The following is a 57671-nucleotide window of genomic DNA, read 5'->3' as shown; positions in this document are numbered from 1 at the left end:
ATCTTGCCCTAGTATATGTTAGGGCAAGATTTCTTTTTTTGTTATTCAAAATTTGTATGATAATTCTATAACAAAAATATTGATTTAATATTTCTTTTGATTTCATTACCCCTTATGATAGAATTATAGAGATTAAAGAAGAGAGGAAGTTAGTTTATGACTAAACCTATAGTAGCAATTGTAGGGAGGCCAAATGTAGGCAAATCTACAATTTTTAACAGAGTCGTAGGTGAACGCGTTTCAATCGTAGAAGATACACCTGGCGTGACTCGCGATAGAATTTATTCATCAGGTGAATGGTTGACTCACGATTTTAACATTATTGATACTGGTGGTATCGAGATTGGAGATGCCCCATTCCAAACACAAATAAGAGCACAAGCTGAAGTTGCAATCGATGAAGCCGATGTAATTATCTTTATGGTAAACGTAAGAGAAGGCCTAACTCAAAGTGATGAAATGGTTGCTCAAATGTTATATAAATCAAAAAAACCGGTAGTACTAGCCGTAAATAAAGTTGATAATCCAGAAATGAGAAATGAAATTTACGATTTCTACTCACTTGGTTTCGGGGATCCGTATCCAATTTCTGGTTCTCACGGACTAGGTTTGGGAGATTTATTAGACGAAGTTGTTAAACATTTTAAAGAAGAAGAACCAGACCCATATGATGATGATACAATACGTTTATCAATCATTGGACGACCAAACGTTGGTAAATCAAGTTTAGTAAATGCAATCCTAGGTGAAGATCGTGTAATCGTATCAAACGTAGCTGGTACTACTAGAGACGCTGTTGATACCGAATATAGTTACGATGATCAAGATTATGTATTGATAGACACTGCAGGAATGCGTAAAAAAGGTAAAGTCTATGAAAATACAGAAAAATATTCAGTGCTACGTGCTTTAAAAGCCATTGAACGCTCAAATGTGATTTTAATCGTCATTGATGCAGATCAAGGTATCATCGAGCAAGATAAGCGTGTTGCTGGCTATGCACATGAAGAAGGTAAAGCAATTGTAATTGTAGTGAATAAATGGGATACAGTAGATAAAGAAACGAATACTATGAAAAAATTTAAAGATGAAGTTCGTAAAGAATTCCAATTTTTAGATTATGCAGAGGTTGCATTTGTTTCCGCAAAAGAGAAGCAACGTCTCAGAACATTATTCCCATATATTAAAGAAGCTAGTGAGAATCATAAAAAACGTGTTCAAAGTTCCACGCTAAATGAAGTGATTACGGATGCAATTTCCATGAATCCTACACCTACAGATAAAGGTCGACGTTTAAATGTATTCTATGCTACGCAAGTTGCAATTGAACCGCCGACATTTATCGTGTTTGTAAATGATGTCGAGCTATTGCATTTTTCATACAAACGTTATTTAGAAAATCAAATTAGAGCTGCATTCGGCTTTGAAGGTACACCAGTACACATTATAGCAAGGAAAAGAAATTAATACCGGGGGGATTCCATGACTAAAGTAACAGTCTTTGGTACAGGAAGTTTTGGTACGGCATTAGCAAATGTCTTAGCAGAAAACGGACACCAAGTTTTAATGTGGGGGAAAAATGAACAAACAATCGATGAGATTAATTCACAACACATTAATAGCAAATACTTAAAAAACGCACAGCTTAATGACACAATAGAAGCAACATTAGATATTAACAGCGCCGTATCATTCTCAGAAGTCTATTTAATGGCGTTACCGACAAAAGCAATGAGAGAAGTAGCGAAATCAATCGATTCACTCTTAAGCTCTAAAAAGACCTTTATTCACGTTGCAAAAGGCATTGAAAACGAAACATATAAACGTGTTTCTGAAATGTTGGAAGATTCAATTTCACCAGAGCATAATGCAGGTATAGGTGTACTTTCAGGACCAAGTCATGCTGAAGAAGTTGTAATTAAACAACCAACTACTGTAGCAGCTTCATCTAAAACACCAGAAGTCAGTCAACTAACTCAAGACCTTTTCATGAATGATTATTTACGTGTATATACAAATGATGACTTAGTAGGCGTTGAACTAGGTGGCGCATTAAAAAATATCATTGCAGTAGCTAGTGGCGTTATATCAGGGATGGGATTCGGTGATAATGCTAAAGCAGCGCTTATGACTAGAGGTTTAGCTGAAATTAGCCGCTTAGGTGAAAAACTAGGCGCAGACCCAATTACGTTCCTAGGCTTAGGAGGCATAGGAGACTTAATTGTAACTTGTACCTCAACCCATTCTAGAAATTATACACTTGGTTATAAATTAGGTGAAGGTAAATCATTAGACACAGCTTTAAACGAAATGAACATGGTCGTTGAAGGTGTATATACAACAAAATCTGTTTATCACCTAGCTAAAGAGGTCGATGTAGATATGCCAATCACTGCCGCACTTTATAGTGTATTGTTTGAAAATAGACCAGTTGATGAAAGCGTTAAAGACTTGATGGGACGTGGAAAGAAAGCAGAATAGTGAGGTATTATTACACTTTTTAGTTAATTTATATCAATTAACTGTCAAAATCCTATTATTTCAACGTTTTTTGCGCATAAATCATTGCAGTAGCAGTAATCGTTGTGTTAAAGTCATAGCATAATGATATTAAGTTATCATTATTAACCCTAGGGGAGGTGAATTCATAATGAACAAGACAGATTTAATCAATGCTGTTGCAGAACAAGCTGACTTAACTAAAAAAGAAGCTGGCTTAGCTGTAGATGCAGTATTCGAATCAATTCAATCATCACTTTCTAAAGGTGAAAAAGTACAATTAATTGGATTCGGTAACTTCGAAGTACGCGAACGCGCTGCTCGTAAAGGCCGTAACCCTCAAACTGGTAAAGAAATTGATATCCCTGCAAGCAAAGTTCCAGCATTTAAAGCTGGTAAAGCTTTAAAAGACGCAGTAAAATAATTCTTTACTCAAAGTAAAGCCCTTTTCAAGGGGCTTTTTCTTTTTTATAGAGAATTTTTTATAAAGCTTTAAATCATATATCTTTTAACTTTATAATTGTGATATCATTCGAAGTAGCGATTTTTAATAAATGCAGTAATGCAACTACTGAAAATTAGTGAGTTTGTTAAACAAATTTACATATAACAATTACTCTATTACACAAATACATGAGTATTTTTAATATATATTACATAAATATCCTTTACTTTGATTTACGTTGATTTTATTTTTCTCTATATAATGTTAATATGTATATGGATAATAACGTGAGGTGTGAACATGGAAACGACATTCAGCATATTAGAAACTCAAATTGCACAGCGACTCAGCAGTGTAAATCATTATGAACCAATCTATATCAATCAAGCATTAGCAGAAATACTTGATTCTTATGATATACCTCAAGAAGCTAAATTAGCTTGCCTCACAATAGATACTGCGATGCGTCATCTAGACGAAGTTTCAACTACGTTATCGTCTAAGAAATCTATTTTAATTGGCGACTTATTAAGCGCTCATTTTTATACATTATTAGCAAAACTCAATGATCCAATTTATCAAAAAGAAATTAGTACAGCAATTGTTGAAGTGAATGAAATGAAATCTTCAATTCATCATGACGCAATTGATAATAATGACATTAGTGACTATATTTTAAAAGTTGAAAATACTTTTCCGTTCATTACAATTAAAAGATATGTCCCTGAAGTTAATATTAATTTTATCAATGACAAAATGATAGCGAGTTTAGCTGAACATCATCCTTCTTACTTAGGCGAATTTTCTAAAGAAAAACTAGATGGTTTTATAGATAAATTAAAAGCTGAAATACATTCAAAAAGAGGTAATTAACATGGCAGATAATAAAGCAAAAAAAGAACAAGTACACAACGTTTTTCAAAATATTTCTGGTAAATATGATCGACTCAACAATATCATTAGCTTTGAACAGCACAAGACATGGAGAAAACGTGTTATGAAAGAAATGAACGTTAAATCTGGAAGCAAAGCACTAGATGTATGTTGTGGTACTGCTGATTGGACTATCTCATTAAGCAAAGCAGTGGGGCCAACTGGCGAAGTAATTGGTGTTGATTTCAGCGAAAACATGCTTGAAGTCGGTAAAAGCAAGACATCAGACATGCATAATTTAAAGCTTGTACATGGCGATGCAATGAATTTACCATTTGAAGACAACGAATTTGATTACGTAACTATTGGATTTGGTTTAAGAAATGTGCCTGATTATTTAGCAACTTTAAAAGAACTGAACCGCGTTTTAAAACCTGGTGGAATGGTTGTTTGTTTAGAAACTAGCCAACCAACAACACCTGTTTTCAAACAATGCTATAAACTTTATTTTAAATTTGTAATGCCAATCTTTGGTAAAATATTTGCGAAATCCAAAGACGAATACGAATGGTTACAACAATCTACATTCGATTTTCCAGATAAAGAAAAATTGAAACGTTTGTTTACACAAGCTGGTTTCAGCAACATAAAAGTCCGTAGCTTTACAGGTGGCGTTGCAGCAATGCACCTTGGCTATAAATAAAATGAATCAACCAAAGGTGATTAGCGTGGCAAAGTTAAACATGAACAGTGAAATAAAAAAAATTGAAAAACAATTAGAGCAGTCTATAAAAAGTAATGACAAGATTCTCGAATCAGCGTCATATCATTTATTTTCATCGGGTGGTAAACGCGTTAGACCCGCCTTTGTAATCTTAAGCAGCCAATTTGGTAAAGAAAGAAATGACGAAGTCTATCGTGTTGCCGTAGCACTTGAACTTATACATATGGCAACGTTGGTACACGATGATGTGATAGATAAAAGTGATAAACGAAGAGGTAGCTTAACTATAGCTAAAAAATGGGATCAGAATACAGCTATACTCACAGGAAACTTCTTATTAGCTCGCGGACTTGAGCACATATCTAACATCGAAGATAATCGTGTACATAACGTCATATCTAGTGCAATTGTAGAAGTTTGTATGGGCGAACTATATCAATTCCAAGACCAATTCAATGGTAATCAAACAATCACCAACTATTTACGGAGAATTAATCGTAAAACAGCATTGCTTATTCAATTATCTACTGAAGTGGGTGCAATTGCTTCGGGAGCAGACGCTAAAACAATTCGCAATTTAAAAATGATAGGCCACTATATTGGTATGAGTTTTCAAATTGTCGACGATATCTTAGACTTCACGAGCACTGAAAAAAAATTGGGTAAACCAGTTGGTAGTGATTTAATGAACGGCCATCTTACACTTCCAGTGCTGTTAGAGATGAGAAAAAACGAAGAATTCAAAGCGATTATACAACAATTAAATGCAAATAGTAGTCAAGCAACGTTCGACTATTGTATTAATCACGTGAAGAATTCTGATGTCATACAGCAGTCTCAGGCAATCAGCGACAAGTATTTGGATAAGGCACTTTACTTAATTGATCAATTAGAAAATGAAGATTCAAAACCATTATTTAAGAAACTAATTAAAAAAGTTGGAAAAAGAAATGTGTAACTTGTGTGAAAACCATTGAAAGCGCTTTAATTACCTGTTAATATATTAATGTGCTTCAAAACATACTTTTATTTTGATACATATATAATTTTATATATTGTTGAAAAATAGAAGGACATTGATACATAACAAACAGGGGGATAAACACACAATGGAAAGAACATTTTTAATGATTAAACCAGATGCAGTGCAAAGAAATCTAGTAGGAGAAATTATTTCTCGTATTGAAAGAAAAGGACTAAAACTTGTAGGTGGTAAGTTTATGACTGTGCCACAAGCACTTGCTGAGGAACATTATGCCGAACATACAGATAAACCTTTCTATAAACATTTAATTAGTTTTATTACATCAGCACCAGTATTTGCAATGGTTGTTGAAGGGGAAGATGCTGTAAACGTTGCTCGTCACATCATCGGCAAAACAAACCCGTCTGAAGCAACTCCAGGTACAATTCGTGGAGACTTAGGTTTAACAGTAGGTAGAAATATCATTCATGGTTCAGATTCAGTAGAATCAGCTAATAAAGAAATTAACCTTTGGTTTAAAGCAGAAGAATTAAGTGATTATACAGAAGCACGTGAAGCATGGTTATATGAATAATTTAAATACTTATAGAACAAAATTCTAGACTACGTTGTCTTAAACAATAAATAAACGATGATTTTTACTTTATATCTGTAAAAATCATCGTTTTTTATATTTATAATGTTGTATTACAATGTTCTGTTAAATACATACAATAGACAACAAAACTATTTCAAATTTTTAATTAAAACCTCCGAAGTATTTGAGCGCAAAAAGTATAATGAAGTTTTTCTATTATTTTATAGCTTTATGTAGCACGAATCAATTAAAATTATGGTATTACAACCATAAAAAAACAAAATTCAATATTAATAAAAATGTTTAAATGTTACACTGAAAAATAACATTCTAACCGTGAAAATTTAAGAAGATTTATCATTTGTAAATTTTTCTGTTAATTTGAACAATTGAATATGATAAGATATAGAACATATATCAATTTAAAGTACTAAAGAACGGAGTGGGTAAAGTATGAGATATTTAACTTCTGGTGAGTCACACGGACCACAGTTAACTGTAATTATTGAAGGTGTTCCAGCAAATTTAGAAATCAATGTTGCTGATATTAACGAAGAAATGTTTAAAAGACAAGGCGGTTACGGCCGTGGAAGACGCATGCAAATTGAAAAAGATGCGGTTGAAATCGTATCTGGCGTGAGAAATGGTTATACTTTAGGAAGTCCTATTACGCTTATAGTTACTAATGATGACTTTACTCATTGGAAAAAAATTATGGGTGCAGATCCAATTAGCGAAGAAGACCAGGACAATATGAAGCGTGTAATTACTAAACCTCGTCCAGGACACGCAGATTTAATCGGTGGCATGAAATATAACCACAGAGATTTAAGAAATGTTTTAGAACGTTCTTCAGCAAGAGAAACAGCTGCACGAGTTGCTGTTGGTGCAGTTTCTAAAATATTACTCAAACAATTAGATATTAATTTTTATAGTAGAGTAGTAGAAATTGGTGGCATTAAAGATGATATTGAATATGATATCGATACAATTAAATCTAATATTGATAAAAATGATGTACGCGTCATTAATGATGAAATTGCACAAGCTATGCGCGATAAAATTGACGCAGCTAAAAAAGCTGGCGATACAATTGGTGGTGTAGTTCAAACTATTATTGAAGGTGTGCCTGTTGGCATTGGTAGTTATGTACATTATGATCGCAAACTTGATGGCAGAATTGCACAAGGTGTAGTAAGTATCAACGCTTTTAAAGGTGTAAGTTTTGGTGAAGGTTTTAAAGCTGCAGAGAAGCCAGGTAGCGAAATACAAGACGAAATATTATATGATACGACAAACGGTTATTATAGAGGTTCCAATCACTTAGGTGGTTTTGAAGGTGGTATGTCTAATGGTATGCCTATCGTAGTTAACGGTGTAATGAAACCAATCCCTACACTTTATAAACCTTTAAACTCAGTAGATATTAATACAAAAGAATCATTCAAAGCGTCGATTGAGCGTTCTGATAGCTGTGCTGTACCTGCTGCAAGTGTCGTTGTTGAAAACGTAGTGGCTTTTGAATTAGCAAAAGCATTACTTGAAGAGTTCCAATGCAATCATATTGAGCAATTACAATCGCAAATCAAAGAACGCCGCTTATTAAATATTGAATACTAATCAATCAATTAAAATTTATAAAATAATTAGGTGATTACATGAAATTAGAAACCACTTATAAATCAAATAACTATCCAATTATCATTGAACATCATGCCCTCGATCAATTACATGATTATATTAAAGATTATCAAGATATTGTCCTTGTCATTGATCAAAAAGTTGAAAACGAATGGAGTCAGATCACTGACTTCATCGCTAGTGAATATGAAGCGCATAAACTTATCATACCTTCTGGTGAAACAACGAAGACACTATCTTTTTACGAAGAAACAATTGAATCGTTGTTGAATAAACAACTAACAAGAAATACTTGTTTAATTGCAATCGGAGGAGGGGCCACTGGCGACTTCGCTGGGTTCCTTGCCGCGACTTTATTAAGAGGCGTCGATTTCATTCAAATACCAACGACCATCTTAGCTCATGATTCGAGTGTAGGTGGTAAGGTTGGAATCAATTCCAAACACGGTAAAAACCTAATTGGTGCTTTTTATAGACCTAAAGCAGTCATTTATGATTTGAACTTTTTAAGTACATTACCATATTCAGAAATTTTAAGTGGATACGCAGAAGTTTATAAACACGCTTTATTAAATGATATTGAATCGGTAAATCATATCGAGGTACAGTACTCAGATGAACAAGCGCTTAAATCACTTGATGAAATCGAATATTATTTATACAAAGGTGTTCAGACAAAATTGAATATTATTGTAGCAGATGAGAAGGAATCAAACGTCCGTAAATTTCTTAACTTAGGCCATACATTTGGCCATGCCGTTGAATATAAATTTAAAATTCCACACGGACATGCTGTTATGATAGGTATCGTTTTTCAATTTATAGTTGCGAATATAACGCTAAACAAATCATTTAATATTGCACATTATGTAAATTATCTAAGGGATTTAAACTATCCGTTAGATGTAGTTAATGATTTAGAATTTGAATCTTTATATCAATTAATGCTAAACGACAAGAAAAATGATGAACAAGGTGTGCAAATGGTACTACTCAATGATATTGGAGACCCAATTGTGAGACACATTGATTACAAAACGCTTTCTAAAGCTTTCGGAGAATTTAAATCATATTTTAATAAGTAGGTGACTGATTTGGCAAACAGTAAGACAATAGACATTAACGGACCGTTAGTCGGTGAAATCGAAGTACCTGGAGATAAATCTATGACACATAGAGCTATTATGCTCGGTTCTCTAGCTTCAGGAAAATCAACAATATACAAACCATTACTTGGTGAAGATTGTTTACGTACTGTTGAAATATTTAAGTTATTAGGTGCTGACATTAAAGTATCTGAAGATAAAATAGAGATTGATTCACCAGGATTTAAGCATTTTAAAACACCACATCAAGTTTTATATACAGGTAATTCAGGTACGACCACACGTTTAGTGGCTGGTTTATTAAGCGGTCTTGGCATAGAAACTGTTCTTTCTGGTGATGAATCAATAGGCAAACGACCAATGGACAGAATTATGAAACCTTTAAAATTAATGCAAGCCAATATTACAGGAATCGATAATAACTATACACCTTTAATCATCAAACCTGCTAAAATCAAAGGTATTGCATATGAAATGGAAGTTGCCAGTGCACAAGTTAAAAGCGCTATACTATTCGCAAGTTTATTCGCTGAAGAACCAACGACAATTAAAGAATTTGATACTTCTAGAAACCATACCGAAACGATGTTCCAACAATATCACATCCCTGTTTCTACAAAAGACAAATTGATAGATATGCCTGCTCGAGGCATTGACCATATCAAACCTGCAGATTTTCACGTTCCAGGCGACATATCTTCAGCAGCGTATTTTATTGTAGCTGGCTTGATAACACCTGGAAGTGATATTACAATACACAATGTTGGCATTAACCCAACTCGTTCAGGTATTATTGATATCGTGACACAAATGGAAGGGAATATTACTTTATTTAATCAAACTGATGGACCAGAACCAACTGCATCCATACGAGTACAATACTCTCCAGACATGAAACCCGTTCATATTGATGGTGACTTAGTGCCTAGAGCAATCGATGAAATTCCTATCATTGCTTTGCTTTGCACACAAACTAATGGTACAAGTGTGGTTAAAGAAGCTGAAGAATTAAAAGTAAAAGAAACCAATAGAATTGATACAACCGCTAATATGTTAAATTTACTTGGTTTTATGTTACAACCTACTAATGATGGTATGGTTATTCATCCATCAGCTTTAGAACAAACTGCAACTGTAGATAGCTTTACAGACCATCGTATAGGTATGATGTTAGCAGTTGCCTCACTTTTAACTGATGAAGCCATTACCATTAATCAATTTGATGCAGTCAATGTTTCTTTCCCAGGATTCTTACCAAAGTTAAAACAATTAGAAAAAGAGGGATAAAAGTATGGAAGATATCTATAAATTAATAGATGATATCAACTTACAAAAATTAGAGAACCTAGACACACGTGTTAATGATGCATTAAGTTCTCCTAAGGACGATGCTTTATTTATTCTAGGTGAAACATTATATAATTATGGATTGATGCCACAAGGTTTAGAAGTATTCCGTACGCTTTACCATAAATATCCTGATGAAAGTGAATTATTAATATACTTTATCGAAGGATTAATGGCTGAAAATCACACAGATGAAGCTTTAGAATATTTAAGTGAAGTAGAAATATCAACAGAACGCTTAATGTTAGAAGCAGATTTATATCAACAATTAAATATGCTTGAAGTTGCAATTAGTAAACTTGATGAAGCGATTGATATTGAGCCAAATGACCCAATAATACATTACGCACTTGCTGAGATATTATACTTTGATGGCCAATATTTACGAGCAACTTCAGAATACGAAACCGTACTTGAAACGGGAGAATATGAAGTGAACGGTGTAAATCTATTTTCTCGTTTAGCCGATTGTAGCTTGCAAAGCGGTAACTACAGTGATGCAATTAAAATGTTTGATGAAATTAATGAAGATGAAATGGATTCAGAAGATTATTTCAGAAAAGCCATCGCTTATGAAAAAAATGATCTCTCACAAGAAGCTATTAAATTAGTTCAAACACTATTATCTAAAGACCCTGATTTTCTACAAGCTTATTACTATTTACAACAGTTATATGAAAACGAACATAATCACGCGGACGCAATCGAAATCGGTAAAGAAGGGTTAAGATTAACGCAATTCTATAAAGAATTGATGGTATCCACTGGTAGCATCCAAATAGAACACGGAGACGCTAATGAAGGCGTCCAATTATTAATTCAAGCACTTGAAGTTGATAACGCGTACCAAGAACCATTATTGATATTAAGTGATTTATATAGACAAGAAGAAGATTATGAATCACTTATTGGGTTATTGAAATATGTAGATGAAGAAGACTTAGACCCAGTATTTATGTGGCACCTCGCTTATGCATTGGGGCAAGAAGAACGAGATAAAGAAGCACAACATTTCTTTGAATTAGCATATGACACGTTACAAACACAATCTGCATTTTTAAGTGACTATTATTTTTATGTAATAGAAATTGGTCAAATTGAGTTAGCTAAAAAGCTATTAGACCAATTAGTTGAATTAGAACCATCTAATGAGACATGGCATGATGAAGCGGAAAGACTGACGTCTTTCTAGTTTAGGAAGGTGAGTTAAATGTTTGATACCCTACAACAATCAAAAGCAACTTTCATAGAGTATCTACTCTTCCAATATGAATTCAAGTCTAGGATTAGTGTATGGGTATTGAACTTACTCAAATCTTCGCCAGAATTACTACAAAATGTACATTTCGTAGATGAACGTATCGATACACATAATACGCTTGAAATTTCTATGTTACACACTGAGCAATATGGTATTAAATTTAATTATAAAGACCAACAAATGATTAATAGTAATGAGATTTTCGAGCACATCGCTCTCAATCAATTATCTTTTGATATTAAATTGAATTTTAATGTTGAACAAGATAGGGAAGTGAGATTAGATGACTTACTCATTAAACAATTATTACATTCACCATATTATGCGTTATATATTCAAGACATCTATCAAATTCCGCTTTCAAAACAAAGTGAATCTTCTATTATCACACATTTGCAAGATAATATTGATTTAAGCTTACAATTACATGATAGCGATTTGTTTTATCAATTATCACAAATCCTTAATACTTTTAAATTAAGAAATGTAAATATATCGACGAAGGATTGACAGTATGAATATAAAATCACTTTGGGAATTAATGTTGTATCACAAAGGCATACTTTACTTTTTACTTTTGTGTAATTTGTTAGGTACAATCTATGGTTATATTTGGTACGGTGAGCAATTAAGTATGACTGAAACTCAATTTAAAATATTTGTACCAGATAGCCCGACCGCTTCACTATTTTTATGTTTCGTACTTATTACATTCATATTAGGTAAGAACATCCCAGTATTTGAAGCCCTTGCTTTCGTCTCACTTATTAAATACGGAGTTTGGGCAGTTATAATGAATATAATCATGTTTATTCAATATGACATGGTTACAATCACAGGCTGTATGCTCATACTCTCACATGGCATTATGGCAATCGAAGCGTTGATATTTTATCCAAGATTCAAAATTTCAATTATTGGCTTCGTTATTGCTATGATATGGGTGTTCCATAATGACATTATAGATTATGTATTTATGCAATATCCTTATTATGATTTTATTGCAAGTCATTTAGAAGGTGTTGCCTACCTCGCGTTTTGGTTAAGCGTAATTCCATTAATACTTTATTTATATTTAACTCGATTTAAAAAAGATAAAATATTTGACCACCATTGATGTTCACAGTAAAATGTTTATAAAGGAGTGAGGTTTTTGTCTTTTATCTATATGATTATATACTTTGTTATTTTAATGGTGTTGCCTCTATGGGCACAGCATAAAGTTAAATCTAATTACGAAAAATATTCACAAGTTAGATCAACAAGTGGAAAGACCGGTCAAGAAGTTGCTTTAGAAATTTTACATGCGAATGGTATCTATGATGTTGACGTGGTTGAAGGAAAAGGTTTCTTAACTGACCACTACGACCCAAGAAAAAAGGTGCTTGTACTATCACCAGCCAACTTTAGTAGACCTTCTGTTGCTGGTACGGCTATTGCTGCTCACGAAGTTGGCCATGCAATTCAACATGCGCAAGGTTATTTCTTCCTAAGATTCAGAACATCGTTAGTACCACTGGCTAACCTTGGTAGCTCGATTGGTTATTTAGCCGTTTTTGCAGGTATTATTTTAACGAGTTTACAAAGTACTTTAGGTTCAACTGCACTATGGATTGGAATTGCATTTATGTCATTTGCTGTTCTTTTCTCTATTGTTACACTGCCAGTTGAATTCAATGCAAGTAGTAGAGCTATGAAGCAAATTCAAAGCTTAAACATTGTTAACGAAAAGGAATATCGTCATGCTAAAAAAGTATTGACAGCTGCAGCAATGACTTATGTTGCATCAACTGCAGTAGCATTAGCGGAACTTGCAAGATTTATCCTTATCGCTAGATCTAGTGAATAATAATATAAATTGAAGTGATGCAGAAGCCTTATTTTGAAATAAGTTTTCGTTACTTCAACTTAGATGACTAACATTTAAACAGCTTATTATAAAGCTCAATTTTCACGTTATATTATAATGATTAATATAATATTTTGAGGCTGGGACATTCGAAACATGTCTTAGCCTCCTTTTTTATGCTTAATTTAATAGGTTGTTTGGTTTAATTCAGTTCCAGTATGTTATGTCATTTTTGGCATCGCATAACATATCACAAAATGCTTATGAAATTACAAAAATCACACTAGACAATCGATGAGTTTAAATATGTACAGCATAAGCCTTAACTGTTGCAGGAATAATGCATGAAACATAAAATTAGTCTATACTATATAAGAAACCTAAAGGAATGAGAGGCGTTTAAAATGAAATCTATGAAAGATATGCAAACAGAAGTTGATGACTATATTGGTCAATTCAAAACTGGATACTTTTCTCCTTTGGCAAACCTTGCACGTCTAACTGAAGAAGTAGGTGAATTGTCGAGAGAAATTAACCATTATTATGGTGAGAAAAAGAAAAAATCGTCAGAAGCCGAAAATACAATTAAAGCAGAACTCGGTGACAATTTATTCGTATTAATGTGTATTGCGAATTCTTTAGATATAGATTTAACTGAAAGTTTTGATGAAACAATGCAAAAATTTAATACTCGAGATAAAAATAGATTTGAACGTAAATAATATAAACAAATAAGAAAGGATGTCCCGCCTTATGAAAATAGGCATCACTTGTTATCCATCTATGGGTGGTTCAGGCATTATAGCTACAGAGTTAGGCATTAAACTTGCTGAACGTGGACATGATATCCATTTCATCACTTCCAATATTCCTTTTAGAATACGTAAACCATTACCAAATATTACATTTCACCAAGTAGAAGTGAATCAATATGCAGTTTTTCAATACCCACCCTATGATATTACATTAAGTACAAAAATAGCAGAGGTTATTAATGAATATGATTTAGATTTATTACATATGCATTATGCCGTTCCACACGCAGTATGTGGCATTTTAGCAAAACATATGTCTAATAAAGATATAAAAATTATGACTACACTTCATGGTACAGATATCACCGTTTTAGGTTATGATCATTCATTAAAAAATGCTATTAAATTTGGTATTGAAGGTAGTGATATCGTTACAAGCGTGAGTCAATCACTTGCAGAGCAAACATACGATATCATTGAAACAGATAAACGTATTGTACCTATATATAATTTTGTTAGAGAGAAAGAATTTCCTGTTAAACCAGATCAAGCCACTCAGGACGATGAACGTTTGAAAGCTTGTTATGGTATAAAACCAGGTGAAAAGGTCTTAATACATGTATCTAACTTTAGAGCAGTTAAACGAATTGATACAATAATAGATACCTTTGCAAAAGTTCATCAAGCGATACCTTCAAAGTTAATCTTATTAGGTGATGGCCCGGAATTGATGGATATGAAGCGGAAAGCACGTGATTTAGGCATTGAAGAGGCAGTTTTATTTTTAGGTAAACAAAATTGGGTGAGTGAGTTTTATCAAATATCAGACTTGGTATTACTTTTAAGTGAAAAGGAAAGTTTCGGGCTGACTTTATTAGAAGCGATGAAATCAGGCGTCGTACCTATTGGCTCTACAGCAGGAGGTATAAAGGAAGTTATTAAAAATGATGAAACTGGCTTCATAGTAGATGTAGGAGATAGTAAACTAGCGAGTGAATATGCAATTAAATTATTAACAGATACAAAACTTTATAAAAACATCCAAGAAAATATGTTACAAGATGTATCAGCTCGTTTCTCTTCTGATTTAATTGCTGATCAATATGAATATTACTACAAAAAAATGTTAGAGGGTAACAATGACTAATAATTTATTCGAAAAAGCTAAACCTATTTTAGAAAGTCTACAAGCACATGATTTCCAAGCTTACTTTGTAGGTGGTTCTGTTAGAGACTATATCATGAATAAGTCAATTCACGACATTGATATCACAACGAGTGCCACTCCAGACGAAATCGAGTCGGTATTTGAAAAAACCATCCCTATAGGTAGGGAACATGGCACTATTAATGTTGTTTATCAAGGCGAACAATATGAGGTGACAACTTTTCGTGCTGAAGGTGAATACATCGATCATCGCCGACCTAATGAGGTCTATTTTGTAAGAAATCTATTTGAAGATGTGAGACGCAGAGATTTCACAATGAATGCAATTGCTATGGATATGGAATATCAAATCCATGATTATTTTAATGGACAACAAGACATTGTTGATAACATAATCAGAACAGTGGGTAATCCGTCAGAGCGCTTTAATGAAGATGCACTACGTATCATTAGAGGGTTACGCTTTCAGTCTCAATTAGGCTTTGAATTAGACCCTGATACTTTTAAAGCGATGGAGCAACATATTTCAGATATTAGTCATTTATCAATTGAAAGAATCGTTGTTGAACTTAAGAAGTTAATGCTTGGCAACGCAATTAAACAAACTTTTAATAATCTAAAGCAATTTAAAACATTTTCTTATATGCCTTTCTTTAAATATTTTGATTTATCGAAAGTTATCATAGAACAACCGATACCGCTAACAGTATTTATCGCTTTATTAAAAGTCCAACAACCTGATATAACTTCAAATATTTCGGATTTAAAATTGAGTAACCAAGAGAAAAAAGATATAAATAGAATCATTCAGATCATAGAAACTATTCCTAAAGTACAAACAAAGAGGCAACTTAAATTATTTGTTTATGATTATGGTAAAAAAGATATATTAGAAGTATTGAGTTATGCTGATACTTTTCAAGAAAATCAAATCGCGACAAACGCTCCATTTATTATAAATAGCAGAGCAATTGTAGAAATGGCACAAGTATTACCAATACATTCGAGAAAAGAAATGGATATCAACGGCAAAGATATTTTAGCATTAGTTGATAAACCCAGTGGCCCATGGCTCAAATCAACATTACGAGAAATTGAGTGTGCTATTTTAACAGGTGAGGTGAACAACTTTAAACCTGAACTAATAAAGTGGGTGAAAACACATGTCTAAATATAGTAAAGATGTGATACACATGTTGTATCAATATCAACCCGAATATATTTCCGGTCAATTTATTGCTGAACAGTTATCAATTTCCAGAACTGCTGTTAAAAAAGTTATCGATCAACTAAAAGTAGAAGGTTGTCAAATTGAATCAATAAATCATAAAGGTCATCGGTTAATACAACTTCCCGATAAATGGTATAGTGGAATTGTTATACCTAGTATTAAAACACAACAACTATTTAAGCATATTGAAGTGTTCGAAAATGTAGATTCCACGCAGTTACTAGCAAAGCAAAAATTAGTAGGAAATACTGATACTTTTTTAATACTTAGTGACGAGCAGACAAAAGGTAAAGGTCGTTTCAATCGACCATGGTTATCTACAAGAGGAAAAGGCTTGTGGATGTCGGTTGTATTACGCCCTAATGTCCCGTTCGATATGATTACAAAATTCAATTTATTTATGGCATTAGGGATTCGTGATGCTATACAAGCTTTCAGCGAAGCTCCAGTTTCTGTTAAATGGCCAAATGATATTTATATTAATGGTAAAAAAGTATGTGGCTTTTTAACAGAAATGGTAGCGAACAGTGATGGCATAGAAGCGGTTATTTGTGGTATTGGTATTAATATGAACCAAACACAAACAGATTTTGATGGTGAACTTTCACAAAAAGCGACAAGTATGCGAATACAAGGAAATGAAAAAGTAAATCGCTACAAATTTTTAAAATTACTTATACAACAAATAGAATATCGTTACGCACAATTTTTAAAAGAACCGTTTGCTACAATTCGTCAAGAATATATAGCGGTCTCAAACATTTGGGACAAGCAATTAAAATTTACTGAAAACGGTAATCAGTTCCAAGGCCAAGCAATAGACATTGACAAAAATGGCTATTTAATTGTTAATGATGAAGATAATCAACAACATCAATTAATGAGTGCAGATATCGAAATATAAACAAAACAACGATGAAAGGAGGAATCGAAATGACAAAACCGTGTTATGCTGTTGTCGACTTAGAAACAACAGGTAATCAGTTAGATTATGATGAAATTATTCAAATAGGTATTACATTTGTTCGCGAAAACAAAATGATTGGCACATATCATTCAATGATAAAAACAGATTTAGAAATTCCTCCTTTTATTCAAGCTCTAACGTCGATAGAAGAAGACATGTTAAATCAAGCGCCATATTTTCATGAAGTTGCTGAAGATATATACATGCAAATCAAAGATTGTATATTTGTGGCACACAATGTCGCTTTTGATTTGAATTTCATAAAAAAATCGTTTAAAAATTGCAATATTAAATATCGTCCAAAAAAAGTTATGGATACTTTAGAATTATTCAAAGTTGCGTTTCCAACAGACAAAAGCTATCAATTAAGTGAATTAGCAGAGAATCACGGCATCGTTTTAACAAATGCGCATAGGGCAGATGAAGATGCTGCAACAACAGCAAAATTAATGATTATGGCTTTTGCTAAATTTGAATCACTACCGTTAGATACACTTAAACAACTCTATTATCTCAGCAAAAACTTAAAATATGATTTACATGATATTTTGTTCGAAATGGTACGTCATCATAGTGTACAGACACTCGATCATCAATATGAGCAATTTGAACAAATTATATATAAAAAACAAATCGACTTTAAAGCACCGACTGTTAATTTTAATGGAACATTAAAAGAACTCTATACACACGTAACAAAAGAACTAGGCTTAACATACCGACCACAACAGTTATATCTGTCTGAAATCATATTAGAACAACTCATGCACAGTGAAAAGGCAATGATTGAGGCACCTTTAGGTAGCGGGAAATCATTTGCTTATTTGCTAGCTTCGCTTATGTATAATATTGAAACTGGCAAGCATGTAATGATTTCTACAAATACAAAGTTATTACAAAATCAGTTATTAGAAAAAGATATTCCAGCATTAAAACGTGCATTAGATTTCAAAATAAACGCAACTTTAATTAAAAGTAAGCGAGATTATATTTCATTAGGGTTAATTAGCCAAATATTAAAAGAAGATTCTAGCAACTACGAAGTTAGTATTCTAAAAATGCAATTGCTTATATGGATAACAGAAACAGCTACAGGTGACATACAAGAATTAGATCTAAAAGGCGGACAGAAGATGTATTTCGAACAAAAACTAGAAACTTATGTTCCTGTTCGTAATGATATCAATTATTTCAATTTCATTAAGCGCAATGCACAAAATATACAAATAGGTATTACTAACCATGCACATTTAATACATGCTGCACATGATAATTCAATTTATCAATTATTTGATGACTGTATTATAGATGAGGCTCACAGATTACCAGATTATGCTTTGAATCAAGTTACAAACGAACTCAGTTATTCAGATATTAAATACCAACTAGGCTTAATAGGTAAGACAGAAAATGAAAAACTACTTAAATCTATCGATCATCTAGAACAGCAAAGAATATTAGAAAAGTTAGATATACCACCCATAGATGTATTTGGTTTAAAAACTACAGTTAATGAAATTCACGAATTGAACGAAAAATTATTCTCAACGATGTATGATATCATTCATGCTTCAGAAATCCAGGATGACGAAGTTCATAAATTACATTTCGTATATCATTTTGATGTGACACCAATTTTAAATGATTTACATGCTATTATTCATAAGTTAAATATGACGTTGGAATTTTTCAATGGAATGAGTCATAAATCAATTAAATCTGTACGCAAACAATTTTTATATATTAATGATCGTTTTAAAGAAATAGAGCAAAGTCTCAAAAACAATCATACAAGTTATCTTTCAATCAAAAACTTAAATCAAAAATCAACGATTAAATTAAATGTGAAGGATTATGGAGTGAAAGAAATCCTAACCAAACAAGTGTTAGATAAATTTAATTCCCTCACTTTCATATCAGGTACATTAACTTTCAACCACACATTTGATAACTTCAAGCATTGGTTTAACAAAGATATAGACTTTAATACTTTTGAAATAGACTCTACAGTGATGTCGCCAAATCAAACTACAGTATTCATACCAAATGACGTAACGTCTTATAATTATAAAAATATTAATGATTATGTAAGTTCAATCGTCAATTATGTAATTGAATATGTAAATATCGTTGAATCTAAATGTTTGATACTATTCACAAGTTATAAAATGATGCACATGGTACAAGAACTATTAAATGAATTACCTGAATTTGAAGATTATGTCGTATTAACACAACAACAAAATCAAAATTATAAAATTGTTCAGCAATTTAATAGTTTTAATAAAGCGATATTGCTGGGTACAGGAACCTTTTTCGAAGGATTCGATTTTGAATCAAACGGAATTAAATGTGTCATGATTGCTAAATTACCATTTATGAATCAAAACAATACTAAATATTGGCTTATGGAATCAGAGTTTACTTCAACCTTTAAAGAATATGTTTTACCAGATGCTGTAACACGTTTTAGACAAGGTCTTGGTAGATTGATACGTAGTGAAAACGACAAAGGAATTATTGTGTCTTTTGATGATCGTTTAATTAGAAGTAACTACAAACAATTTTTCGAACAATCTTTAGAAAGTTATCGTCAAAATAAAGGAGATATTAAACAATTTTCTAGCATTCTTAAAAAATTAAAAAAAGATGAGAATAACTCATAAACATAGCGTTCACAACTAGAACTTATATATGGATTTTGTTAAAATATATAAGGATAAAGCATAGAAAACTACAATATAATAGGAGACTGGTTATGAATATAACGATAAAAGAAGCAAAACAATATATTGACCAAGAAGTTACTATAGGCGCTTGGTTAACAAACAAACGCTCAAGCGGTAAAATCGCATTCTTGCAATTAAGAGATGGGACTGGATTTATGCAAGGTGTTGTTGCCAAAGCTGCAGTTGATGAAGATACTTTCCAAAAAGCTAAAGAAATTACTCAAGAAAGCTCGCTTTATATCACAGGTGTCATCAGTGAAGATAATCGCTCAGATATCGGTTATGAAATGCAAGTTACATCTATTGAAGTGATTTCAGAAGCGCATGATTATCCAATCACACCAAAAAATCACGGCACAGAATTCTTGATGGACCACCGTCATTTGTGGTTGCGTTCAAAAAAACAACATGCAGTTATGAAAATAAGAAATGAAATTATTCGTGCAACTTATGAATTCTTTAATGATAATGGTTTCACAAAAATTGATCCACCCATCTTAACAGCAAGTGCACCTGAAGGTACTAGCGAGTTGTTCCATACGAAATATTTTGATCAAGATGCATTTTTATCTCAAAGTGGTCAACTTTATATGGAAGCGGCAGCTATGGCACACGGCAGAGTATTTTCATTCGGACCAACATTCCGTGCTGAAAAATCCAAAACACGTCGCCATCTTATTGAATTTTGGATGATTGAACCAGAAATGGCATTTTGTGAACATTTCCAAAGCTTAGAAATACAGGAACAATATGTTACACACGTTGTTAAATCTGTTTTAAATAACTGTAAGTTAGAATTAAACGCACTAGAACGTGATACTTCAAAATTAGAAAAAGTATCAACACCGTTTCCACGTATCACATATGATGATGCTGTCGTATTCTTAAAAGAACAAGGTTTTGATGATATTGAATGGGGCGAAGATTTTGGTGCGCCACATGAAACTGCAATTGCCAATCATTATGATTTACCTGTTTTCATCACAAATTATCCAACAAAAATCAAACCATTCTATATGCAACCAAACCCTGAAAATGAAGACACTGTCTTATGTGCTGATTTAATTGCACCAGAAGGCTATGGTGAAATCATCGGAGGTTCAGAACGTATTAACGATCTCGAACTACTTGAACAACGCTTAAGTGAGTTTGAATTAGATGCTGAAAGTTACAGCTATTATTTAGATTTACGTCGTTACGGTAGTGTGCCTCACAGTGGATTCGGTTTAGGCTTAGAAAGAACTGTAGCTTGGTTATCAGGCGTAGAGCACGTTCGTGAAACTGCTCCATTCCCACGTCTATTAAATCGTTTATATCCATAAGCTTTATATATCAACATTCGTCCAGTCTAATATCTATGGCTGGACGTTTTTATAACGCAATGAATGAAAAGGAGGGTGCATGTTTGAATCGCGAACAACTTAAAGTTAGACCAGTGATCATTAGACAGGAACTATTAAATAATTATAATCAATTAGGTATCAATGAAACGGAATTAGTGATTTTAATTAAACTTATACATGCTTCAGAAACATCTAACAAACAGCCTTCCATTGAATCGTTACAACAAGGGACATCTCTAGATTCCAGGGCAATTACGTCTGTCATTCAAAGTTTAATACAAAGCGATTTGTTAGAACTTAAAGTAAATAAAGACGAAGAAGGAAAATTCACAGAGTACATGAATCTTAATCCATTTTATAATAAATTAAGTGAAATCATGGAAAAAATGGAAGTCCAACATAATGAAGAAAAATCTGAAGTAGATTTTAATACGCTCTTCCAACAAATCGAACAAGCTTTTGCACGACCGTTGTCTCCATTTGAAATGGAAACTTTAAATCAATGGCTAGATGTTGATAAACATGATTTAAGCGTAATTCAAGCTGCACTTGACGAAGCAACTAGCCAAAACAAGTTAAGTTTTAAATACATGGATCGTATTCTGCTCAATTGGAAGAAAAATAATGTCAAAACGATAGAAGACTCGAAAAAGATTAGCCGTCAATTTAATCAACCTAAAATGAAGCACACCGTAACAAAAGTACCCAAATTTGATTGGTTGAATGGAGAGAATCCAAATGATAAGTAACAAAAAAGCATTAGAAATGGTGGATGTGATTGCTGAAATGTTTCCAAATGCTGAATGTGAACTAAAGCATGATAATCCATTTGAATTAACCATTGCAGTATTATTATCTGCTCAAACTACAGATATATCCGTAAATAAATTAACAGATAAACTTTTCAAAAAATACAAAACGCCTCAGGATTATTTAAACGTAGATATTTCAGAATTAGAAAATGATATTCGCACAATTGGTCTATATAGGAATAAAGCTAAGAATATTCAAAAATTATGTAAGTCGCTTTTAGATAAATTTGATGGTGAAATTCCACATACACATGGAGAATTAGAAAGTTTAGCAGGCGTTGGTAGGAAAACAGCAAATGTGGTCATGAGTGTTGCTTTTGGCGAACCATCTCTAGCTGTTGATACACACGTTGAACGCATTTCTAAACGCTTAGGTATTTGCAGATGGAAAGACAATGTGAGGCAGGTAGAAGATAAATTGTGTAAAGTAGTTCCAAGAGCGCGTTGGAATAAAACACATCATCAACTCATCTTTTTTGGACGTTATCATTGTTTAGCAAGAAGTCCTAAATGTGATGTTTGTCCATTATTTGAAGAATGTAGAGAAGGACAAAAACGCTATAAAGCCAATGTGAAAGAGGCATAAATATAATGATTACAAAAGAACATTTTACAATTTTAGAAGATCAACTTGATTATTTTGCAAAAGCAAAACAACTAAAATCAACTGAAGCGAAAGCATTACTAGATGATTACTTTGATTTAATTGAACAATATTTTAAACAAATAAATAATATTGATAACCTTGAATTTCAAGAGTTGGATCATTATCCTGTTGTACCGATGAATTTTGAAGAACGCTACAATTATATGATTGCAAGAAAATATCACTTTATGGGTTATAGTCAAATGAAAACATTAAAGTCAGAACTCATTAAAATGAATGCATCCTATCAAATTCGTCGAAAAAAATAAAAATTAATTAATATGCACGGTGTTCATTGGAGATGTTTAATTCCTTTGAATATACCGTGTTTTTTTTATCTCTGGAAAGACAATATCGTTATGAATAATTAAAATAAAAAACACACTCAACGCTAAACTTAGCGTCGAGTGTGTTTCAAATCTCTGACATGGGGGATATTAATCATTTTTAAAATAATTATGTTAATTCACCTTTGTCCTAGACTATTTGTTATTAAATTAAGTATTATCTTGCGGCACTTTGACCGCTTGTACTATTTGAGGAACTACTACTAGAACTATTACTAGAACTATCACTGCTATTTGAGCTTGATGAAGAACTACTACCTCCACCTTGTCCTTGAGGTTTATTTGATGTTGTATTGTCATCTGGACTACCCTTAACAGATAATGAGTCTTTCGAATCTCCACTTACTGAATCAGGTTTACTGAAGTCTTTACCATCTCTTGGTGAAATGTTATCCATAACATCTTCTAATAGATATTGTGGGTATTCTTGTTCTTCATGGCCAACAAAGGAGTTTGTACCACCTTGTTTAACTTCACTGAATCCCATCCATACAGACATACTGTATTTTGGTGTAAATCCGTTAATCCAAACATCTTTTGCAGCATTATCTGGTAAATTATACTGTTGATAAGTTTCAGCACCATAAGTACCTGTACCAGTTTTTGCAGCTATGTTAACGCCAGAAATATTATGGCCATAAGCTGAACCGTAGGCTTCAAATGTACCTTTTAATACTTCAGCTAACATGTAAGAAGTTGAATCTTTCATTGCTTTTTTACTTGTATGGTCATATTCAATCGTTTCGCCGTTTTGTTTTTCAACTTTTTTAATTGAATGAGCATTGTTATATTCACCGCCATTTGCAATAGCTGCAAAGGCAGAAGCTAATTGGGTAGGTGAGAATTCGGATGCTGAACCACCTAGTACTTCAGATGGGCCAATATCTCCTTCATAGTCAAGACCTACTTTTTTAGCAAAGTCTTTAGGTGCATCATTACCAGCGTTCTCTTTAGTTGACTGCCATGCTTTAAGTGCTGGAATGTTGAAACTTTGACGAAGTGCATCATAAAGTTTAACTTTACCATGACTTTCCGTATCATAGTTTCTGAAAGTAACACCATCTACTTGATATGCTTCCTCATCTTGAATTGCATGGTTTGTTGCCCATGACATATTTTCCATTGCTGGACCATATGCTAAGAATGGTTTAAGTGATGAACCGGTAGGGTGTGCGTCAGTCGCTAAGTTTCTATCTACGATATCTTTATAATTTCTACCGCCAGATATAGCAACTAAGCTACCATTTTCACTATCTACAATAGAAGATCCTACTTGCTGATCATCATTTTTGTAATAGCTACCGTTGTTAATACGGTCTTGTAATGTTTGTTGAACATTTTTATCCATATTAGTATAAATCTTAATACCACTATTTAACACAGATCCTAAATCTTGGTCTTTAAACGCTTTGTTGTTCATAAGCTCAGATTTCACAAAGTTAATATATGAATCATATTCTGGATTTGAGTTATCTTCACTTACTTCACGTTCTTCAGATGAACGTTGAACTAAATTATCTTCAACAGAAGTATTTTGAGCTTTTTCTTTCTGTTCTTTTGTAATTCTATTATGATATTCCATTAAATAAAGAACAGTGTTTTTACGTGATTCTGCTTCTTTTGGATGTTCGTAGATGTTATAAGTATTTGGTACCTGTGGTAAACCAGCAAGATAAGCAGATTCAGCTAAATTTAAATCTTTTAAATCTTTGTCGAAATAGTATTTAGCAGCCGCTTTAACACCATAAACACCGTCAGAATAGTAGATTTTATTTAAGTACATTTCGAATATTTCATCTTTACTGTACTCTTGTTCTAATCTATAAGACAAATATGCTTCTTGTGCTTTACGTGCTATTGATTTTTGATCAGTTAAAAATGAACGTTTAACAACTTGTTGTGTCAGCGTCGAAGCACCTTCAGCTCCAAAACCACCAGTTACGTTTTTAGCAACTGCACCGAACAGTCGTTTATAATCTAACGCACCGTGATCATAGAAACGATTATCTTCAGTAGCTAATACCGCTTCTTTCATCGTCTTCGGAACCTCATCTAAATTAACGTGTTCACGTCGTTGCCCGTTATCTAACGTCTTGACCAAGTCACCATCTTTATCATAAATCTTTGCTGGAATAGGGTCTTGTAATTTTGATTCCGTAAACGCTGGCGCTTTCCAAGCGTAATACGCAAATAACAAGATACCAATTAATGCTAAAACGATAAATGCAATAATTAGAAAGCCAATTATCTTAATTATCGTTCGTTTTATATTCCTATTCTGTTTTTGCTCAGACTTTCCATTCTTACTGTTAGACTGGGAAGTCTTCTTTTTCTCCGTCATACGCGGTCCTCACTTTCATCTAATATCAACTTATCAACTGTTTTGAGATAATTCAATCGTGGTTGATACTGATAAGGAATATAGTAACCATTTTTTCTTATTTCTTCAACCGTTATCGACTTTTTAATTTCGTTAATGTGTCTTTCCCAAAACATTTTGAAATTAGAGTATGGAAGCAAATAAACTTCATCGAGCGATTTAAAACGAATTAATAAAAAGACAATTCCGTTTTGTTTATAACAGGCATCCATGTGTTTCACTTGATGATCATGCATGTTATTTAAAGGAAAGGACGTTTTGTTTTTCGTTTCTTTCGCTTCAAAGTCTAGATATCGGCCATTATAAATACCGTTATAGTCGGTAGTCGACGGCGTTCTGAAATAAGCCTCATTTATAACAGCTTTACTTCTCATCGGATAGTGAACATTTACTATTTGAACGGGTGTAGGTTTCTTATGTATTACAGCTAAACCATGGTTCAAATAATAAGTATTCGACAATTCTATATCGTTTTCTAGCGACATACCTCTGCCACCGTAATCAATTTTACTAGTTTGCCCCCGATGAGTTCGTCCGTCTTGAGACTTATTTCCATTAAATGGCTTTCCATTTGGGTAATTCATTTATTTTCACCACTTTAGTTTGGAAATCAAAAACTTGCTCCATTATACATGAGTACAGCAATTTTTTCCAAACTATGAAATTTGAACCAATGTATTTACAAATACATCACATACATTTTAACGTGCTTCGCTCAATTAAACAATATTTGAAACAAAATATTATAGTAATATAAGGTAAATGTTAAACGACTCTTTAAAAAATGACTGAAAATTAATTTTATGGTAAATTTGAAGTGTAGGGGGAAGTCACAATGCAACAAATTGTTACACAACTATTAAATGATGTTTTGTTAATGCAAGAAAGGTATGAATCCGTGAAAGCATCAGGAGAAGATTATGACTTTTATTCTACTGTTGTACCGTTTACCACTGAGATAGACCAACGCTTAAACACACTTTTGAACCGAGAATCACAAATCCTTCAATTACAGTATATGAACAAAAAGAAGTTCGATCTTTTAATTTCAAATATCGAGTCACTTTCAGTAGAATGCCACTTTAAACGTACAAGCCGAAAATTGTTCACAGAAAAATTAAAAGCTGTACAATATGATTTAAGTTATATTCAAAGAAATGAGTTTTGTTTATGATAAAAACAATTTATGTTACTGGCTATAAATCATTTGAACTTAACATATTTAAAGATGATGCACCAGAGGTTACCTATTTAAAGAAATTTATCGAACATAAATTAAATCAGTTGATTGAAGAAGGGTTAGAATGGGTATTAATACAAGGACAGATGGGTATAGAATTATGGACGGCGGAAGTGGTTCTTGAGTTGAAGACGAGCCACCCTGATCTGAAATTAGGTATAATAACGCCTTTTTATGGACACAGTGAAAGGTGGAACGAACAGAATCAAGCTAAGTATAATAACATTACACAAAAGGCAGATTTCGTTGACAGTGTGTTCCATGCGCCATATGAAGGCCCACATCAGTTTAAACAAACGGATCAATTCATGCTAGATCATACAGATCAGACACTATTGATTTACGATGAAGAGCAAGAAGCTAGTCCTAAGTTCTTTAAGCACATGTTAGTTGATTTTATGGAAAAAACAAATTATACTTGTGATATTGTGACGTTCGATGAATTAACTGAGTTCATCAACGACTTACAGTGGTCTCAAGAACAAAGTTTTGAATGAGGTGGAAAAAATGTCAGATGTTTCATTAAAATTATCAGCAAAAGATATTTATGAAAAAGATTTTGAAAAAACTATGACTCGTGGCTATAGAAGAGAAGAAGTAGATGCCTTCTTAGACGATATTATAGCAGATTATCAAAAAATGGCAGATTTAGATAATGAAGTTGTAAAACTTTCAGAAGAAAACAATAAACTTAAAAAAGAATTAGAAGAGTTACGTTTACGTGTTGCTACATCGAGACCACAAGAAAATAAAAATTTCTCTTCAAACAGTAATGCAACAACTAAAAGTAGTAACAACAATAATAACAACAATAACAATGTAGATATCTTAAAACGAATATCTAATCTAGAAAAAGCAGTTTTCGGAAAATAACATACACGCGCATTGAGCTGATGACATGTTATTAGCGTAGATTTCATATCATCTACATAGAGATAAGTTTTGATTTTTTCAAAACTTATCTTATTTTATTTGTTTAACAACTAAAATAATGATATACTTCTTGGGATGGTGTTTCGGGTAATCGCTATAGCGATATAGAGGAAAGTCCATGCTCACACAATCTGAGATGATTGTAGTGTTCGTGCTTGATGAAACAATAAGTCAAGGCATTAAGTTGACGGCAATGAAATAACCTAAGTCTTAGGATATGGTTAAATTAGTTTGAAAGTGCCACAGTGACGTAGCTTTTATAGAAATATAAAAGGTGGAACGCGGTAAACCCCTCGAGTGAGCAATCCAAATTAGGTAGGAGCACTTATTTAGCGGAATTCAACGTATATTTAAGGCATACTTTAGATAGTATGTAGACAGATGGTTACCACCAGCGTACGAGTGTTTCTAGTACACGCTTGCAGTACAATGGTACAAAACATGGCTTACAGAAATATCATCACTAGACCCAAGCTCTCCCAATATAGGAGAGCTTTTTTAATTGGTTAAAATGAATTGAAATAATCATCGGTTCACTATAGAACTTGATGCAATGTCATATCTATTTAAAATAACTTTTGATAAAATAAAATAAAATCTTTAATAAGAAGGAGCAAAACAATGTATCAATTATTAGCTGTATGTCCAATGGGATTAGAAGCAGTTGTAGCTAAAGAAATTCAAGAATTAGGTTATGAAACAACTGTCGAAAATGGCAAAATCTTCTTCGAAGGCGATGAAACTGCAATTGTTAAGTGTAACTTATGGTTACGCACAGCCGACAGAATCAAAATAGTAGTTGGACAATTTAAAGCTACAACTTTTGATGAACTATTTGAAAAGACAAAAGCGTTGCCTTGGGAAACATTGATCGAACAAAGCGGTAACTTTCCTGTGCAAGGTCGTAGTGTTAAATCAACATTATATAGTGTGCCTGACTGCCAAGCTATCGTTAAGAAAGCAATTGTAGAACGCTTAAAACACGCTTATCAAGAGCGTGGGTGGTTAAGTGAAAATGGCGCAAAATATCCAGTTGAAGTGGCTATTTTAAAAGATAATGCGCTATTAACTATAGATACTTCTGGTTCAGGCTTAAATAAACGTGGGTATCGTTTAGCGCAAGGTGAAGCTCCAATTAAAGAAACGCTAGCAGCAAGTTTAATTCGCTTAGCTAACTGGACAGGTGACACACCTTTAATTGATCCATTTTGCGGGTCGGGGACAATCGCAATTGAAGCTTGTCTAATCGCTCAAAACATCGCTCCTGGTTTCAACCGTGATTTTGTATCAGAAAAATGGGATATTATGCCAGATAGTTTATATGACGAAATGAGAGACGAAGCCGATCAACAAGCAAACTATGATCGTGAGCTAGAAATATATGCCTATGATATAGATCCAGAAATGATTGAAATAGCCCGTAGAAACGCTGAAGAGGTTGGTCTTGCTGATATTATTCAATTTAATGTTAAAGACGTTAACACATTAACTTTAGACGATGAAAAGCCATATGCTTTAATTGGTAACCCACCATACGGCGAACGTATAGGTGATAGAGATAAAGTCGAAGAAATGTATCGTTATATTGGAACACTTATGCAAAATCATCCACAAATTTCAACTTACGTTCTTACAAGCAATACTGAGTTCGAATTTTTAGTTAATAAGAAAGCAACAAAACGCAGAAAATTATTTAATGGTTATATTGAATGTACTTATTATCAATATTGGGGAGAGAAAAAAACTCGTAAGTAAATACTTCTCATGTCTTGACCATTAGAAAGAGGTGTTACAATTGAATACAGAATTTAAAAAAGGAATTATCTTTGCTTTTGGAGCATATTTCTTATGGGGCATACTACCCATCTATTGGGGGTTAATTGATGATATAGGTGCATTTGAAATATTAGCATTTCGAATTGTACTTTCAATGATTTTCATGTTATTTATCGTTATCCTTACCAAAAATACCGAGCCATTTAAGCGAGATATTCACCGACTATTTACGAATCCAATACAACTCATTGCGATTATTGCAGCTGGCTATGTGATAACAATTAATTGGGGCACATTCATATGGGCCGTTACAAATGGACACGTGTTACAATCCAGTTTAGGTTACTACATCAATCCGCTTGTAAGTATTTTACTTGCATTAATATTTTTAAAAGAGCGGTTCAACAAACTTGAATGGATCGCCATAGGGCTTGCCGTTGTAGGTGTGTTATATATGACATTGAAAATAGGGGTGTTTCCCGGCATTTCTTTATTGTTAGCGGGTTCATTTGGCATCTATGGCTTGATTAAAAAGCTTGTTCCAATAGATGCTATAAGCAGTATAACAATCGAGTGTATTGTAACAGCGCCTGCTGGCTTTATCTATTTATGGTATATATGGCATCAAGGTGGGCTTACATTTGGTATGAACATTTCTTCTTTTTGGTTGTTATTCTCAGGAGCCGTTACAGCAGTCCCACTTATATTGTTCTCAGCTGGTGCCAGACGCATACCGTTATCATTAACTGGCTTCATACAATATATTGGACCTACTTTAATGTTTTTAATTGGTATTTTCCTATTCAAAGAACCATTTGACTTAGATCAGCTCATTACATTTATCTTTATTTGGGTTGGTATTATAATTTATAGCATTTCACAATATGTAAAAATCAAAAAAGATAAAAACCCAGTGATAAATTAAATCAATGATAAATAATGTCTCTAGCGCAAGGACAACGTATTACATTTATATGTGTAAACCGTCCTTGAACTAGGGTTTTTATTTATTAAAAATATATTTTATGGCTTTTGACAATTCTGCTTTCACGTTTACTTAACTAAAAATAGGATAACTATAATATTGTGAGTGTAAACATAAGAAGTGAATTATTCACAAAAAATAATTATACTATACATAACACTATTAAATAATAAGAGAAAAATAAGGTCTCGTATAATAACTAAAATGTACAGGAGTGATTAGATGACAAGAGTATTGATACTAGGAGCTAATGGTGCGATTTCTAAAGCAGCTATCAACTCATTTTTAGAAAATACAACATATACCTTAAGATTATTTTTAAGAGATGCAAATAGATTACCTGACTACGCCTCAGACCGTATACGAGTTCGTGAAGGCGATGCTACAAATTTAGAAGACGTTACCAATGCAATGGAAGATGTTGATATTGTTTTCGCCTCATTATCAGGTGATTTAGATAAAGAGGCACAAACGATTGTCGAAGCCATGAATGCAAATAAAGTAAAACGACTTGTATTTGTTACATCACTTGGTATCTACAATGAAATCCCAGGTGAATTTGGTACTTGGGTACAGACTCAAATTAGTGAATCATTACCAGTCTACAAAAAAGCTGCAGACATAATTGAGCAATCCGGGCTTGATTATACAATATTCAGACCAGCTTGGTTAACTGATATAAACGAAATTGATTACGAAATCACTAAAAAAGATCAACCATTTAATGGAACTGAAGTATCTAGAAAAAGCGTAGCTGCAGTAGCAGTACAAATTGCCAAGAATCCAGAACTGTATTTAAATGAAAACATTGGTATAAATAAACCAAATACAAACTTCGATAAACCAAGGTGGAAATAATGGATTTAAGATTGACGTATTAAAAGCCAGTCCGAGACATCAATAGTTGTCTCGGACTGGCTTTTGTAAATATAGAGAAATATAACAAAGTCAATTTAACAAAAAAGCATTTCTAATACGTCATATCTTTGAATTTTAAATTTTGCAAATCAAAAAACATTAAAGGATTATACAACTCGTACCTATAACAACTTTAATTAAATAGTAGTATTTTCAATTTCTAACAACTTATTTTAAAATACTTACTTTAGACAAGTAACGATTTGTTATACAATAAGTAGTAATTACATATAAGTAATAAAGGGGATACGAAACATGTCTAATACTGAGCAACTCGATATTTTATATAAATTAAAAAAAGAAGTAGAAAAATCTAAAAATGGTAGATTAGTCCATATTATCAATCAAGTAATTAAAAAAGTGTTTTTAGAACAATACACTGCTACTTTTGTAGGTCATTTTTCAGCAGGAAAATCCACATTAATCAATTTACTACTAGAAGAAACGATATTACCAAGTTCTCCCGTACCTACAACTAGTAATACCGCAATTGTTTCTGTCGCAGAGCAGCCAGGAATTATTGCAAATCTAAGTAATCAACAATATACATTATTAAATAATTACGATGATGTAAAAAAAATGAATCGCGAGAATTTCGATGTGGAATCTGTAGAAATTAAATTCCCGTCTGATAAATTTCGCAAAGGATTCACATTACAAGACACACCTGGAGTCGACTCTAATGTATCTAGCCACCAATCTAGTACAGAAGAGTTTATGTATACCAGCAACGTACTCTTCTATACAGTAGATTATAATCACGTCCAATCTGCCTTGAATTTTCAATTTATGAAACAACTGAATCAAGCAGGTGTGCCAGTCGTGTTTGTAATTAACCAAATTGATAAGCACAATGAAGACGAAATCAGTTTCGACACCTTTAAATCACGTGTTGAAAAATCAATAGCTGAATGGGAAATCGATTTAGACAAAACTTTTTATGTTTCTAAATTTAGTCATACGCATAATGAAATCGAAGCACTTTCAAAATATCTCGTAGAAAAAGATAACAATCGCGAAACAATTGAGGATTATGTTAATCGAATCGTAAAATTCATCACAGAAGAACAATTATCTTATATTAAATACGAAATCCAAGATCTTTTAGATAAATTGGATATTTTCGAAGCGGACTTTGAACAAGCTTATATCAATTTCAAACAACACCAGCAGGTTAGCGAAGAAGCCAAGCTATTAAACAACCCCAATGAGTTGTATGAATTTTTAAAACAAAAAAGAAAAGCAATTATCGATAATGCTTATATCATGACACACGATACAAGAGAAACGATTCGAATATATTTAGAAAGCCGTACTAAAGATTTCACAGTTGGCGGGCTTTTTAATAAGAAGAAAAAAACGCAAGAGGAACAACAACGTAGATTAAATCAAGCACTTACGCAATTACAAGAGAAAGTTAACCAAGAGATTAGACAACCACTTAGAGAAGATATGTCATTTTTAACTCGCTTTATAAATGATTCTGAAATAAATGAAGCTATATTAAATCAACATTATGAAATCCCAGAATCCTTAATAACTGATTTATATCAAACACAGATTACCATTAGCAATCAGTATGTATTAACATTTTGTGATGATTTAATGAAATCTCTTAAACAGTATATTGGCAAAACATCTGATCCATTGTTCAAAGAAGCTATCAATCATGCTCAGGCAAATGATATTGGTATAGAGCAAGAAGATGACTATAATGATTATGAAAAATTTATGGAAATGCGTAATCTAAGGGAATCACTTGAGACACAAAATTACTTACATTATTACATTCACATAGATGACTCTCTCGATAAACTTATAGATAGAAAAGAAATCACTTACACACCAAAAGCAAATAAAGTAAAATCCGTTAATCATTCGAAATCAGAAACTTCCACAGAACCAAACCAAGAAGATCAGACACAAAATATTAAGCATGCGCTTGAAATTATTCAAGATGTCCCGTTGTTCGAACAGAGCAAACAAAATATAGATGACACACTTGCTCGGCTAGATAACAAAATAGTCAAAATTGGTGTGTTCGGGACGTTTAGTGCTGGTAAAAGTAGTTTAATTAATGCTTTATTAGGTGATAATTATTTAGTAAGTTCACCGAACCCTACAACAGCTGCTATGACAGAACTAACATACGGTCATGAAAGCCAAATTACGTTAAAATCGGCCGAACAACTTTTAGCAGAAATAAACCAAGTTTTTGAAGTGGAAAATATTACATTTGATAGTATTGAGGCATTTTTAAATAAAAATACAAATAAATTAAAAGCATCACTAGAAAAAAATAAGCTCGCTTTTGTGAATGCAGTAGAGAAACATTATGGCATGTATCAAGACATGCTTAAAAATGGTTTAATACACACAATAGCCCAAGATGAAATTAAAAGATGGAGCGCAGAAGACGAGTATGCTACATTTGTTAATACTGTACATTTAAAGTTACCTGTAGATTGGTTAAAAGATAAAATTATAGTAGATTCACTAGGACTCCACTCTAATAATCAACGCCATACTAATGAAACTGAAAAAGTATTAACATCAGCTGATTTAATTTTGTATGTTAGTTACTTTAACCATTCATTTACAGATAATGACAAACGCTTTATTGAACATATGAAAGCAATGAACCAATTAAACGAAAACCAAGCATTTAAAATGATAATTAATGCAACAGATTTAGCAGAGACAGAAGAAGATTTAAATGCGGTTATTGAATACGTAGGAGATGCTTTAACTCAAGTTAATATGGATTCAGACATCTTCGCAGTTTCAAGTAGAGAAGCCTTAAAAACAAATGACATTGGTATTGAAAGACTTAAGAAGAGTATTGAACATTTTGTTCAAGTTGAATCTAAAAATATTCTACAAAAACAAATGATGGGTCAACTTCACCATATTTCTGAAGCATATGAACAAATGATTGAAGCATTTCATAATGATAAAGCAGAAATCAACCAACGTAATCAAAAATTACAAAGTTATGATAAAACAATCATTTTCAATAACAATCTACTTCAAATCGCTGAACAACGAACATCAAATGAAGTAGACGATCAAATTTATCATTTAAACGAACGATTAAAATTACAATTATTAGATGAAGTTAAATCTATCTATAATGGACAAATGACTAAAAACACAAATTTCAATGAAGAAAAACGTCAATCAACAAAATTATACTTAGATCAAATTCATCAGCGATTATATCTAGAGCAATCATTGCTTGTAGAACGTATAAAAAAATATTTCCATGAACAATTACACACTGAAATTGCACCATTAAAACAAAAGTTGCAACAGTTGCACGTGTTTATAGAACCTGAATTTGATAAAAGCGAAATTGAGTTAGATAATCCTTACTTAAAAATCGATTTAACTCAAATGATTGACGCATTACCAAAATCACTTTCTAAAAAGAATATTTTACAGCCTAAAACGCAAAGCACAATTCAAGAACAAATAACACAAGAAACGATTCATTTACTGGCACCTTGTATTGCTAATTTAAGACAAGCTGTTAACGAAACAGTTGTGCAAATGCAAAGTAATGCTGAAGATAAATTTAACCAATTTGAAAATGATGCACATAGCCAAATTAAGGAACTTTTATCTTTTGAAGTTGACGATGCATTTATTCAACAACTACAAGAAACAAATAATAATTTAAAACCATATATGTAATTAGAGGAAGAGGTACTTTTATGTACAAAAAAATATTATTAATTGATGGCATGGCTTTACTATTTCGCCATTTCTTTGCCACAAGTCTGCACAAACAATTTATGAGAAACTCTTCGGGAACACCAACAAATGGTGTTCAAGGGTTTGTACGCCATGTCTTCACTGCAATAAACGAAATTCAACCAACACATGTAGCTGTATGTTGGGATATGGGTAAATCTACTTTTAGAAACGATATGTTCGATGGTTACAAACAAAATCGTCCTGCACCCCCAGACGAACTGATACCACAATTCGATTACGTCAAAGAAGTCTCTAACCAATTCGGTTTTGTTAATATAGGCGTCCAAAATTTTGAAGCAGATGATGTCATTGGTACTTTAGCAGAAGCCTATTCTGAACAAAACCAAGTTTATATCGTGACAGGGGATAGAGATATTTTACAATGTATTAACCCAAATGTTGAGATTTGGTTAACCAAAAAGGGATTTAATATCTACAATCGTTACACCTTAAATAGATTCCAAAGTGAATATGGTTTGAACCCATCACAACTTGTAGACGTTAAAGCATTTATGGGCGACACTGCGGACGGCTATCCTGGAGTAAAAGGTATCGGAGAAAAAACAGCAATCAAACTCATTCAAAATCACGGTTCAGTTGAATCTGTTATTGCTTCTTTAGAACAATTAACAGCTGGTCAGCGTAATAAAATTGAATCCGATATGGACAATCTTAAACTTTCAAAAACCTTAGCAAAAATCCATACAGAAGTTCCTTTAAATACAAATGACTTATTAGATGATATGGCATTTGGTACTGAAATAACAAAAGTTTTAAATATATGTAAAGAACACGAGTTATATGTATCTGGTAAATATCTGGCTACTCATTTTAGTTAACTCAAACACATGTAACTAAGACTTATAAACTATATACAAAGCGGACATATAAATTCAAAGTTTTTACTTTGATTTCATATGTCCGCTTTCTTCATTTTTAGTAAATTACTAGTAATGGCGCTATTTTTTATTTTGCTTGGTTATTTTATAAAGTTCATTTTTAGCATGATGATTTGCCTCTTTGTTTTGATTTCTAGGTACCCATCTAACGAAAAACAATTCAAAATGCTGTTCTAACGCTAACATCTTATCGTAATAAAGTTTGAATTTTTCATTTTTAACGCTACCTTTATTAATACTATCCTCTATAAGTTTCGAATCTGTAAACACTAAAGCTGTGGATATATCATGTTTAACAGCACATTCCAAAGAAAATATTAAAGATGCCCATTCAGCACTATGATTATCCATAACACCTAAATCTTTTGTATAGTGAAAGCGCTCATCGTCAATTACTAACACGACTGCACATGCGCTTACACCAGGATTACCAGCTGTAGCAGCATCAAAGTAAATTTTTGCCATAATTTCCACCTTTATCTATTATTTATGTTTATTTTATCAAATCAGGCACATAGATACTATTTACGCGACATTAAATTGCTTGTGAAATTATATGATATAGCTTATACTTTTAATTATCCCTACTAAATAAGTCGGATTTGAAAGGACGTTGATCTATTTGAAAAATATGTTTATTATACACGGTTATCAAGCAACTACTAAAAGTCATTGGTTTGAGTGGTTAGCTACCGAAATGAAGCAGTTTGGTTATTCTACGGAAATCGTGTATTTACCGAATACAAATCAACCCAATTTAGATGATTGGATAACAGCTATACAAAATAGTTTAGAAAATAAGCTAAATGCAGAAACCCTCATTGTTGCACATAGTTTAGGTGTAATAACTATACTTGATTATTTGTCTAAGCTAAAACACGCTCCGACTATTAAAGGACTATTTCTCATTTCTGGTTTTAATGAGCAATTAACAAATTTACCAGAACTTGATCACTATATATTACAAACTCAGATTGATTTCCGTATGATTAATGCACAACACATCGTAACGATTGCCGGTAGCCATGACCCAATTGTCAATATTGATGCAACCGACAGATTGTCTCATGAATTAAAGACGGAAACATTACATGTATCACACGAAGGTCATTTCCTTGATAGCGATGGATATAGGACTTTCAATTTTCTAAAAGACCAAATCATTCAAACATTAAATAATAATAAAAACTCTAGGACTGGTAGTTAACCAATCCTAGAGTTTTTTAGTAACCTTCATCTAGTTTATTTATTTTACCCTTGCGGTACATTGATTTAGCCCAATAACCAAAAGGAACATTAAATATCGTTGATATCACTTTCAATAAGTAAGTAGTTATAAAGATTTCAAAAACTGCAGCATTTGGCATAGAACCGATAAACGCAATCGATACAAATAGTGCAGTATCAATAATATTACTGATGATTGTACTGCCGTATGCTCTAATAATAAACGTTTTATCTGAACTAAAAAGTTTTTTTATTAAACTAAATAATAATACGTCTAAATGTTGGCCGATAATGTAAGCAATCACAGATCCCAATGCAATTCTAGGAACAAGGTTAAAGATACTTTCTAATGCTTGTTGAGAACTATCAATTGGCGATGGTGTGAAATGCAATGACATTTGCATAACAATAATCATAACCAAGGTAGAACTAAAACCTATCCAAACTGCACGTTTTGCAACTTTTCTACCATAAATATCATTTAATATGTCTGTCGCAAGATAGATCGAAGCGAACATGACATTACCCAAAGTTGCAGAAATCGTAAATACATCTACAGTTTTAATCACTTGAATGTTTGCAATTATTGTACCTATTGCAACCCAAGCAATCAGACCATGTTTACCAAACAATCTATACATGGCTACTAATAAAAGAAATGTTACTAAAAATGTTACTACTCCAAATATTTCATTAAACAATTTATTTGCCTCCTAAATTTTGTTGATGCGGGTGTTTAGAAACCGCAAAATAAACAACTAAATAATTTTACCAAATAAAACAAAAAATACAAGCAAATTAAATAAAATCATTACCAAATGTAGATAAAAATTGTGCATAAATTTTAAGATTAAACAAACATTGTTACAAATGATATAATGATTCTAAGTGTCAAATCCTTGTAAATTTAATGTATTTATTAGGGACATTTTACTTATAGCGTAACAGGAGAGTGACGAGTATTCTAACTTATTCTGAAAAAGAAGCAATAGAAGCAATAGATCATCTTATGAACACATATTGCAATAAATGCTTACTTAAACATCACATTAATAAAACTCAAGGAAAAACACATGCCCACCATTTTTGCATATCAGAATGTTCGGTAGGGAAAGAGATTAAACAATTAGGCAATGAGCTGCAATAATTAGGAGGAATTTAAAATGGAAATCGTAGAGGTAGCACAAACACCAAACCCAAATACAATGAAAATCGTTTTACAATTATCAGGTGAGGACTATAAACCTAACACGTATACTTCTGTCAAAGAAGGTCAACCTGATTTTATCAATACAATACTTGAATTAGAAGGCATTAAGTCTATTTTTCAAGCTATGAATTTCATATCCGTTGATAAGAAATCTGATTCCAATTGGGACGACTTATTACCACGAGTAACCGAAACATTAGAAAATATTTAATAAGGAGGTTCTTAAATGGAAATCGTACGTGTTGAACCTACGCCAAGTCCTAACACAATGAAAATTGTACTAAATGATAAGAGAAAAGATAATAAATCAAATACGTATACTACCATCCAAGATGACCAACCCAACTTTATCAATGACGTATTAGCCGTAGAAGGTATCAAATCTATATTTTATGTTATGGATTTTCTTGCAATAGATAAAAAACCAAAATACGACTGGGAAACATTATTGCCTAAAGTCACTGCTACATTAAATAAAGATGTAGCAGAATTAGAAGAACCTATGCCAGATGAACATTTTGGAGAAGTTAAGGCTGAAGTTTTAAAATTCAAAGGCATTCCTTATCAAGTAAAACTAACAACTAATTCAGAAGAAAAACGTAAGCAATTACCTGAAATTTTTGTAGATAGCATGCTTGCAGCACAGAAAGATGACGATAATATCGTTTTTCAACGCAAGTGGGAAGATTTAGGAGTTCGTTACGGTGAACTTGATGAAATTATGTCAGAAGTTTTTGAAGAGATATTAGCAATTTATCCCGAGGACAAATTAGAAACACTCGTACAAGATGCATTAAACACAGATGTAGTCATTCCTGAAAAGCATTACCAGCATGTGTCACTTGAAACGTATCAAGCTACAGAAGATTGGAAAGAACGTTTAAGAATGTTGAAGGCTTTCCCAACACCAACAGAACAAGATTTTCCATTATTAGGAGATGCTGTCAGTGAAGAGGAGAAAACACCTTTAAGACGTGAAGCTATCGTCTTACTTGGAATGGTAGAAGATAAGGCTGTGCTGCCATATCTATTTAAAGGTTTACGCGATAAGAGTCCAGCAGTAAGACGAACTGCAGGTGACTGTTTAAGTGATTTAGGTTTTAAACAAGCCTTACCAGAGATGGAAAAAGCATTAGACGATCCACAAAAAATTGTTAGATGGAGAGCTGCGATGTTCATCTTTGACGAAGGTGGTCCAGAGCAATTAGAATCTTTACATGCACACGAGAATGATCCAGCATATGAAGTTAAACTTCAAATCGAAATGGCGATTGAAAGAATTGAAAATGGAGATCAAGCTTTGGGCTCAGTTTGGAAACAAATTGCTAACAGAAATAAAATATAATTGTTAAAATATTTATTATTAGATTTTAAGGAGTGTTGGAAATGAATGCATATGAAGCATATATGAACGAACTTGCTACACAGATGCGTAGTGAATTAACCGGGCGTGATTTTGAAAGTTTAGAGACTTCAGATGATGTGACGAACTATATGAACAACGTTTCAACAGACGACACTACATTCGTTGTAATTAATTCAACGTGTGGATGTGCAGCTGGTTTAGCTAGACCAGCTGCTGTAACTGTTGTAGAGCAAAATGATAAAAAACCAACTAATAAAGTGACTGTTTTTGCTGGTCAAGATAAAGAAGCTACTGAGACGATGCGAAATTATATTCAACAAGTACCATCAAGCCCATCGTATGCATTGTTTAAAGGACAAGAGTTGAAACACTTTATCCCACGCGAACACATTGAAGGCAGAGATATTCAAGATATATGTATGGATATCAAAGATGCCTTTGATGAACACTGTTAATACGAACAAAAACACATCTTATCTTAATTAAGCAAACTAATATAAATTCGAAGCGGTAAAACAAATTTATACAGTTTAAAATTACTACTAATTAAGCATATTTAAATGCCAACTTACGACATATCTATTTTTTAATCTTGAGATATGACTAAGTTGGCATTTATTTTTTAAAAATAATGCTACTTTTATAACGTTTACACTGAAATGTTGTATAATTTACCTAACATGCAATATTTTTACACAATCTTTTTTACACAATCTATAGTAAATTCTTTTAATTGTTGCTAATATCCAATAAGATTAAATAAAAATATAATTGAAAGGAGTGTGCTATTATGTTAAATAGTTTCGACCAATCTTACCATAATCTATGTGAAGAAATTCTTGAGATAGGAAAACAAAAAAACGATCGCACAAACACTGGCACAATTTCTAAATTTGGACATCAACTCAGATTTGATTTATCAAAAGGATTTCCTTTACTGACAACTAAAAAAGTTTCCTTTAAATTAATCGCAACTGAATTATTATGGTTTATTAAAGGCGATACGAACATCAAATATTTACTTCAGTACAACAATAATATCTGGAATGAATGGGCTTTTGAGAATTATATAAATTCATCTGATTATCACGGACCAGATATGACCAATTTTGGTCATAAAGCACAAACTGACGAAGCTTTTAATGCAATTTATAAAGAAGAAATGCAAAAATTCAAGCAACAAATATTAAATGATAATGATTTCGCCTCAAAATACGGTGATTTAGGTAATGTTTATGGTAAACAATGGCGAGATTGGGAAGACAAACAAGGTAATCATTTCGATCAGTTAAAAACAGTAATTGATCAAATTAAAAATAACCCTAATTCTCGTAGACATATCATTTCTGCATGGAATCCAACTGAAATTGATACAATGGCTTTACCACCATGTCATACGATGTTCCAATTTTACGTTCAAGATGGAAAATTGAGTTGTCAATTATATCAGCGAAGTGCCGATATATTCTTAGGTGTGCCGTTTAACATTGCGAGTTATAGTTTATTAACGCACTTAATAGCTAAAGAATGTGGTTTAGAAGTGGGAGAATTTGTGCATACTTTTGGTGATGCGCATATTTACTCAAATCATATTGATGCAATAGAAACACAATTATCACGCAATAGTTTCGAACCACCTAAACTTAAAATTAATTCTGACGCTTCAATTTTCGATATAAATTATGAAGATTTAGAAATTGTAGATTATGAATCTCACCCTGCTATTAAAGCACCGATTGCAGTTTAAAACATAAGCTTTTATTTAAATTAATAAACCTTTTACTATATAATTAAGACCATGAACTTTATAAATACTTATTTAGAATTTCACTATTAGGAGGAAAATTATGACACTGTCGATACTAGTAGCTCATGACCAACAACGTGTCATCGGGGTAAATAATCAATTACCTTGGCACTTACCTAGTGATTTAAAACATGTTAAAGCTTTAACCACGGGCAATACGCTTGTCATGGGACGTGCAACATTCGATTCTATTGGGAAGCCACTTCCTAATAGACGTAATGTTGTTTTAACAAGAAACAAATCATTCCATCATGAAGGTGTAGATGTCATACATTCTATGGAAGATATTTATGACTTACCAGGGCATGTATTCATTTTTGGTGGTCAATCACTTTTTGAAGAAATGATTGATAAAGTTGATGATATGTATATCACTGTGATTGAAGATAAATATAATGGCGATACATTTTTCCCGCCATATACTTTTAAAGATTGGGAAGTTGAATCATCAGTCAAGGGGGAAATTGATGAAAAAAACACAATTCCTCACACTTTTTTACATTTGACACGTAAGGAAACTTCATAGGAGGAAATTATGATGAAAAAGAAAATTGTAACCGATTCAACATCTGATTTATCACACGAGTATTTATCTGATAATGACATACATGTGATACCGCTTAATTTAACAATCAATGGGGAAGCCTATGTAGACCAAGTAGATATTTCTTCTGAAGCATATATTCAGAAAATGCAGGAAGATGCAGATGTTAAAACAAGCCAACCAGCAATTGGTAAATTTATTGAAATGTATGATGAACTAGGTGCAGACGGTTCTGAAATTATAAGTATTCATATGACTTCAGGTTTAAGCGGCACATACCAAACAGCGCTACAGGCGAGTCAAATGACTGATAGTAAGGTAACAGTTATTGATTCTAAATCCATCTCTTTTGGGTTAGGTTATCAAGTACAGCATATAGTTGACTGGAATAATGAAGGATATGACACTACAACTATCGTATCTAAAATTACTGAATTACAAAAAAATATAAAGCTGTATGTTGTAATAGGCCAATTGAACCAATTAATCAAAGGTGGTCGTATTAGTAAAACTAAAGGTTTAATAGGAAATATGATGAAAATCAAACCAATTGGAACACTTGAAGATGGTAAAATCGAATTAATACACAATTCAAGAACACAAAATGCAAGTGTACAATTTTTAAAGAAAGAAATTAGTGCATTTATCGGTGATAGAAATATAAAATCTATAGGCATTGCACATGCAAATATTATTGAATTCGTAGATAAAGTTAAAAAACATTTTTCAGAAGAATTCAACTTTACACAGTTCGACACAAACGTAACAACACCTGTGATTAGTACACATACTGGTCAAGGTGCAATTGGTCTCGTAGTGTTAAAATCATAAGTTCCATTCAAAGGTCGCTATGATTATACTTGAAACAATATGTCTTAATTAATAAATAAACAATTTTATAGCGTATCTCTTAAAATAATGGTAACTTTATGACAAAATAGACTTAGGAGGTATATTATGGCTTATGCGACATTAGCTGGAGGTTGTTTTTGGTGTTTAGTTAAACCATTTACTTCATATCCAGGTATAGAAAGTGTTATTTCTGGGTATAGTGGTGGTCATACTGATAACCCTACTTATGAAAGTGTAAGTACTAACCAAACGGGTCATGTAGAAGCAGTACAAATCACCTATAATCCGGAAATTACTTCCTTCGAAAATATATTAGATGTTTATTTTAAAACATTTGATCCAACAGACAATGGCGGTCAATTTTTTGACCGCGGTGAACATTACGAACCGGCGATTTTTTATCACGATGAAACACAAAAAAAAGCTGCCGAAGCAAAGATACAACAATTAAATGAACAAGCAATATTTGATAATCCTGTTATCACGCCCATTAAACCGTATAAAAACTTTTATCCTGCAGAATCCTATCATCAAGATTATTACAAAAAAAATCCGTTACATTATGAACAGTATCAACGTGGTTCAGGACGCAAAGGTTTTATAGAAAAGCATTGGGGGAAGCAAAATGATTAAAAAGAATAAAAATGATTTAAACGAAATGGAGTACTTAGTTACACAAGAAAATGGTACAGAACCTCCATTTCAAAATGAATATTGGAATCACTTTGATAAAGGTATCTATGTAGACAAAATTTCTGGAAAGCCATTATTCACTTCAGAAGAAAAATTTGAGTCAGATTGCGGTTGGCCAAGTTTTTCAAAAGCGTTAGATAATGAAGAAATTATAGAACTTGTAGATAAAACATTTGGCATGGTAAGAACGGAAGTTCGTTCAGAAGATGCCAATAGTCATTTAGGCCATGTTTTTAATGATGGACCAAAAGAAAGTGGTGGTTTGAGATATTGCATTAACTCTGCTGCAGTACAATTCATACCATTCGACAAGCTAGAAGAACTAGGTTATGCAGATTTAATACCACATTTTGAAAAATAAGGAGCGAACAAGATATGTTTAAAAAATTATTCGGTAAAGGTAAAGAAGTAAATAAAGATAGCGCTATTTATGCACCACTTTCTGGAGAATATGTAAAAATTGAAGATATACCAGACCCAGTATTTGCCCAAAAAATGATGGGTGAAGGTTTCGGTATTAACCCAACAAATGGAGAAGTTGTTTCACCAATCGATGGTAAAGTAGACAATGTCTTCCCAACAAAACATGCTATTGGACTTAAAGCTGATAACGGATTAGAATTACTTGTTCACATTGGTTTAGATACTGTTCAATTAGATGGCCAAGGTTTTGATATCCTTGTCGAAAGTGGCGATACTGTAAATGTTGGAGATCCTCTTCTTAAATTTGACTTAGACTATATTAAGGAACATGCTAAGTCCGTTATTTCTCCAATCATTATTACAAATTCTGATAACACATCTTCAATTTCTGTTTCTGATGTAACTACAGTTACAAAAGGCGAAACTAAAATCGTTGATGTAACAATGAACTAATGAAAGACCATTCATTTTATCAATTTGCACTTACGGCACGAGGCCGTAGTGATGCAAAAGGCGAATTAGCAGAAGAAATTTTTGATGACTTATCTTTCCCAAGACAAGAAAAAGATTTTCATATACTTTCTGAATATATCGAAACTCGAGGAGACTATACAGTTTCATTAGCCGTATTCGATGATTTATATGAAGAATATACAGAGTGGCTAAAATTTTAATACTTAAATAATTGAGGATATATAGTAAAATATATTAAAATATTTAAGTATCATTTACAGGGCTGGGATTAAACTGAATGGTTCAATCCCAGCTAATTTTATTTTATGACAAATGGATAGATTTTATTTTTACATATGTATTGGAAGTGATTAAATGTCAGATCATAAAGACATCAACGAACAAAATATTGATGCCAACGAAGATAAAGATCAACAAGCAAATTCAAAAACTTTTAAATTCAAACGCAGTTATTTCATTTTACTATTATTAGCTACCATACTTATGACAGCAGTAATTACTGTTTTCGCAACAATAGGGATAAGTAATTGGAAAAGTGGCTTAACAAGCAACCAAAGGCATGAAGTACAAAAGATAGAAGAAGTTTATAAAACTTTAAACAATGAATATTACAAAGATACAAATCCTGAAAAACTTTCTTCTGCAGCAATTGACGGTATGGTAAAAGATTTAGATGATCCTTATTCAGACTACATGACAAAGGATGAAACAAAATCATTCAATGAAGATGTTTCTGGTGATTTTGTTGGTATTGGCGCAGAAATGCAAAAAAAAGGTGATAAAATTGAAATTACCAGTCCGATGAAACAATCGCCAGCAGAAAAAGCAGGTATACAACCAAAAGACATCGTTAAAAAAGTTGATGGTAAATCCATAAAGGGTCAACCTTTAGAGGCTATTGTTAAGAAAGTGAGAGGCAAACAAGGTACAGAAGTTACTTTAACTATCGAACGAGCTAATCAAACTCATGATATTACAATAAAACGTGATAAAATCCATGTGAAAAGTGTTGAATATGAAAAACATAAAAATGTAGGTGTCTTTACAATTAATAAATTTCAAAACAGTACTTCTGGCGAATTAAAATCAGCTTTGATTAAAGCACACAAAGATGGTGTACGTAAAGTCGTTCTAGATTTACGTAATAACCCTGGTGGTCTTTTAGATGAAGCTGTGAAAATGGCTAATATTTTCATAGATAAAGGTGAAACTGTAGTTCAACTTGAAAAAGGCAAACACAAAGAAGACATACAAACTTCAAATGATGCTCTAAAAGAAGCAAAAGATATGGACGTATCTATTTTAGTTAATAAAGGATCAGCTAGCGCATCAGAAGTTTTTACTGGTGCTATGAAAGACTATGATAAGGCAAAAGTTTATGGTGCTAAAACATTCGGTAAAGGCATTGTTCAAACAACACACGAATTTGATGATGGCTCTTTATTAAAATTCACTAATATGAAATGGTTAACACCAAAATCTCATTATATCCATGGCAAAGGTATTGAACCTGATACTAAGATAAACGAACCAGCCTATCAATCTTTAAATGTGATCCCTAATGATAAAACTTACCAGTTGGGTGATAATGACAAAAATGTTAAAACAATAAAGGTAGGTTTAACTGCGTTAGGTCATAAAACGTCTAATGAATCCAATGAGTTTGATAGCTCATTAGAAACTGCCATTAAATCATTCCAAAAAGAAAATGACTTAAAAGTGAATGGCACTTTTAATAAAGAAACAAATGAAAAGTTCACACAACAATTAGTAAATAAGGCAAATAAAGAAGACACTGTACTCAATAAACTTTTAAAAATATTAAATTAAAATGAAAGAGGTATAAGTTTCATGATTAGAATTGCTAACAAAAATGATTTGTTAAGTATATTAAATATTGTTGAAGAAGCTAAAGCAACAATGCAACAAGATAACAACAATCAATGGGATGAGCATTACCCATTAGAAGAACATTTCAAGAAAGATATAGAGAAAGAAGCACTCTTTGTACTAGAAGAAAATGATGAAATTTATGCGTTTATTGTTGTCGACCAAGAACAAGCAGAGTGGTATGATAATTTAGAATGGCCTGTTAATCGACAAGGTGCATATGTCATTCATAGACTTGCCGGTTCAGCAAGCTATAAAGGGGCTGCAACACAATTATTTGATTTCGCAGTTAATCTTGCACTTGATCATGATATTCATGTGCTATTGACAGATACTTTTGCACTAAACAAGCGTGCGCAAGGTCTATTTAGTAAGTTTGGATTTGATAAAGTAGGCGAAGTAGAAATTGATTATCATCCTTTTAATAAAGGGGAACCATTTTATGCCTATTATAAAAAATTAGAAGAATAGAGGTAATAATATGACGAAAATCGCATTTACCGGTGGAGGTACAGTTGGCCATGTATCAGTTAATTTAAGTTTAATTCCAACTGCTCTCGAAGAAGGTTACGAAGCTTTTTATATCGGTTCAAAAAATGGTATTGAACGTGAAATGATCGAATCTCAATTACCTTCTATTAAATATCATTCGATATCGAGCGGTAAATTGAGACGATATATATCATGGGATAACATCAAAGACGTTTTCAAAGTTTTAAAAGGTATATTAGACGCAAGAAGTGTATTAAAAAAGGAAAAACCTGATTTATTATTTTCTAAAGGTGGTTTTGTTTCTGTACCAGTAGTTATAGCAGCTAAATCATTAAAGATTCCTACAATTATACATGAATCTGATTTAACACCAGGGCTGGCAAATAAAATTTCGCTCAAGTTTGCTAAAAAGATTTATACTACATTTGAAGATACCCTACAATTTTTACCTAAAGAAAAAGCAGATTTTGTAGGTGCAACTGTTAGGGAAGATCTTAAAACTGGAGATAAAAAGAGAGGTTATCAACTCACAGAGTTCAATGATAATAAAAAGGTACTATTAGTTATGGGTGGTAGTTTAGGAAGTAAAAAGCTTAATAGTATCATTAGAGAAAATCTTGATGCTTTGCAGACTTCTTATCAAATTATTCATTTAACAGGTAAAGGTCTAATCGATGAACAATATACGAACCAAAAAGATTATATTCAATTTGACTTTGTTAAAGATGATTTAACTGATTTACTTGCTATTACTGATACAGTGATTAGTCGCGCTGGTTCAAATGCAATTTATGAATTCTTAGCTCTTCGTATACCGATGCTTTTAATACCACTAGGACTCGATCAATCACGTGGTGATCAAATTGATAACGCCAAGAACTTTGAAGCTAAAGGGTTTGGTAAGACAATCCCTGAAGATGTTTTAACCGAACAAAAATTAATAGATCAATTAAATGATATTGAAACAAATCGTGATACCATAATTAATCAAATGCAGACATATAAAGAAAGTTTCACGCGACAAGATTTATTTAGAAAAATAATTAAAGATGCATTAAGTTAATAAGGAGGTTATGCAATGAGTCGTTGGAAAAGAATTTCCTTACTCATCATTTTCACGTTAATATTTGGCATCATTGCATTCTTCCATGAATCCAGGCTAGGTAAGTGGATTGATAATGAAGTATATGAGTTTATATATTCTTCTGAAAGTTTTATTACTACAACCATTTTCCTTGGGGTTACTAAAATTGGGGAAGTATGGGCAATGGTTTGTTTGTCGCTTTTATTAATAGCATATCTAATGCTAAAGCGCCTGAATATTGAAGCACTATTTTTTGCAATTGCTATGGGATTGTCAAGTACGCTAAACCCATTATTAAAAAATATCTTTGATAGAGAACGTCCAACATTACTTAGACTCATAGATATCTCAGGTTTCAGTTTTCCAAGTGGACATGCAATGGGCTCTGCAGCATTTTTTGGAAGCATCATGTATATTGCCAATCGAACAATGAAAGGAAAATCAAAAGCCTTCATGATTGGTTTATCGGCTTTATTTATAATTATGATTTCAACATCGCGCGTTTACCTTGGTGTCCATTATCCTACCGATATTATTGCAGGCATTATCGGTGGCGCATTCTGTGTAATATTATCAACATTAATATTACGTCACAAATTACAAATTTAATTCCTTTTAATCCAGTGCTCTCCGGGAAGTTCAAACTTTGCGGGAGCATTTTTATATTATCTTAATAAAGTAAAATCTCAAATAAAATGAGAGATTCTCAACATAAAAAGGCAGTTAAATGATAATAAAATCATCTAACTGCCTAATATGTGTCAAAATTTATTATAAAAACCGATTTTACAACGTAAAACCGGTTTTTATATTCACGTTGTCTCGCAACGTTAGTCTTTTACGGGCATATAAAAGGGGATATTTTTGAAAATGATCAATCCAAATAAGAACGAAATATGTGTGGGGGGGAATGTCTTACTTTTGGAATTGACAATCATTTTCAATTACATTATACAATACTGAGAATGATTGTCAATTGAATTTCCGAATTTTTTTAATTTCGTAAGAAAACTCTGTAAACTAGCATCGATCGTGTTAATTCATAATGGCTTTTAATATATAATTATTTTTAGTAATGACTTTCTCCAATTAACTATTTCATATAATATATAACTTGAGGTGCTACTTATGACAAAAATTTTAATAGTGGAAGATGAACAAAATCTAGCTCGTTTTATCGAACTTGAACTCGAGCATGAAAACTATGAGGTCGATATTGAATATGATGGACAACCTGGTTTAAACAAAGCATTAACTAATGATTATGATCTAATCCTTTTAGATTTAATGTTACCAAATATAAATGGCTTAGAAATATGTAGACAAATTCGTCAACAACAAACAACGCCTATTATCATTATTACAGCCAAAAGTGACACGTATGACAAAGTAGCTGGATTGGATTACGGCGCAGATGATTATATTGTAAAACCATTTGATATAGAAGAATTATTAGCTAGAATTCGCGCTATGTTACGACGCCAGCCACAAAAAAATGTGATTGATATTAAGGGTATTATCATTGATAAAGATGCATTTAAGGTAACCGTCGATGGTCATCCTTTAGATTTAACTAAAACAGAGTATGATTTATTATATCTATTAGCAGAGAATAAAAATCACGTATTACAAAGGGAGCAAATTATTACGGATGTATGGGGATATGATACAGAAGTAGAAACAAATGTCGTTGATGTTTACATACGCTATTTAAGAAATAAACTTAAACCCTATGATAAAGATAAATGTATAGAAACTGTTCGTGGCGTTGGGTATGTGATTAGACAATGAAACAGCGCAAATTAAAAACAAAATGGATGATGATTACTACAACCATTACATTTTTAACGATATTTGTATTTAGTCTAATTATTATATTCTTTTTGAGTAGCTCACTCAGACATAACGAATTAAGTGAAGCTAATCGTAGTGCGGATGATATTGTACAATTATTTGAATCAAAAAATATTAATCATATAACACCACTAGATTTAAATGCTTCATTAGGAAATTTTCAAAAAGTGATTCTATTTAATGATGAAGAAAAAAAATTAATCGAAACTTCAAACGATAAATCCATTACTTTCTCACCAGAAGTAGTTCCTAAAGACAGGAATAATATTGTTATTAAAAAACATCAAAACACCGATTATTTAATAATTACGGACCATATAGATTCCCCAAAATTCAAAGGCTATAGTGTTATTGTACATTCATTAGAAGATTATAACGCACTTGTTAATTCTCTTTACTTTATCGCATTAATCTTCGGGGTAATTGCTACGTTTATTACAGCAATTATTAGTTATTTCTTTTCATCACAAATTACAAAACCTTTAATATTAATGTCTAACAAAATGCAACAAATACGTCGAGATGGTTTCCAAGAAAAAGTTGAATTATCTACAAACTACGAAGAAACTGATAACTTAATCGCTACGTTCAATGAAATGATGTTCCAATTAGAAGAATCTTTTAATCAACAAAGGCAGTTCGTTGAAGATGCTTCTCATGAACTTCGAACGCCTTTACAAATTATACAAGGTCATTTGAATTTGATTAATCGATGGGGTAAAAAAGATGCAGCTATTTTAGAAGAATCTTTAGATATCTCGTTAGAAGAAATGTCTAGAATCACAAAATTGGTAGAAGAATTATTATTACTTACAAAAGAAAATAATAACAGTCGAGATGGTAACATTGAGAATGTAGAAATCAATGCAGAAATTACGTCACGAATTAAATCATTGAAGCAGCTTCATGAAGATTATACTTTTGAATTTGATGCATTTCCCAAGCCATTAAATATAAAAATCGACCGCTATCAATTAGAACAAGTTTTGATTATTTTTATTGATAACGCAATGAAATATGATCAAGTTAACAAACATATCCATATTCAGACAAAGTTAAGAAACAAACAAACATCTATAGAAATCACAGATCATGGTGTTGGCATTCCTAAGGAGGATATTGAATTTATCTTTGATAGATTTTATAGAGTAGATAAATCACGTTCACGTAAACTAGGTGGTAATGGATTAGGGCTATCAATCGCCAAAAAGATAATAGAATTAAATCACGGTAAGATTCAAGTAGATAGTGTAGTAGGTCAATATACTACTTTTAAAATTACTTTTTAACAATAATTCTATTAACTTTTAAAAACTATACAGCAACAAACAAAATCACCTACACTCATATTTAAAACTATTTTCAATGTGGGTTAATTCTAATCTATTGTTATGCAAAAATGGACTTGTGACACTTTTCAAGAATACAAAATACACTTACAACGAATTTTTTCACTATTGTATATATTTAATGGAGGTGAGGTATAAATCTTATTATTATAATTAGATTTATATTGCACCTCCTTTTTTCGTATAAGTGAGTTATTGGTACTTTAATTTGTATATATTTAATGCTATTATTGATTTGTAAGCGTTTCAACTATTTTGTGGAGGGTGTAAAATGAGCAACGAAAGTCAGGTTTCCGAGGCACCTGTAAATTTCGGAGCAAATCTTGGATATGTTTTAGATTTATATGATATATATCTAAATGATCCTGGTGCAGTTCCTGAAGATTTGCAAGTCCTTTTTAGTACAATTAAAAACGGTGAAGCAAACATCACAACAAATAATGAAAGTCAGAGCAACATAACTAAAGGGGATAGCACAATCAAACGTGTTATGCGCCTTATCGATAACATTCGTCAATATGGGCATTTGTTGGCAGATATTTATCCAGTTAATAGGCCTGAAAGAGAGAATGTTCCCAAGTTAACAATCGAAGATTTTAATTTGGATAAAGAAACACTTGAATCTATTTCAGCCGGTATTGTTTCTGACCATTTTAAAGACATTTATGATAATGCATACGAAGCAATTGTACGTATGGAAAAACGTTACAAAGGTCCAATTGCCTTTGAATATACCCACATTAATAACAATAGAGAACGTGTGTGGTTAAAGCGTAGAATTGAAACTCCATACAAAGCAACATTAAATGATAATCAAAAAATCGAACTATTTAAAAACTTAGCCCACGTTGAAGGTTTTGAAAAGTATTTACACAAAAACTTTGTTGGAGCTAAACGCTTCTCCATCGAAGGTGTAGATACTCTAGTACCTATGCTACAACAAACATTAAGAATTGCGAGCGACGAAGGCATCCAAAATATCCAAATAGGTATGGCCCATCGTGGTAGATTAAATGTTTTAACACATGTTTTAGAAAAGCCATATGAAATGATGATTTCTGAATTTATGCACACAGATCCGATGAAATTCTTACCTAAAGATGGTAGTTTAGAATTAACATCCGGTTGGTCTGGTGACGTTAAATATCATCTTGGCGGCGTAAAAACAACCCAATCATATGGTACTGAACAAAAAATCTCCTTGGCGAACAATCCAAGTCATTTAGAAATCGTATCACCAGTAGTCCTTGGTAAAACACGTGCTAATCAAGATACAACTGATAAACCAGGCTCAGTAACTACCGAATTCAAAAAATCTATGCCTATATTAATTCATGGTGATGCCGCTTATCCTGGACAAGGTATCAATTTTGAAGCTATGAACTTAGGTAACTTAGATGGTTATTCAACAGGTGGTTCACTTCACATTATTACAAATAACCGTATAGGCTTTACAACCGAACCGCAAGATGGTCGTTCTACAACCTATTCTTCAGATGTTGCAAAAGGATATGACGTTCCAATCATGCATGTAAATGCTGATAATGTCGAGGCAACGATTGAAGCAATTGAAATTGCAATGGCATTTAGAAAAGAATTCCATAAAGATGTGGTTATCGATTTAGTAGGTTATCGTCGCTACGGTCATAATGAAATGGATGAACCATCAATTACAAACCCACTACCATATCATGAAATACGTAAGCATGAGTCAGTTGAAATCTTATACGGAAAACAACTTGTCAGCGAAGATATAATTTCAGAAGATGAAATGAATCATATCATTGACGAAGTTCAAAAAACTTTAAGAGCTGCTCATGACAAAATTGATAAAAACGACAAAATGGACAACCCAGAAATGCAAAGACCTGAAAGTTTAGCAGAACCAATACAAAATGATGATTCGGAGTTAAGCTTTGAACAGTTAAAAGAAATTAATGACGCAATGCTTACTTATCCGTCAAACTTCAATGTATTGAAAAAGCTAAATAAAGTACTAGAAAAACGTAAAGAGCCATTTGAAAGTGAAGATGGATTAGTTGACTGGGCTCAAGCAGAACAATTAGCTTTCGCAACTATCACTCAAAATGGAACACCTATACGTTTAACTGGTCAAGATAGCGAACGTGGTACATTCAGTCACCGTCATGCTGTGTTACATGACCCAGAAACTGGCGAACAATTCGTACCATTACACAATGTGCCTGACCAAAAAGCAACGTTTGAAGTGCGCAACTCACCATTATCAGAAGCTGCTGTTGTAGGTTTTGAATATGGCTATAATGTGCAAAATAAATCATGCATGACTATTTGGGAAGCACAATACGGGGACTTTTCAAATATGGCTCAAATGATTTTTGACAACTTCTTATTTAGTTCACGCGCTAAATGGGGAGAACGTTCAGGACTAACTTTATTCTTGCCTCATTCATTTGAAGGACAAGGTCCAGAACACTCATCTGCACGTTTAGAAAGATTTTTACAATTAGCTGGTGAAAATAATTCAACTATCGTTAATTTATCTAGTTCAAGTAACTACTTCCATTTATTACGTGCGCAAGCGGCTAATCTTGGTACACAATCTATGAGACCATTAGTAGTTATGTCACCAAAAAGTTTATTACGTAATAAGACTGTTGCAGATCCTATCAGTAAATTCACATCCGGTAAATTCGAACCAATTTTACCAGAAGATCACGATAAAGCATCAGTCAAAAAAGTTATTTTAGCATCAGGTAAAATGTTTATTGATTTAAAAGAGTATTTGGCCAAGAATCCAAATGATTCTATTTTAATCGTAGCAGTAGAAAGACTTTATCCTTTCCCTGCTGATGAAATTAATGCATTATTAAACGAATTACCTAATTTAGAAAATGTAGCTTGGGTACAAGAAGAACCTAAGAACCAAGGTGCATGGTCATTCGTTTATCCTTATCTAAAAGAATTAACAACTGATAAATACGATTTAAGTTATCACGGTCGTATCCAACGTTCAGCTCCTGCTGAAGGTGATGGTGAAATTCACAAACTCGTACAAAATATGATAATCGAACAAAGTACAAACATTAACTAGGGGGAAGTTAAGCATGCCAGAGGTAAAAGTTCCAGAATTAGCAGAATCCATAACAGAAGGTACCATTGCAGAATGGTTAAAACAAGTCGGTGATAGCGTAGACAAAGGTGAAGCTATTGTTGAATTAGAAACAGACAAAGTAAACGTAGAAGTTGTTTCAGAAGAAGCAGGCGTGCTTCAAGAGCTATTGGCTGACGAAGGCGACACTGTAGAAGTTGGTCAATCCATTGCAGTTGTTGGAGAAGGAAGCGGTAATAATACTTCTGAGTCACCAGCGAAACAAGAAGATACAAATGAAACTAACAATTCAAATAACGAACAACAATCATCTGAATCATCTGAAAGTAAATCAGATGCGTCAACACAAGATAATGGACAACGAGTAAATGCTACACCATCTGCTCGTAAATACGCCCGTGAAAAAGGTATTGACTTATCTGAAGTATCACCATCTTCTAACGATGTAGTGAGAAAATCTCATGTTGATCAAAGTCAAAAACAATCAAATACGCAACAATCACAACCAGCTGCTAAAGAAGAAACTAAAAAACCAGCGCAACAAAACCCATCAAAACCAGTTATTAGAGAAAAAATGTCTCGTCGTAAGAAAACAGCTGCTAAAAAATTATTAGAAGTATCTAATAATACAGCTATGTTAACCACTTTTAATGAAATCGATATGACAAATGTTATGGACTTACGTAAACGTAAGAAAGAACAATTCATCAAGGACCATGATGGTACGAAACTTGGTTTCATGTCATTCTTTACAAAAGCAGCTGTAGCAGCGTTGAAAAAATATCCAGAAGTAAATGCTGAAATTGATGGCGATGACATGATTACTAAACAATATTATGATATTGGTGTTGCAGTTTCTACAGAAGATGGTTTACTTGTGCCGTTTGTTAGAGATTGTGATAAGAAAAACTTTGCTGAAATTGAAGATGAAATTGGTAACCTAGCTAAAAAAGCGCGTGACAAAAAACTTGGTTTAGACGATATGGTTAACGGATCATTTACAATCACAAATGGTGGTATCTTTGGTTCAATGATGTCTACACCTATCATTAACGGTAGCCAAGCTGCAATTTTAGGTATGCATTCAATTATCACTCGTCCAATTGCTATCGATGCAGATACAATTGAAAACCGTCCAATGATGTACATCGCTCTAAGCTATGATCACAGAATCATTGATGGTAAAGAAGCTGTAGGTTTCTTAAAAACAATCAAAGAATTAATTGAAAATCCAGAAGATTTACTATTAGAATCATAATCCACAACACAAAATAGTTTACTAACCCTAATACAACGGCGTTCAGCGTCGTTGTATTTTTATGCTTACATATAATTTTAAAAATCCATGATCAATATTCTAACTAATTTACATAGACTCCTATATCAAAAAGCTTAGAAAATAAAAAGGGATACCATATAAGCACAATTTTCAAATTCATAGGGATCAAAGTCAGAAATACTAATATTACGTTCAAAAGGCCTTTAAAAAGCAAATTCTAAATATATAACACTTAGGAATTTAAAGCAGACACTTTTGGAATTATAAGACATTCACAATATAAAATTGTTATTATGTAACGTAAGAGATAGGTTTAAAATTATCTGTAAAAAGGAATGATTTTATGACTTTAAAAAACGCTTTGAAGTTCAGTATCATTATGTCATTAGTCATGTGCACAGCATTTTATATTATCCCGCCACCTGAACACATTTTAGGGAAAATAGTTTATTCATTAATTACTACATGCATAGGTGTATTACTAGTTTATTTTATAATAGGCAAAGAAAACATGAAAAAAAGATAATACTGAAAGTTCATAAACATATTCTAAATCTAATATTTTATTATCTTTGTGTAATAGTCAGCTCCATAGGGAAGCACACGAGCCCAAAAATAAAAGATAAGGAGACGCTCAACGAAAACATGTACAAAAAACGGGCGATAAAGTTAGAGGCAGTGACAATTAAATTGTCACTGCCTTAATGATGATAATGTAAGCAGCTGACTTATAGCCGGACCGCACAGTTCAGTTAAATCAAATATTTTTTGTTCCAATAAATTAAAGAAATAAAGGATTTAATAAATAAAAAATCGCAATGATTAACAACATACATCCAACTATTTTATTTTGCTTTTTAAAATAAATATAACTAAGTATAAATAAATTTACTGATAAAATAAACGTCGATACACCCTTACTAACATATATAAAATTAAAGACTATTAAAACATTAAGGAAGATTAATATTAAAGACACAGACAATAATACTTTTTCAATTTTATTAAACTTTTGCTGCATTTAAAAACCCCTTATTGTTAAAAAGTTTATCCCGAATCAAACATATTTAATGAGAATTAATATCCTCTAATAGTAATTCATTACAACAGTAAGATAACAAAAAGGTTTGAATTTGTTAATAAATTACACACCAAATTCATAACTAAATAGCTATAACAATATAGCTATTTAGTTATGTTGATGTTACTCTGTATAGGTTAATAAATTGTATTTAGCGCTTAGAAATGAAAAGTCAGATAATCATAAGCATTATTTGCTTTATATAAGAATAATATCGTAGGTATTAATATCAAACTATATTAATCAATACATATCTCTATAAGAAAATTGTATTGCGCATTGAATTGCAAAAACAGGAAAGTAGGGATAAAACGATGTATCATCATAAAACAAAATATATAACAATTTTAGAGCTTGACCTCACACTAATTTTCAAACCAAGCTCTGCTATAACGAATCATCCAATGAAACGAGGTTTGTGCCACTATGACAATATTAGCAATTAGTATTTTTGTTATTACTTTAATTTTTGTTATTTGGCAACCAAGAGGCTTAGATATAGGCATATCCGCATCTATTGGTGCAATTTTAGCAATAGTAACAGGTGTCGTTAGCTATGCTGATGTATTAGCAGTTACAGGAATCGTTTGGAATGCAACCTTAACATTCGTTGCGATTATATTAATTTCACTAATTCTAGATGAAATAGGCTTCTTTGAGTGGTCTGCTATACACATGGTTAAAGCTTCTCATGGGAATGGCTTAAAAATGTTCATCTATATCATTTAGGCTCAATAGTCGCAGCATTTTTCGCGAATGA

55 protein-coding genes, 1 other RNA gene and 1 pseudogene (1 of these 57 only partly in view) are annotated in these 57671 nt (G+C 32.4%); 53 read left to right on the top strand and 4 right to left on the bottom strand.

Features of this window, described 5'->3' with window-relative positions; translation table 11 throughout:
* The first annotated feature begins 156 nt into the window (after positions 1-156).
* From der to D9V42_RS09640, 23 genes are all read left to right on the top strand, one after another.
* On the top strand, positions 157-1467 hold the full coding sequence (gene der, locus D9V42_RS09750) for a ribosome biogenesis GTPase Der (protein WP_017724517.1): 1311 nt from the start codon (positions 157-159) through the stop codon (positions 1465-1467).
* Positions 1468-1482: 15 nt separating this feature from the next.
* Positions 1483-2481, top strand: a complete 999-nt coding sequence (locus D9V42_RS09745; protein ID WP_122064738.1) for an NAD(P)H-dependent glycerol-3-phosphate dehydrogenase — start codon at positions 1483-1485, stop codon at positions 2479-2481.
* Between the two features lie 169 nt (positions 2482-2650).
* Positions 2651-2923 carry an HU family DNA-binding protein gene (locus tag D9V42_RS09740; RefSeq protein WP_002483248.1) on the top strand — a complete coding sequence of 91 codons (273 nt, stop codon included), beginning with the start codon at positions 2651-2653 and terminating at the stop codon, positions 2921-2923.
* 321 nt (positions 2924-3244) lie between these two features.
* The gene (locus D9V42_RS09735; protein WP_122064736.1) at positions 3245-3817 is read left to right on the top strand and encodes a heptaprenyl pyrophosphate synthase subunit A; all 573 of its coding nucleotides are present in this window, start codon (positions 3245-3247) and stop codon (positions 3815-3817) included.
* A 1-nt stretch (position 3818) separates the two neighbouring features.
* Positions 3819-4520, top strand: a complete 702-nt coding sequence (locus D9V42_RS09730) for a demethylmenaquinone methyltransferase (protein WP_107556130.1) — start codon at positions 3819-3821, stop codon at positions 4518-4520.
* A 25-nt stretch (positions 4521-4545) separates the two neighbouring features.
* Positions 4546-5499, top strand: coding sequence for a polyprenyl synthetase family protein (locus tag D9V42_RS09725; RefSeq protein ID WP_172592853.1), 954 nt, complete (start codon positions 4546-4548; stop codon positions 5497-5499).
* A gap of 151 nt (positions 5500-5650) precedes the next feature.
* Positions 5651-6100, top strand: coding sequence for a nucleoside-diphosphate kinase (gene ndk, locus D9V42_RS09720; RefSeq protein ID WP_017724512.1), 450 nt, complete (start codon positions 5651-5653; stop codon positions 6098-6100).
* 456 nt (positions 6101-6556) lie between these two features.
* Positions 6557-7723 carry a chorismate synthase gene (gene aroC, locus D9V42_RS09715; protein WP_107555601.1) on the top strand — a complete coding sequence of 389 codons (1167 nt, stop codon included), beginning with the start codon at positions 6557-6559 and terminating at the stop codon, positions 7721-7723.
* Positions 7724-7761: 38 nt separating this feature from the next.
* Complete coding sequence (aroB, locus tag D9V42_RS09710) at positions 7762-8829, top strand: 3-dehydroquinate synthase (RefSeq protein WP_107555600.1); 1068 nt, start codon at positions 7762-7764, stop codon at positions 8827-8829.
* A gap of 9 nt (positions 8830-8838) precedes the next feature.
* Positions 8839-10137, top strand: a complete 1299-nt coding sequence (gene aroA, locus D9V42_RS09705) for a 3-phosphoshikimate 1-carboxyvinyltransferase (protein WP_122064732.1) — start codon at positions 8839-8841, stop codon at positions 10135-10137.
* Positions 10138-10141: 4 nt separating this feature from the next.
* Positions 10142-11389: a tetratricopeptide repeat protein gene (locus tag D9V42_RS09700; protein WP_122064730.1), complete on the top strand. Its 1248-nt coding sequence runs from the start codon at positions 10142-10144 to the stop codon at positions 11387-11389.
* Between the two features lie 18 nt (positions 11390-11407).
* A complete protein-coding gene (locus D9V42_RS09695; RefSeq protein ID WP_122064728.1) occupies positions 11408-11968 on the top strand; it encodes a YpiB family protein in 561 nt (186 codons plus the stop codon).
* Between the two features lie 4 nt (positions 11969-11972).
* The gene (locus D9V42_RS09690) at positions 11973-12575 is read left to right on the top strand and encodes a DUF1405 domain-containing protein (RefSeq protein ID WP_107555597.1); all 603 of its coding nucleotides are present in this window, start codon (positions 11973-11975) and stop codon (positions 12573-12575) included.
* A gap of 36 nt (positions 12576-12611) precedes the next feature.
* Complete coding sequence (locus D9V42_RS09685; protein WP_017724505.1) at positions 12612-13307, top strand: zinc metallopeptidase; 696 nt, start codon at positions 12612-12614, stop codon at positions 13305-13307.
* A gap of 404 nt (positions 13308-13711) precedes the next feature.
* The gene (locus D9V42_RS09680; protein WP_122064726.1) at positions 13712-14029 is read left to right on the top strand and encodes a nucleotide pyrophosphohydrolase; all 318 of its coding nucleotides are present in this window, start codon (positions 13712-13714) and stop codon (positions 14027-14029) included.
* A gap of 31 nt (positions 14030-14060) precedes the next feature.
* Positions 14061-15209: an N-acetyl-alpha-D-glucosaminyl L-malate synthase BshA gene (gene bshA, locus D9V42_RS09675; RefSeq protein WP_122064724.1), complete on the top strand. Its 1149-nt coding sequence runs from the start codon at positions 14061-14063 to the stop codon at positions 15207-15209.
* Complete coding sequence (locus tag D9V42_RS09670) at positions 15202-16401, top strand: CCA tRNA nucleotidyltransferase (RefSeq protein WP_122064722.1); 1200 nt, start codon at positions 15202-15204, stop codon at positions 16399-16401. Before bshA ends, D9V42_RS09670 begins: the two co-directional genes overlap by 8 nt.
* Entirely contained in the window at positions 16394-17365 is a 972-nt protein-coding gene (locus D9V42_RS09665; RefSeq protein ID WP_122064720.1) for a biotin--[acetyl-CoA-carboxylase] ligase, read from the top strand. Before D9V42_RS09670 ends, D9V42_RS09665 begins: the two co-directional genes overlap by 8 nt.
* Positions 17366-17394: 29 nt before the next feature.
* Positions 17395-20094, top strand: a complete 2700-nt coding sequence (locus tag D9V42_RS09660) for a helicase C-terminal domain-containing protein (protein ID WP_122064719.1) — start codon at positions 17395-17397, stop codon at positions 20092-20094.
* 92 nt (positions 20095-20186) lie between these two features.
* Positions 20187-21479, top strand: a complete 1293-nt coding sequence (gene asnS, locus D9V42_RS09655) for an asparagine--tRNA ligase (protein ID WP_107531502.1) — start codon at positions 20187-20189, stop codon at positions 21477-21479.
* 83 nt (positions 21480-21562) lie between these two features.
* On the top strand, positions 21563-22249 hold the full coding sequence (locus tag D9V42_RS09650) for a DnaD domain-containing protein (RefSeq protein ID WP_122064717.1): 687 nt from the start codon (positions 21563-21565) through the stop codon (positions 22247-22249).
* Positions 22239-22898 (top strand): endonuclease III, encoded by a 660-nt coding sequence (gene nth, locus D9V42_RS09645; RefSeq protein WP_122064715.1) that lies wholly within the window; start codon positions 22239-22241, stop codon positions 22896-22898. The genes D9V42_RS09650 and nth overlap by 11 nt, the downstream gene beginning before the upstream one ends.
* Positions 22899-22903: 5 nt before the next feature.
* On the top strand, positions 22904-23227 hold the full coding sequence (locus D9V42_RS09640; protein ID WP_107555589.1) for a YpoC family protein: 324 nt from the start codon (positions 22904-22906) through the stop codon (positions 23225-23227).
* Between the two features lie 235 nt (positions 23228-23462).
* Here the strand turns inward: D9V42_RS09640 and D9V42_RS09635 are convergent, their stop codons facing one another.
* On the bottom strand, positions 23463-25646 hold the full coding sequence (locus D9V42_RS09635) for a transglycosylase domain-containing protein (protein ID WP_122064713.1): 2184 nt from the start codon (positions 25644-25646) through the stop codon (positions 23463-23465).
* Positions 25643-26269: a Holliday junction resolvase RecU gene (gene recU / locus D9V42_RS09630; RefSeq protein ID WP_107531497.1), complete on the bottom strand. Its 627-nt coding sequence runs from the start codon at positions 26267-26269 to the stop codon at positions 25643-25645. Before recU ends, D9V42_RS09635 begins: the two co-directional genes overlap by 4 nt.
* Before the next feature lie 251 nt (positions 26270-26520).
* Between recU and D9V42_RS09625 the strand changes: the two genes are divergently transcribed.
* The 9 genes from D9V42_RS09625 (at position 26521) to D9V42_RS09585 (ending at position 36135) form a co-directional block, all read left to right on the top strand.
* Positions 26521-26859, top strand: coding sequence for a DUF1798 family protein (locus D9V42_RS09625; protein ID WP_107558431.1), 339 nt, complete (start codon positions 26521-26523; stop codon positions 26857-26859).
* Positions 26856-27422: an SLOG family protein gene (locus D9V42_RS09620; protein ID WP_107555586.1), complete on the top strand. Its 567-nt coding sequence runs from the start codon at positions 26856-26858 to the stop codon at positions 27420-27422. Before D9V42_RS09625 ends, D9V42_RS09620 begins: the two co-directional genes overlap by 4 nt.
* A 10-nt stretch (positions 27423-27432) precedes the next feature.
* Positions 27433-27798 (top strand): DivIVA domain-containing protein, encoded by a 366-nt coding sequence (locus D9V42_RS09615; RefSeq protein ID WP_107555585.1) that lies wholly within the window; start codon positions 27433-27435, stop codon positions 27796-27798.
* 139 nt (positions 27799-27937) lie between these two features.
* Positions 27938-28312, top strand: an RNA gene (rnpB, locus tag D9V42_RS09610) — RNase P RNA component class B.
* Positions 28313-28479: 167 nt separating this feature from the next.
* Entirely contained in the window at positions 28480-29613 is a 1134-nt protein-coding gene (locus D9V42_RS09605) for a THUMP domain-containing class I SAM-dependent RNA methyltransferase (RefSeq protein WP_122064711.1), read from the top strand.
* 40 nt (positions 29614-29653) lie between these two features.
* On the top strand, positions 29654-30559 hold the full coding sequence (rarD, locus tag D9V42_RS09600) for an EamA family transporter RarD (RefSeq protein ID WP_122064709.1): 906 nt from the start codon (positions 29654-29656) through the stop codon (positions 30557-30559).
* 282 nt (positions 30560-30841) lie between these two features.
* Positions 30842-31477: an SDR family oxidoreductase gene (locus D9V42_RS09595; protein ID WP_107556247.1), complete on the top strand. Its 636-nt coding sequence runs from the start codon at positions 30842-30844 to the stop codon at positions 31475-31477.
* Positions 31478-31792: 315 nt separating this feature from the next.
* Entirely contained in the window at positions 31793-35233 is a 3441-nt protein-coding gene (locus D9V42_RS09590; RefSeq protein ID WP_122064707.1) for a dynamin family protein, read from the top strand.
* Positions 35234-35253: 20 nt separating this feature from the next.
* A complete protein-coding gene (locus D9V42_RS09585) occupies positions 35254-36135 on the top strand; it encodes a 5'-3' exonuclease (RefSeq protein WP_122064705.1) in 882 nt (293 codons plus the stop codon).
* Between the two features lie 120 nt (positions 36136-36255).
* Here the strand turns inward: D9V42_RS09585 and D9V42_RS09580 are convergent, their stop codons facing one another.
* Complete coding sequence (locus tag D9V42_RS09580) at positions 36256-36660, bottom strand: ribonuclease HI family protein (RefSeq protein WP_119614947.1); 405 nt, start codon at positions 36658-36660, stop codon at positions 36256-36258.
* A gap of 166 nt (positions 36661-36826) precedes the next feature.
* Between D9V42_RS09580 and D9V42_RS09575 the strand changes: the two genes are divergently transcribed.
* On the top strand, positions 36827-37402 hold the full coding sequence (locus D9V42_RS09575; RefSeq protein ID WP_325167784.1) for an RBBP9/YdeN family alpha/beta hydrolase: 576 nt from the start codon (positions 36827-36829) through the stop codon (positions 37400-37402).
* 16 nt (positions 37403-37418) lie between these two features.
* On the opposite strand, the gene D9V42_RS09570 is transcribed toward D9V42_RS09575, so the two are convergent.
* Positions 37419-38123, bottom strand: coding sequence for a queuosine precursor transporter (locus tag D9V42_RS09570; RefSeq protein WP_107556252.1), 705 nt, complete (start codon positions 38121-38123; stop codon positions 37419-37421).
* A gap of 251 nt (positions 38124-38374) precedes the next feature.
* On the opposite strand from D9V42_RS09570, the gene D9V42_RS09565 reads away from it, so the two are divergent.
* From D9V42_RS09565 to arsB, 20 genes and pseudogenes are all read left to right on the top strand, one after another.
* Positions 38375-38569 carry a zinc-finger domain-containing protein gene (locus D9V42_RS09565; RefSeq protein ID WP_029377283.1) on the top strand — a complete coding sequence of 65 codons (195 nt, stop codon included), beginning with the start codon at positions 38375-38377 and terminating at the stop codon, positions 38567-38569.
* Between the two features lie 16 nt (positions 38570-38585).
* Complete coding sequence (locus tag D9V42_RS09560; RefSeq protein ID WP_122064701.1) at positions 38586-38843, top strand: NifU N-terminal domain-containing protein; 258 nt, start codon at positions 38586-38588, stop codon at positions 38841-38843.
* 15 nt (positions 38844-38858) lie between these two features.
* Positions 38859-39977 (top strand): conserved virulence factor C family protein, encoded by a 1119-nt coding sequence (locus D9V42_RS09555; RefSeq protein WP_107556077.1) that lies wholly within the window; start codon positions 38859-38861, stop codon positions 39975-39977.
* Between the two features lie 41 nt (positions 39978-40018).
* On the top strand, positions 40019-40453 hold the full coding sequence (gene brxA / locus D9V42_RS09550) for a bacilliredoxin BrxA (protein ID WP_122064699.1): 435 nt from the start codon (positions 40019-40021) through the stop codon (positions 40451-40453).
* Positions 40454-40788: 335 nt separating this feature from the next.
* Positions 40789-41745 (top strand): thymidylate synthase, encoded by a 957-nt coding sequence (locus D9V42_RS09545; RefSeq protein ID WP_122064697.1) that lies wholly within the window; start codon positions 40789-40791, stop codon positions 41743-41745.
* 100 nt (positions 41746-41845) lie between these two features.
* Positions 41846-42331: a dihydrofolate reductase gene (locus D9V42_RS09540; RefSeq protein WP_107531277.1), complete on the top strand. Its 486-nt coding sequence runs from the start codon at positions 41846-41848 to the stop codon at positions 42329-42331.
* A gap of 9 nt (positions 42332-42340) precedes the next feature.
* Positions 42341-43180 (top strand): DegV family protein, encoded by an 840-nt coding sequence (locus D9V42_RS09535; RefSeq protein WP_107556073.1) that lies wholly within the window; start codon positions 42341-42343, stop codon positions 43178-43180.
* Between the two features lie 126 nt (positions 43181-43306).
* Positions 43307-43834, top strand: a complete 528-nt coding sequence (gene msrA, locus D9V42_RS09530) for a peptide-methionine (S)-S-oxide reductase MsrA (RefSeq protein ID WP_107531275.1) — start codon at positions 43307-43309, stop codon at positions 43832-43834.
* On the top strand, positions 43827-44255 hold the full coding sequence (gene msrB / locus D9V42_RS09525; protein WP_017724473.1) for a peptide-methionine (R)-S-oxide reductase MsrB: 429 nt from the start codon (positions 43827-43829) through the stop codon (positions 44253-44255). Before msrA ends, msrB begins: the two co-directional genes overlap by 8 nt.
* A gap of 14 nt (positions 44256-44269) precedes the next feature.
* Positions 44270-44770 carry a PTS sugar transporter subunit IIA gene (locus D9V42_RS09520; protein ID WP_017724472.1) on the top strand — a complete coding sequence of 167 codons (501 nt, stop codon included), beginning with the start codon at positions 44270-44272 and terminating at the stop codon, positions 44768-44770.
* Positions 44770-44991 (top strand): YozE family protein, encoded by a 222-nt coding sequence (locus D9V42_RS09515; RefSeq protein ID WP_017724471.1) that lies wholly within the window; start codon positions 44770-44772, stop codon positions 44989-44991. The genes D9V42_RS09520 and D9V42_RS09515 overlap by 1 nt, the downstream gene beginning before the upstream one ends.
* A 154-nt stretch (positions 44992-45145) precedes the next feature.
* Positions 45146-46621 carry a S41 family peptidase gene (locus D9V42_RS09510; RefSeq protein ID WP_107556072.1) on the top strand — a complete coding sequence of 492 codons (1476 nt, stop codon included), beginning with the start codon at positions 45146-45148 and terminating at the stop codon, positions 46619-46621.
* Between the two features lie 21 nt (positions 46622-46642).
* Positions 46643-47152: a GNAT family N-acetyltransferase gene (locus tag D9V42_RS09505; RefSeq protein WP_107556071.1), complete on the top strand. Its 510-nt coding sequence runs from the start codon at positions 46643-46645 to the stop codon at positions 47150-47152.
* A 10-nt stretch (positions 47153-47162) separates the two neighbouring features.
* Positions 47163-48236, top strand: coding sequence for an undecaprenyldiphospho-muramoylpentapeptide beta-N-acetylglucosaminyltransferase (locus tag D9V42_RS09500; protein WP_122064695.1), 1074 nt, complete (start codon positions 47163-47165; stop codon positions 48234-48236).
* 15 nt (positions 48237-48251) lie between these two features.
* A complete protein-coding gene (locus D9V42_RS09495) occupies positions 48252-48866 on the top strand; it encodes a phosphatase PAP2 family protein (protein ID WP_122064693.1) in 615 nt (204 codons plus the stop codon).
* Positions 48867-49385: 519 nt separating this feature from the next.
* Positions 49386-50048 (top strand): response regulator transcription factor, encoded by a 663-nt coding sequence (locus D9V42_RS09490; RefSeq protein ID WP_122064691.1) that lies wholly within the window; start codon positions 49386-49388, stop codon positions 50046-50048.
* Positions 50045-51400 carry a HAMP domain-containing sensor histidine kinase gene (locus D9V42_RS09485; RefSeq protein ID WP_122064689.1) on the top strand — a complete coding sequence of 452 codons (1356 nt, stop codon included), beginning with the start codon at positions 50045-50047 and terminating at the stop codon, positions 51398-51400. The genes D9V42_RS09490 and D9V42_RS09485 overlap by 4 nt, the downstream gene beginning before the upstream one ends.
* Positions 51401-51731: 331 nt before the next feature.
* Positions 51732-54533, top strand: coding sequence for a 2-oxoglutarate dehydrogenase E1 component (locus D9V42_RS09480; protein WP_122064688.1), 2802 nt, complete (start codon positions 51732-51734; stop codon positions 54531-54533).
* A gap of 13 nt (positions 54534-54546) precedes the next feature.
* A complete protein-coding gene (gene sucB / locus D9V42_RS09475) occupies positions 54547-55809 on the top strand; it encodes a dihydrolipoyllysine-residue succinyltransferase (RefSeq protein WP_107555905.1) in 1263 nt (420 codons plus the stop codon).
* Positions 55810-57337: 1528 nt separating this feature from the next.
* Positions 57338-57671, top strand: a pseudogene (gene arsB / locus D9V42_RS09465) (arsenite efflux transporter membrane subunit ArsB) (it continues 952 nt past the right edge of the window).

Origin of the sequence: Staphylococcus pseudoxylosus (assembly GCF_003697915.1) — a bacterium.
Lineage (GTDB): Bacteria > Bacillota > Bacilli > Staphylococcales > Staphylococcaceae > Staphylococcus > Staphylococcus pseudoxylosus.
Note: the sequence above shows the minus strand (reverse complement) of the source record. Positions and strands in the feature narration are given on the sequence as shown.

What these genes read in the sequence shown, in the direction of transcription:
- der (WP_017724517.1), top strand. Translation starts at nt 157, where the DNA reads ATGACTAAACCTATAGTAGCAATTGTAGGGAGGCCAAATGTAGGCAAA.
- D9V42_RS09745 (WP_122064738.1), top strand. Translation starts at nt 1,483, where the DNA reads ATGACTAAAGTAACAGTCTTTGGTACAGGAAGTTTTGGTACGGCATTA.
- D9V42_RS09740 (WP_002483248.1), top strand. Translation starts at nt 2,651, where the DNA reads ATGAACAAGACAGATTTAATCAATGCTGTTGCAGAACAAGCTGACTTA.
- D9V42_RS09735 (WP_122064736.1), top strand. Translation starts at nt 3,245, where the DNA reads ATGGAAACGACATTCAGCATATTAGAAACTCAAATTGCACAGCGACTC.
- D9V42_RS09730 (WP_107556130.1), top strand. Translation starts at nt 3,819, where the DNA reads ATGGCAGATAATAAAGCAAAAAAAGAACAAGTACACAACGTTTTTCAA.
- ndk (WP_017724512.1), top strand. Translation starts at nt 5,651, where the DNA reads ATGGAAAGAACATTTTTAATGATTAAACCAGATGCAGTGCAAAGAAAT.
- aroC (WP_107555601.1), top strand. Translation starts at nt 6,557, where the DNA reads ATGAGATATTTAACTTCTGGTGAGTCACACGGACCACAGTTAACTGTA.
- aroB (WP_107555600.1), top strand. Translation starts at nt 7,762, where the DNA reads ATGAAATTAGAAACCACTTATAAATCAAATAACTATCCAATTATCATT.
- D9V42_RS09700 (WP_122064730.1), top strand. Translation starts at nt 10,142, where the DNA reads ATGGAAGATATCTATAAATTAATAGATGATATCAACTTACAAAAATTA.
- D9V42_RS09695 (WP_122064728.1), top strand. Translation starts at nt 11,408, where the DNA reads ATGTTTGATACCCTACAACAATCAAAAGCAACTTTCATAGAGTATCTA.
- D9V42_RS09690 (WP_107555597.1), top strand. Translation starts at nt 11,973, where the DNA reads ATGAATATAAAATCACTTTGGGAATTAATGTTGTATCACAAAGGCATA.
- D9V42_RS09680 (WP_122064726.1), top strand. Translation starts at nt 13,712, where the DNA reads ATGAAATCTATGAAAGATATGCAAACAGAAGTTGATGACTATATTGGT.
- bshA (WP_122064724.1), top strand. Translation starts at nt 14,061, where the DNA reads ATGAAAATAGGCATCACTTGTTATCCATCTATGGGTGGTTCAGGCATT.
- D9V42_RS09670 (WP_122064722.1), top strand. Translation starts at nt 15,202, where the DNA reads ATGACTAATAATTTATTCGAAAAAGCTAAACCTATTTTAGAAAGTCTA.
- D9V42_RS09665 (WP_122064720.1), top strand. Translation starts at nt 16,394, where the DNA reads ATGTCTAAATATAGTAAAGATGTGATACACATGTTGTATCAATATCAA.
- D9V42_RS09660 (WP_122064719.1), top strand. Translation starts at nt 17,395, where the DNA reads ATGACAAAACCGTGTTATGCTGTTGTCGACTTAGAAACAACAGGTAAT.
- asnS (WP_107531502.1), top strand. Translation starts at nt 20,187, where the DNA reads ATGAATATAACGATAAAAGAAGCAAAACAATATATTGACCAAGAAGTT.
- nth (WP_122064715.1), top strand. Translation starts at nt 22,239, where the DNA reads ATGATAAGTAACAAAAAAGCATTAGAAATGGTGGATGTGATTGCTGAA.
- D9V42_RS09640 (WP_107555589.1), top strand. Translation starts at nt 22,904, where the DNA reads ATGATTACAAAAGAACATTTTACAATTTTAGAAGATCAACTTGATTAT.
- D9V42_RS09635 (WP_122064713.1), bottom strand. Translation starts at nt 25,646, where the DNA reads ATGACGGAGAAAAAGAAGACTTCCCAGTCTAACAGTAAGAATGGAAAG.
- recU (WP_107531497.1), bottom strand. Translation starts at nt 26,269, where the DNA reads ATGAATTACCCAAATGGAAAGCCATTTAATGGAAATAAGTCTCAAGAC.
- D9V42_RS09625 (WP_107558431.1), top strand. Translation starts at nt 26,521, where the DNA reads ATGCAACAAATTGTTACACAACTATTAAATGATGTTTTGTTAATGCAA.
- D9V42_RS09620 (WP_107555586.1), top strand. Translation starts at nt 26,856, where the DNA reads ATGATAAAAACAATTTATGTTACTGGCTATAAATCATTTGAACTTAAC.
- D9V42_RS09615 (WP_107555585.1), top strand. Translation starts at nt 27,433, where the DNA reads ATGTCAGATGTTTCATTAAAATTATCAGCAAAAGATATTTATGAAAAA.
- D9V42_RS09605 (WP_122064711.1), top strand. Translation starts at nt 28,480, where the DNA reads ATGTATCAATTATTAGCTGTATGTCCAATGGGATTAGAAGCAGTTGTA.
- D9V42_RS09595 (WP_107556247.1), top strand. Translation starts at nt 30,842, where the DNA reads ATGACAAGAGTATTGATACTAGGAGCTAATGGTGCGATTTCTAAAGCA.
- D9V42_RS09590 (WP_122064707.1), top strand. Translation starts at nt 31,793, where the DNA reads ATGTCTAATACTGAGCAACTCGATATTTTATATAAATTAAAAAAAGAA.
- D9V42_RS09585 (WP_122064705.1), top strand. Translation starts at nt 35,254, where the DNA reads ATGTACAAAAAAATATTATTAATTGATGGCATGGCTTTACTATTTCGC.
- D9V42_RS09580 (WP_119614947.1), bottom strand. Translation starts at nt 36,660, where the DNA reads ATGGCAAAAATTTACTTTGATGCTGCTACAGCTGGTAATCCTGGTGTA.
- D9V42_RS09575 (WP_325167784.1), top strand. Translation starts at nt 36,827, where the DNA reads ATGTTTATTATACACGGTTATCAAGCAACTACTAAAAGTCATTGGTTT.
- D9V42_RS09560 (WP_122064701.1), top strand. Translation starts at nt 38,586, where the DNA reads ATGGAAATCGTAGAGGTAGCACAAACACCAAACCCAAATACAATGAAA.
- D9V42_RS09555 (WP_107556077.1), top strand. Translation starts at nt 38,859, where the DNA reads ATGGAAATCGTACGTGTTGAACCTACGCCAAGTCCTAACACAATGAAA.
- brxA (WP_122064699.1), top strand. Translation starts at nt 40,019, where the DNA reads ATGAATGCATATGAAGCATATATGAACGAACTTGCTACACAGATGCGT.
- D9V42_RS09545 (WP_122064697.1), top strand. Translation starts at nt 40,789, where the DNA reads ATGTTAAATAGTTTCGACCAATCTTACCATAATCTATGTGAAGAAATT.
- D9V42_RS09540 (WP_107531277.1), top strand. Translation starts at nt 41,846, where the DNA reads ATGACACTGTCGATACTAGTAGCTCATGACCAACAACGTGTCATCGGG.
- D9V42_RS09535 (WP_107556073.1), top strand. Translation starts at nt 42,341, where the DNA reads ATGATGAAAAAGAAAATTGTAACCGATTCAACATCTGATTTATCACAC.
- msrA (WP_107531275.1), top strand. Translation starts at nt 43,307, where the DNA reads ATGGCTTATGCGACATTAGCTGGAGGTTGTTTTTGGTGTTTAGTTAAA.
- msrB (WP_017724473.1), top strand. Translation starts at nt 43,827, where the DNA reads ATGATTAAAAAGAATAAAAATGATTTAAACGAAATGGAGTACTTAGTT.
- D9V42_RS09520 (WP_017724472.1), top strand. Translation starts at nt 44,270, where the DNA reads ATGTTTAAAAAATTATTCGGTAAAGGTAAAGAAGTAAATAAAGATAGC.
- D9V42_RS09515 (WP_017724471.1), top strand. Translation starts at nt 44,770, where the DNA reads ATGAAAGACCATTCATTTTATCAATTTGCACTTACGGCACGAGGCCGT.
- D9V42_RS09510 (WP_107556072.1), top strand. Translation starts at nt 45,146, where the DNA reads ATGTCAGATCATAAAGACATCAACGAACAAAATATTGATGCCAACGAA.
- D9V42_RS09505 (WP_107556071.1), top strand. Translation starts at nt 46,643, where the DNA reads ATGATTAGAATTGCTAACAAAAATGATTTGTTAAGTATATTAAATATT.
- D9V42_RS09500 (WP_122064695.1), top strand. Translation starts at nt 47,163, where the DNA reads ATGACGAAAATCGCATTTACCGGTGGAGGTACAGTTGGCCATGTATCA.
- D9V42_RS09495 (WP_122064693.1), top strand. Translation starts at nt 48,252, where the DNA reads ATGAGTCGTTGGAAAAGAATTTCCTTACTCATCATTTTCACGTTAATA.
- D9V42_RS09490 (WP_122064691.1), top strand. Translation starts at nt 49,386, where the DNA reads ATGACAAAAATTTTAATAGTGGAAGATGAACAAAATCTAGCTCGTTTT.
- D9V42_RS09485 (WP_122064689.1), top strand. Translation starts at nt 50,045, where the DNA reads ATGAAACAGCGCAAATTAAAAACAAAATGGATGATGATTACTACAACC.
- D9V42_RS09480 (WP_122064688.1), top strand. Translation starts at nt 51,732, where the DNA reads ATGAGCAACGAAAGTCAGGTTTCCGAGGCACCTGTAAATTTCGGAGCA.
- sucB (WP_107555905.1), top strand. Translation starts at nt 54,547, where the DNA reads ATGCCAGAGGTAAAAGTTCCAGAATTAGCAGAATCCATAACAGAAGGT.